This window comes from Neisseria sp. 19428wB4_WF04 (genome assembly GCF_015235335.1).
Taxonomy (GTDB): domain Bacteria; phylum Pseudomonadota; class Gammaproteobacteria; order Burkholderiales; family Neisseriaceae; genus Neisseria; species Neisseria musculi.
Genome location: NZ_JADGLG010000005.1, coordinates 1 through 57671, shown reverse-complemented (window position 1 = coordinate 57671; position 57671 = coordinate 1). Strand labels below are relative to the sequence as shown.

Genomic DNA, 57671 nt, shown 5'->3' with positions numbered 1-57671 from the left:
CCTGGATTTTTTCTGGTTCACCGCCCCACAACCAATCGTGGTCAGTCAGATTGGGAAAGCCTTTAGAACCTTTGGCATCGGAACCGTGGCATTGGATACAGTAGGTATCAAACAGGTTCTTGCCGATGCGTTGAGCCTGAGGGTCTTTGGCTACCTGCTCAATCGGCATATCGGCAAATTTAGCATACAGTTTGCCGTATTGTTCATCTGCTTTTTGAACTTCTTTTTCGTATTGGTTGGCACTGCTCCAATTCAAATATCCTTTGTAGTCACCTAAACCGGGATATAAAAACAGATAGGCTGCGCCGAAAATCCAAGTGGCGATATAAAGCCAAAACCACCAGCGGGGCAGAGGATTGTTGTATTCTTCAATACCGTCCCATGAATGCCCCATGGTTTTCACGTCTTCACCTTTAGGTGGAGATTTAACTTTGTTTTGCGAAAGCAAAAGCCAAATCAAGCCGATGAAGCTGAGCAATACGATAACGGCAATGTATATATTCCAGAAATTGCTGGTAAATTGGGAAGTTGTGTTCATTATTTGCTCCGTTTGTCACGGGAAACCGGGTTAGCGATCGTTTTTTTCGTTATCAGGGATATCGTTATCTTCCATGATGCTGTTGGCGGCAGCATCATAATTACGTTTGTTGCGTTTGTTCAACACAACATACAAAACCAACATGAAACTGATAAATACCCATACGGTAAAGAGTGAACGCACCCAGTTGATATCCATGATGTTACCTTACGTTTTTCAGTGCCAAACCCAAACCTTGCAGGTAGGCAATCACAGCATCCAATTCTGATTTGTCGGCCAATTCTTCGGGTGCTTTTGCGATTTCTTCATTGCTGTAAGGTGTACCGATTGCACGTAGTGCTTTCATATGTTGCACGGTTGCTTCGGCATCTACTTTATTACGTGCCAACCACGGGAAAGCAGGCATATTGGATTCCGGCACCACATCACGCGGGTTCAGCAGGTGAAGGCGGTGCCATTCGTCTGAATAACGGCCACCCACCCGGGCCAAGTCTGGGCCGGTGCGTTTGGAACCCCACTGGAAAGGATGGTCGTAAACGGACTCACCACCGACTGAATAGTGGCCGTAACGTTCAGTTTCCGCACGGAACGGGCGGATCATTTGGGAGTGGCAGTTGTAGCAACCTTCACGTACATAAATATCACGTCCGGCCACTTGCAAAGCAGAGTAAGGTTTAACGCCTTTAATCGGCTCTGTTACCGATTTGGTAAAGAACAGCGGCACAATCTCAATCAAAAGGCCGATGCTGATCACCACAAAGGTACAAACAATCAACATGCCGACTTTTTCTTCGACTAATTGTTGTAATTTCATTTTGGTAGCCTGTCTTTCTTTTATCGTTAGTGATGTTGCGCTTGAGAAACGGCAGGAATTTCGGCATCAACAGGTTTGCCCCCGATAACGGTGCGGTAAACGTTGTAGGCCATAATTACCATCCCGCTCAGATACAGCAGGCCGCCTGCAAAGCGAATCATATAGAAAGGCATGCTGCGTTTTACCGATTCTACAAAAGAGTAGGTCAGAGTGCCGTCATCATTCAATGCTCCCCACATCAGACCCTGCATCACACCGGAAATCCACATAGAGGCGATGTATAGCACAACACCGATGGTTGCAATCCAAAAGTGGGCTTCAATCAGCTTGATGCTATACATTTCCCTTTTACCGAACAGGCGCGGAATCAGGTAGTAGATTGCACCGATGGTAACAAAGCCGACCCAACCCAAAGCGCCCGAGTGAACGTGTCCCACAGTCCAGTCGGTATAGTGGCTCAATGCGTTGACGGTTTTAATCGACATCATCGGACCTTCAAAAGTGGACATCCCGTAGAAAGAAAGGGAAACCACCAGGAATTTCAAAATCGGATCGGTACGCAGTTTATGCCATGCACCCGACAGAGTCATAATGCCGTTAATCATACCGCCCCATGATGGAGCAAACAGAATCAGCGACAAAACCATACCCAACGATTGAGTCCAGTCGGGCAAAGCGGTATAGTGAAGATGGTGGGGGCCTGCCCACATATAAGTGAAAATCAACGCCCAAAAGTGCACAACAGACAAACGGTAAGAGTAAACCGGGCGGCCGGCCTGTTTGGGTACGAAGTAATACATCATGCCCAAGAAAGCGGCAGTCAGAAAGAAACCTACGGCATTATGCCCGTACCACCATTGAACCATGGCATCAATGGCACCCGAATAAACCGGGTAAGATTTCATGGCTCCGGCAGGAATAGCCAAGCTATTAACGATATGCAGCAGTGCCACTGCCAAAATAAATGCACCATAGAACCAGTTGGCCACATAAATGTGTTTGATTTTCCGGGTAGCAATAGTGCCGAAGAAGACAACCGCATAGGCAACCCATACCAACGCAATCAGAATATCGATCGGCCATTCCAATTCGGCATATTCCTTACCCTGGGTGTAGCCCAGCGGCAAGGTGATGGCGGCTAAAACGATAACCAACTGCCATCCCCAAAAAGTAAAGGCAGGCAGCCATTTGCCGCCAAACAAACGCACATTGCAGGTGCGCTGTACCACATAATAGGACGTGGCGAACAGGCCGCAGCCGCCGAAAGCGAAAATCACCGCATTGGTGTGCAGCGGACGCAGACGGCCGAAGTGAAACCAAGGTCCGACATCCGCAAGATTGAGGGCGGGCAGAAACAGCTGGGCGGCGATAATCACGCCCACCAGCATGCCCACGATACCCCAAACTACAGTCATGACGGCAAACTGGCGCACCACCTTGTAGTTATATGTTTGCGTTTCCATAAGGGTCTCCATTAAACATGGCAATTTACATTTATCGGTTTGCTCCGGTTTGCTGAAACACGCCAAAGATATACCCGATTTTTCTTAATTTAACACCGCTCCCGCGTAAACCCGGGCAGATTGCGGCTTTTCAAGCTTTGCATTTTAAATCAAAACCTGTCTGCTACCAAGCCGAATCGGTTCGAATACCCAACCTCCATCAGGCATACCGGCTTGCTTTCAGCCTGATTTTATTAGATTATAGGTTAGCTACATAAAGTTTCTTGATGTAAATCAAGTTTGTTAAACCATTACACAGGCTGCAACCGTGCCAAACCACTCCATTCTCCACTACACCATTATGCCCGTTCCTGCCGCCCATTTGTGGCGGATTTGCCTGAGTTTTTACCGGCAGGATAACAAACCCTTACAAATCAAGCTTCCCAACTGGGTGCCGGGCAGCTATCTGATTCGCGATTTTTCACGCCACATTATCAGCATCGATGTTTTATCAGACGGGCGGCCTGCCGTGCTTGAACAGATATCTAAAAACGAATGGACTGCCGAAGGCAGGGGGCAAGAGTGGCAAATCCACTACACTGTTTATGCGTTTGATTTATCCGTGCGCGGTTCGTTTTTAAGCACCGAACGCGGTTTTTTCGATGGTGCCTGCCTGCTGCTCAATATTGTCGGCCTCGAAAACCAACCGCACCAAATCGCTTTCGAAGGGCTTCCCGAAGGCTGGCAGATTGCCACATCCATGCCTGGCGCAGGCAAACATATTTTTCAGACGGCCTCTTATGCCGCATTGATCGACCACCCCTTTGAGCTGGGCACATTTGAAACACTGCATTTTGAAGCCGGCTCGATTCCGCACCGCATCGTGCTGAGCGGCCGCTACCGCGACTTCGACCGCCCGCGTCTGCTTGAAAACATACAGAGAATCTGCACCGCCCAGCAGAATATGTTCCCCTCCCCCGCCCCGTTTCAGGAATACCTGTTTCTCCTGCATGTGGGCGATGATATTTACGGCGGTCTGGAACACATCAGCAGCACGGCGTTGTTGGCCGGCCGCAACAGCCTGCCCGCCCGCAACATGATTGAGCCCAACGATGCCTATATCCAACTGTTGGGGCTGTTCAGCCATGAGTATTTCCACGCCTGGAACGTCAAATCCATCAAGCCCGCCGCATTCCTGCCCTACCGTTTGGACAGCGAAAGCTACACCGAACAGCTCTGGGCGTTTGAGGGCATCACGTCTTATTACGATGATTTATTTCTCGTGCGCAGCGGCGTGATTGCACCGGAAGCTTATTTAAAGCTGCTGGCGCAAACCATCACCCGCGTGCAGCAAGGTAAAGGCCGTCTGAAACAAACGTTGGCGCAATCGAGTTTTACCGCGTGGAACAAATTTTACAAACCAGACGAAAACAGCCCCAACGCCATCGTCAGCTACTACCAGAAAGGTGCGCTGGCGGCTTTATGTCTGGATTTGCAGATCCGCAGCAAAAGCGCAGGCAAACACAGTTTGGACACGGTGATGCAGACGCTCTACCGCAATTGGTGCGAAAACGGCAAAGGCATCAAAGAGCGGCAATGGCAGGTATATTGCCAAGAGATAACCGGCTTGGACTTAGGCAGTTTTTTTCAGACGGCCTTATATTCCACCGGCAATCTGCCCCTGCAAAACAGCCTGGAAACTGCGGGCGTAAAGCTGCAATGGCAGGCCGCGCCGCGCAGCCGCGGCGGCGGGTTGGGCGCAGGCGCGGAAACCGCCCTGCCTGCCGGCGATTTGGGCGCGCGCTTCAAACAAAACGCCCACGGCATCACCCTAACCCATGTGTTCAACGGCGGCAGCGCCGAGCAGGCCGCACTCTGCCCGAAAGACACAATCATCGCCGTCAACGGCTTTGCCTGCACTGCTTTTGAGCAGCAGTGGCCGCAGTTTGAAATAGGCGAAACCCTGCACATCCACTACTTCCGCCACGGCGTGCTGCACGAAACCGATTTGACCGTACAGGCGGCGGAGGCCGATACCGCCGTATTGGAAATAACCGACCGTTATCTACTGAAGCAGTGGCTGGGCGTGTAGCACAGGCAGTGGCCAACGGTTTTTCAGACGGCCGCAACGCATTTTGTTTACAGTGAACCCGCTTCATTTTCGGCGCAGAGCAGCAAACCGCAGGCAATGCAGATCCTGCGCAACCGGCTGCGCCTCCGATTGGCGGTTTGCCGGTTAAGCCGGCCGCACAACGCCGTAACGGGAATCAAGCCGGTTTACCATATCCAAACATTCGGCCGTCTGAAAATCAAACAGATTCAAAAAGGAGCAACCGATGAATATCCGCAAACTTGCCGAAGGGCTATATATTGCCCCGCAGCCCACCCAAGCCGATGCGGCCGATGCGGCAGCTTTGGGCATACGCAGCGTGATCTGCAACCGCCCTGATGGCGAAGCCGACAACCAACCCGATTTTAATCAGGTGCGGCAATGGCTGGCCGATGCCGGCATCACCAACACGGCACACCAGCCCGTAACCGCACCCGCAATCAACGGGCAGGACGCCGCACGCTTCCAAGCTCTGATAAGCCAAGCCGAAAAACCGGTTTTGGCCTATTGCCGCACAGGCACACGCAGCACCCTGCTGTGGGCTTACCATCAGGTACAGAACGGTTTGCCGGCGGCACAAGCCGTGGCGGCAGCCAAACAGGCAGGCGTGGACTTGAGCAGTTTCGAGCCGCGTTTGCAGGCAGCCGCAACAAACGGGCTGCCCGATAAATAACGTGTTAAAGACACGGTATGCCGAGATATGAAACAAAACCGGCATTTCAGACAAGCTTTTGTTGAAATGGATTTTTCCTTGTCTTCAGCGATAGCGGCAAACCAATCAAACCCACCGCCACAACTTACCGAAAGCCGCCCCGCAGGCCGTCCGAACAATATTTCAGACGGCCTTTGGACATATCCTTTATAATTTATAATATTGACCGATTTAATATTCTTTTCAGACGGCCGCTGTGTTGCGGCCGTCTGAAAACCTTTTGGTAGAAAACATCATGAAATTTATAGACGAAGCCAAAATCGAAGTGGTGGCAGGCAGGGGCGGCAACGGCACCGTGAGCTTCCGCCGCGAAAAATTCGTACCGCGCGGCGGGCCCGACGGCGGCGACGGCGGCAAAGGCGGCAGCGTGTTTGCCGTGGCCGATGAAAACGTCAACACGCTGGTGGAATACCGTTTCGTCAAACGCTATCAGGCCAAAAACGGCGAAAAAGGCCACGGTTCCGACCGTTACGGCAAAGGTGCCGACAATATCGAACTGCCTATGCCGGTGGGCACACTGATCCGCGACACCGACACCGGCGAACTGCTGGCCGACCTTACCCACCACGGCCAGCGCGTATGCGTGGCACGCGGCGGCAAAGGCGGCCTGGGCAACATCCACTTCAAATCATCGGTAAACCGCGCACCCAAACAGTCCACCCCCGGCGAAGAGGGAGAAGCGCGCAGCCTGAAGCTTGAGTTGAAAGTATTGGCCGATGTCGGCCTGCTCGGCATGCCCAATGCCGGCAAATCCACCCTGATCCGCGCCGTTTCCGCCGCCCGCCCCAAAGTGGCCGACTACCCCTTCACCACCCTGCACCCCAACCTCGGCGTGGTGCGCATCAACGAAAACCACAGCTTCGTGATGGCCGACATTCCCGGCCTGATAGAAGGCGCGGCCGAAGGCGCGGGCTTGGGCCACCGCTTTTTGAAACACCTCTCGCGCACCGGCCTGCTGCTGCACATGGTGGACTTGGCACCGTTTGACGAAAACGCCGACCCCGCTGCCGAAGCGCTGGCGCTGATTGAAGAGCTGCGCAAATACGATGAAGCGCTATACAGCAAGCCCCGCTGGCTGGTATTAAACAAACTCGATATGCTCGCGCCCGAAGAAGCCCAAGCGCGCACCGCCCGGTTTTTGGAACAAATCGGCTGGAACCACCCGCAGCCGGACGACAGCTTCGGCTTCGATATGCAAACCCCGCGCCTGTTTAAAATCAGCGCACTCACCCACGAAGGCACGCAGGATCTGGTGTATCAGACCAACACCTACCTCACCGAGAAAAAACGCCTGGCCGCCGAGGCGCAGGCAGCGCGGCAGATTGCGGCGGATATAGCGGCAGAACAGCCGAAAACCGATACGGCGGTGTTCAAAGCCGAATAAAGGCCGTCTGAAACTTTCTTTTCAGACGGCCTTGACCGGGAACATCGTTTAGACAAGGAACCTGCACATGCAAAAAAAACCGCCCGCCCTGCTTGCCGCCGCGCTGGCGGCCTGCACTGCCCCACCATTTGAAACCGCCCCCGCAATCGGAGGAGGCCGCGATGCGCACAGCTGCATCACTTCGGCCGGGCAAAGCTGGTCAGTGTTGAAACAGCAGTGCATCCAACCGTTCGACAACCCCGATATCCAATTCGCCGACCCCGATAACGACACGCTGGCGGTATATGTGTTATTGTCGGACGACAAATCCCGCGCCGAAGTGTTCGCCTCCGGCGTGCCGGAACACACCGTTTTGGAAAGCGTGAAAGGCGGCTATGCCTCGCGCAACGGCAAGATCCGCTTGTTGCGTGAAGAAGGCGGCTGGAGGTTGGTGAGATAAAGCAACTGTTGTTTTCCCTTTGATGGCAGCTGCAACAATAGACCGAGCGTGAGCTCGGCAAAATACCGAAATTTGTATGAGTGTTCCGAGTTAAATTATGTATAGAACAATTGATTTATTTTCAGGTATCGGTGGCATCCGTTTGGGTTTTGAAAAATACGGCTGCACCAACGTATTTTCTTCAGAATGGGACAAATATGCCTGTGAAATGTATTCAGTCAATTTTGGGGAAATGCCGTTTGGTGACATCAACGACATTGATCCTGCTGACATCCCTGATCACGATATTCTGCTGGCTGGCTTTCCTTGCCAACCATTTAGTATTGCGGGCAAGGGGTTAGGATTTGAAGATACACGCGGCACGCTGTTTTTTAATATTGCCGAAATACTTAAAGTTAAACGTCCCCGTGCATTTTTGCTGGAAAATGTCAAACGTCTAACTTCGCACGACTCAGGACGGACTTTCCAAGTTATTCTGACTACATTGGAACAGTTGGGTTATAACGTTTATTACCGGGTACTGAATACGCTGGATTACGGCTTACCGCAAAAACGCGAAAGAATTTATATTGTCGGCTTTGCAGAAGATATTTATTTTAACTTTCCCGAGCCTGCGGGGTTTTACCGCCCGCTGTCGGAAATTTTAGAAGATGATAGCATGGTAGATTCCAGTTATTTTTTATCTGATTATTTAAAAGAGAAACGCTTTTCTGCTTTAAAAAAAGTTGCTCCTATACCATCGATTTGGCATGAAAATATTGGCGGCAATATTTCCGCCCTGCCATACTCGTGTGCATTGCGGGCGGGGGGCAGCTACAATTATTTGGTTGTAAACGGTATCAGGCGTTTGACTGGCAGGGAAATGCTACGACTACAAGGTTTCCCTGATGATTTTAAAATTAATATCCCTTATTCCCAAGTTAGAAAAGTAGCAGGAAACTCGGTTTCCGTACCCGTTATCGAAGCAATTGCAGGGAATATGCTGGATGCGCTATCGGGTAAAACACAAAAGTGCGGACAACTAGATTTATTGGAGATCTTATGCTGACTAACGAACAGCAAGCTGCGAAGCAAGCATTGGATAGTGTGATTAAAAAATCACGAGTGCATTTGTACAAACCCATTCAAATAGCCGAAATTCTGCATCACGACCGCTGTATCAGTCGTTTGGATTTATCCGATTTGGAGGCATACCGCACCCAGTCCAAGCGTTGGCGCGATACAATTTGTCGACAGTTCTTGGGTAGAACTTCCACTTCATCGGCAAAATTCCAAGATAATCTTTTTGAAAACAATGCTATGCCACCTGAAAAACTGGCTGCGTTAGGTGAATTGAACCGCAACACAAACGGTCAAGTAGAGGCTTATATATATAAATGCTTTATTGGTCGTTTTTCCCAAATGGATAAAGCTCTAGCCTATTGCAGGAACAATGATGCGAACTCTTTCCTTCTCGCCGATTTTATTAATCTGTTTTGGCATGAACCGGGCCTGAAAAGAAGCATAGACAAAATTTATGAAATTGTTGTTTATGCACTGTTTGACGCATTGATTTCCGAACTAGGTGTAACCGTATCAGTTGATTTCCCAAGAGAGAAATATTTTTTATGGCAGGAGTATCAGGAATTTGCCGAAAAACTCTTTCCGCTTCCGAGTAACGGCGGGTTACAACTACCTGCTAAAATCTACCGTGTCGGTGTAACTAATGCGGCCGACAGAGGATTAGATATGTGGTCTAACTTCGGTTTGGCAATACAGGTCAAACACTTGTCGCTTGATGAAGAATTAGCGGAAGATATTGTCGAGTCAATCAGTGCCGACAGAATTGTTATCGTCTGCAAAAAAGCTGAGCAATCTGTCATTGTTTCACTACTAACACAAATCGGCTGGAAAACCAAAATTCAAAATATTGTGACAGAAGATGATTTGATTGCTTGGTATGAAAAAGCTCTGCGCGGCAAGTATCCAATTTCACAGACCCTCTTGAACAATATCAATACTGAAATTAAACGTGAATTTCCCGCTCTCAACGATCAAAATGAATTTTCCAAATTTGTTGAAGAGCGTGGCTATGATTTTGACAATTTTTTATTTTAAATAACCTATATGCCAATGCTAACCGTTTACAACACCTTAACCCGCCAAAAAGAACCGTTTGTGCCGCTCAACCCCGAAAACGTGCGTATGTATGTTTGCGGCATGACGGTTTACGACTACTGCCATCTCGGCCACGCCCGCGTGATGGTGGTGTTCGACATGGTGGCGCGCTGGCTGCGCGCGTGCGGCTACCCGCTCACTTATGTGCGCAACATCACCGACATTGACGACAAAATCATCGCCCGCGCCGCCGAAAACGGCGAAACCATCGGCGCGCTGACCGCACGCTTTATCCAAGCGATGAACGAAGATGCCGATGCGCTGGGCGTGTTGCGCCCCGATGCCGAGCCGAAAGCCACCGAACACATCGGCCCAATGATTGCCATGATTGAGCGGCTGATTGCCAACGGCAAGGCGTATCCTGCCGAAAACGGCGATGTTTACTACGCCGTGCGCGAATTTGCCGCCTACGGCCAACTATCGGGCAAATCGCTGGGCGACCTGCGCGCGGGCGAGCGGGTGGAAGTAGACGGCTTCAAGCGCGATCCGCTCGATTTCGTGTTGTGGAAAGCCGCCAAGCCCAACGAAGCCGATTTTTGGAGCAGCCCGTGGGGCAAAGGCCGCCCCGGCTGGCACATCGAATGCTCGGCGATGGGCGGAGAATGGTTCGGCAACACCTTCGATATCCACGGCGGCGGTGCCGATTTGCAGTTTCCCCACCACGAAAACGAAATCGCCCAAAGCGTGGGCGCACACGGTGTCTGCCTGCATCACGAAGCGCACGGCAAAACCACAGCCAGCCATGTGAAATACTGGCTGCACAACGGCTTTATCCGCGTGGACGGCGAAAAAATGTCGAAATCACTGGGCAACTTCTTCACCATCCGCAACGTGCTCAAGCAATACGATCCCGAAGTGGTGCGCTTTTTTATCCTGCGCGCCCACTACCGCAGCCCGCTGAATTATTCCGATGCCCATCTCAACGATGCCAAAGGCGCGCTCACCCGCCTTTACACCGCCCTGAAAAACACCCCGCCCGCCGAAGTGGTCGCGCATGAAAACAGCAACGCCTACACCCGCCGTTTCCACACCGCGATGAACGATGATTTCGGCACCGCAGAAGCCGTTGCCGTGCTGTTCGAGCTGGCCGGCGAAGCCAACAAAACCAACAGCGCCGAACTGGCCGGATACTTGAAAGCACTGGCGGGCACCATCGGCCTGCTGCAGCGCGATCCTCAGGCATTTTTGCAGGGCGGCAGCGTTTCAGACGGCCTTTCCAATGCCGACATCGAATCTCTGATCGAACAGCGCAAACAGGCGCGCGCGGCAAAAAACTGGGCCGAATCCGACCGCATCCGCGACCTGCTCAACGCCGAAAACATTATCTTGGAAGACGGCGCCGGCGGCACCACCTGGCGGCGGGGGTAATCCGCCGGCCTGCCCCGCGCCGGTAACGCGACAGCCGTTATCCGACCCCAAGCCGTCTGAAGATGACCGCGCCGCACCATGCGCTCCACAACCCGCCGAAACCCTGCACGGCAGGTTGGCAAAGCCGGTAAACTTTTGCGGCCGCTTTTGCATGCTGCCGATATTTCAGTTTGCAAGCGAAACCAGCCCAGTCCGTCTGAGTGTTTCAGACGGCCTGGGTTTTGTTTTACAATCTGCCCGTTGTGTTCCGATATTTTTGCAGAGGAAATTTTATGCCCTCCCCTTTCCGTTTTTCTGTGGCGGCCGTTGCCGCTCTGTTGCTTGGCGCCTGCGGCGGGCAGGAACAAACCGCCGGTGCTGCCGCAACCCCGGCTGCCGACACCGTTACCCGCAACAATGTTACCGAGCCGCAGTCGCTCGACCCGCACCAGATTACCGGCGTGCCTGAAATCAATGTGGTGCGCGACCTGCTGGAAGGCTTGGTAGAAACCGATGGAAAAGGCGCGGTGGTTCCCGCCGCCGCCGAATCGTGGCAAAGTGCCGATAACAAAGTGTGGACGTTCAAACTGCGCGAAGGCCTGAAATGGAGCAACGGCGAGCCGTTCACCGCCGAAGATTTCGTTTACAGCTGGCGGCGTTTGGCCGATCCGAAAACCGCTTCGCAATACGCCACTTATCTTCAGACGGCCAAAATCGAAAACATCGATGAAATCTTAACGGGCAAAAAGCCGCCCGAAACGCTCGGCGTGAAAGCCGTTGATCCGCAAACGCTGCAAGTTACCCTCACGGCAGCGGTGCCTTATTTCCCGCAAATGCTGTATCACGCCGCCACCAAGCCCGTGCACCGTGCCACGGTGGAAAAACACGGCGCGAAATGGACGCAGCCTGAAAATTTTGTCGGCAACGGCCCCTATGTGATGAAAAAATGGGTAGTAAACGAGCGCATCGAGTTGGCAAAAAACCCGCAATACCGCGATGCCGCCAACGTGAAAATCGATAACGTGGTGTTTCTGCCCGTGGGCTCGCAAACCGATGATGTGGCCCGTTACGAAGCGGGCGAAATCGACATCACCGATGCGCTGCCGCCTGAAATGTATGCCAAGCTGCAAGAAAAATATCCGCAAGAATTAAAGCGCAGCCCCTATCTCTGCACCTATTATCTGGAAATCAACCACCAAAAAGCCCCGTTTGACGATGTGCGCGTGCGCAAGGCACTGTCGCTGGCTTTAGACCGTGAAACCATCGCTGCCAAAGTACTGGGGCGCGGCGAAGAACCGGCCTACAACCTGACCCGAACAGGCACTGCAGGCTTTGTGCCCTACACGCCGGAATGGAGCAGGCTCGATCAGGCTTCCCGCGCGGCAGAAGCGAAAAAACTGCTGGCCGAGGCAGGATATAGCGAAAGCAATCCGCTCACCTTCAATTTTCTCTACAACACTTCGGAGCAGCATAAAAAAATCGCCGTGGCCGCCGCTTCGATGTGGCAGCAGGCACTGGGTTTCGTGAAAGTGAACCTTGAAAACCAAGAGTGGAAAACCTATCTCGACAACCGCCGCAGCGGCAACTACCAAATCGCCCGCGCATCGTGGTGCGGCGACTACAACGAACCCTCCACGTTTTTAAACACCCTGCAGTCGGCCAACAGCAGCAACCGCGCTTTCTATAAAAACGCCGCCTACGATGCCCTGCTGGCAAAAACCCTGCAGCCGGGCGTGGGCGTTAAAGAACGCGCCGCCCTTTACACGCAGGCCGAGGCGCAAATCGATAAAGACAGCGCGGTGATTCCCGTTTACGGCTATGTGAATTCGCGGCTGGTCAAACCGCGCATCGGCGGCTATTCCACCGAAGACGTGCTCAACGAGCTGCCGAGCAAGCGGCTGTTTATCCGTCAATAATGTGTTTGCGAATGTGTTTGCAGTAAACCTCGAAGGCCGTCTGAAAATATTTTCAGACGGCCTTCGGCTTTTCAAGCGGCTTCTGTTTTGCAAACCGCCCCTGCCAATACGGCCTTTGGATTGCAACCGTGCCAATCTGCTTGCAGATGGTTTTTGCCCGGGCGGTGCAAGTTTGCAGCAGGATAATGCCAAAATTTGATTTTAATTATCATTTATTTTAAATTGTGCCATAATGAACCATCTCATGAGTTTGACCGACAACAGGAGAAACAAGATGGCCACCCGCACCGAGCACGACACGATGGGCAATGTAGAAGTGCCCGCCGATGCTTATTGGGGCGCGCAAACCCAGCGCAGCCGCAACAATTTCAAAATCGGCGGCGAAACCCTGCCGCAGCCTTTGATTCACGCTATAGCATTGGTTAAAAAAGCCGCTGCCGCCGCCAATGCCGCGCTCGGCCGCATCCAACCCGAACAGGCTGATTTGATTACCCGCGCCGCCGATGATGTGCTGGCAGGCAGGTTGGACGGCCAGTTTCCGCTGGTGGTGTGGCAAACCGGCTCGGGCACACAGTCGAATATGAATATGAACGAAGTGCTGTCCAACCGCGCCAACGAATTGGCGGGAACGGGTTTGGCGGCCTACCGCCCCGTGCATCCCAACGATCATGTGAACCACGCGCAATCAACCAACGACTCTTTCCCAACCGCCATTCACGTTGCCGCCGCCATCGAAATCAACCGTCTGCTGATTCCTGCCGTAACCGCCCTGCGCGACACGCTTGCGGCCAAAGCCGAAGCATTTCAGCCGATTGTAAAAATCGGCCGCACCCACCTGCAAGATGCCACGCCTCTCACCCTGGGGCAGGAATTCTCAGGCTATGTGTCGCAGCTTGATCACGGCCTGGGCCGTCTGAACGATGCCCTGCAAGGCTTATACGAGCTGCCTTTGGGCGGCACCGCTGTCGGCACAGGTTTGAACAGCCACCCCGATTATGCGGTAACCGCCGCCGCCGAACTGGCCGCACTCTCCGGGCTGCCGTTTATCACCGCGCCCAACAAATTCGAAGCGTTGGCCGGCCGCGATGCCTGCGTGTATGCCTCGGGCGCGCTGAAAACGCTGGCGGCAAGTTTGAACAAAATCGCCAACGATATCCGCTGGCTGGCATCCGGCCCGCGCTGCGGCTTGGGCGAAATCAAAATCCCCGAAAACGAGCCCGGCTCCTCGATCATGCCCGGCAAAGTCAATCCAACCCAGTGCGAAGCGATGACGATGGTGTGCTGCCAGGTGTTCGGCAATGATGTAACCATCGGCATGGCGGGCGCATCGGGCAATTTCGAGCTGAACGTGTATATGCCCGTGATTGCCTACAATCTTCTGCAATCGATACGCCTTTTAGGCGATGCCTGCAACAGCTTCAACGAACATTGCGCCGTGGGCATCGAACCTGTGCCGGAGAAAATCGATTATTTCCTGCACCATTCGCTGATGCTGGTAACGGCGTTAAACCGCAAGATTGGCTACGAAAATGCGGCCAAAGTAGCCAAAACCGCTTATCACAACGATAAATCGCTGCGGGAAACCGCCATTGCGCTGGAGCTGTTGAGCGCAGAAGAGTTTGACGGGCTGGTGAAGCCGGAAGACATGGTGGCACCGCGCTGATGGTCGGCAATGGCCGGGCAAAGGCCGCCTGAAACAGAACCTGCCGTTTTCAGACAGCCTTTGCGCTTGATTAAGAACCAACCATCCAACACATTAATGGTAATTAAAGAAAAAAGCAGGCCGGGCAGCGGGCTTCAGATAACGCAAATAATGCAGCCGGGCAGGATAACCGCTTTGATGCTTTAAAACGGGTGGGCTGCAATATAGCGGATTTACTTTATGGCCGCTATCCGACAAGCGGCGGGCATTGCAGACAACATGCAGCCCGGCTCTGTTGCCGCAACCGTTTTCTTCAAACCCAAGCGCAACAACACCGCAACAGAAATAAAGGCGGGTTCATCCCGGCCGTCTGAAGCGTTTCAGACGGCCGGTTTGTATTTGTTGTGGCGCAAAGATGAAACGGTTTGCCAAAATTCAGGCGGTATCGGCATTTTGTAAGGACGGGGCGGAAAATGGGCAAGGCGGGCAGGCCGTCTGAAGGCCTATCCGCGAATCCCTGCATTTCTGCAAGCCGTTTCCCGGGCAGGATTGTCCCAACCCGGCCGATACCGGTTTCTCAAGCTGCCGATGCCCCCGGAGGGGAATAACATTACCCGCAACGCTGCACCTGCCTGAAGATATTGAGCCGTCTGAAACTCTCAGACGGCCTGTTTCAACCGCCTTGCCGGAAATTTTTCAACCGTGCGCTTCAAAGGGTTTCCCCGTTTTTACGGTACGGCAAGCAGCATCAACGGTTCAGGCCGTCTGAAACTCTCAGACGGCCTGTTTCAAACCGCCCTGCCGGAAATTTTTCAACCGCGCGCTTCAAAGGGTTTCCCCGTTTTTACGGTACGGCAAGCAGCATCAACGGTTCAGGCCGTCTGAAAGTTTCAGACGGCCTGGCTGTTGCGCGCTCCTAAAAGATTAGGCTTCTACCGGAATGATGCCGATTTTTTCCTGCCATTGTTTCGGTGCAACGGCATGCACCGATTTGCCCCTTGAATCTACAGCCACGGTAACCGGCATATCTTTGACTTCAAATTCGTAAATCGCTTCCATACCCAATTCGGGGAAGGCCACCACTTTGGCCGCTTTTATGGCTTTGGCCACCAAATAGGCGGAACCGCCCACGGCCATCAGGTAAACGGCTTGGTTGTCGGCAATGGCTTGACAGGCTTCGGCACCGCGCTCCGATTTGCCGATCATGCCCAACAGGCCGGTTTGTTCGAGCATCTGGCGGGTGAATTTGTCCATGCGGGTGGCGGTGGTGGGGCCGGCAGGGCCGACTACTTCATCGCGCACGGGATCAACGGGGCCCACATAGTAAATCAGCTTGTTGGTGAAATCCACCGGCAGTTGCCTGCCTTGGTCGAGCATATCGGTCATGCGTTTGTGGGCGGCATCGCGGCCGGTGTAGATTTTGCCGTTTAAGAGCAATACATCGCCCATTTTCCAGGTGGCCACTTCTTCTTTGGTGAGTTGGTCTACATCTACGCGTTTGCCGTTGTCGGGGCTGTAGGTGATGTCGGGCCAGTCTTCGAGGCTGGGCGGGTCGAGCTTCGCGGGGCCGGTGCCGTCAAGCTCGAATTCGATGTGGCGGGTAGCGGCGCAGTTGGGAATCATGGCCACGGGCTTGGAAGCGGCGTGGGTGGGGTAGTCGAGAATTTTCACGTCCAACACGGTGGTGAGCCCGCCCAAACCCTGCGCGCCCACCCCCAGCGCGTTCACTTTTTCATAAAGCTCCAAACGCAGGGCTTCGGTGGTGGAAAGTTCGGCGCCGGATTGGGCTTTTTCCTGCAACTCTTGGATATCGATATGCCCCATCAGGCTTTCTTTGGCCATCAGGGCGGCTTTTTCGGGCGTGCCGCCGATGCCGATACCCAAAATGCCGGGCGGACACCAGCCGGCGCCCATTTGCGGAATGGTTTTAACCACCCAATCGACAATGCTGTCGGAAGGGTTGAGCATGGCCGTTTTGGTTTTGTTTTCGGAACCGCCGCCTTTGGCTGCGCAGATTACTTCGACTTTACCGCCTTTCACGATTTCCATATGCACCACGGCGGGGGTGTTGTCTTTGGTGTTGGTGCGTTTGCCGGCAGGGTCGGCCAAAACCGAGGCGCGCAGGGTGTTGTCGGGGTGGGTGTAGGCGCGGCGCACGCCCTCGTCAACCATTTCCTGAATGCTCAAATCAGCATCCCACTGCACGTTCATGCCCACTTTTAAAAACACGGTGGCAATGCCGGTATCCTGGCAGATGGGGCGGCGGCCTTCGGCACACATACGACTGTTGACCAGAATCTGCGTCATTGCATCTTTGGCGGCCGGGTTTTCTTCTTTCTGCCACGCTTTATATAAAGCCCGAATGTAATCGACCGGGTGGTAGTAGCTGATGAACTGGAAAGCATCGGCAATGCTTTGGATAAAGTCTTCCTGTTTGACAATCGTCATGGTTGTGTTCCTTAAGATTTGTTTTGTTGAAATTTTTTTCATTCTACCACAAAGGCACCACACATTTTTCAGACGGCTGTTTTCCTGCTGCCGGCCCGGCAGGAAAAGCATACCGCCCGGCAAGGCGGATTGGTGCCGGCCGACACTTGCCCATCAGGAGCGGATGAAGGTTGCAAAACTACACAAAACCGCGCCAACAATCCGAAACAACACAGTTAAAGATGCGGCCGTCTGAAAAAGCATGGCGCATCATAACAGCAAATTAAATTATATTATTTGTTGTAAAACAAAAATTTAATTAAATAAAAGACATTGTTACCCAGGATAGGATTGATTGTAGTCAAACGACAAATCCAAAGATGGGTGAGGCGGTTTTACTTAGAATAAAATTACAAAAAAACCGAATCGGGAACGATAAAGCCCATTGGATATCCCGCTCCTGCCGACAGGCAGCCTGCCGCCCGGGTGCGGCACATCTCTATAATGAAAAATTATTACAGGAACACAAACAATGAGTGAAGAATCTTTGAGCCTGATTATCGATGGGCGCGAAATACAAGCCTCCCCCGAACACTCGATTATTCAGGCCTATGCCCGCTCCGGGCATGTGCTCACGGCCAATGTGGGCTGCATGGGGCAGGGTGTGTGCGGGTCGTGCCGCTGCATGGTGCGCCGGGAAGGCGAGCGCGAAGTTACCACGGCATTGGGCTGCGAAACCAAAGTGGAACAGGGTATGCAGGTGAGTTTTATGGATTACTTCATGCCCGAGCATGTGCATTATTACGATATGGAAGATGTGGGCGACGGCTGGAGCAGGCTGGACGACACCGCGCGCTTTTTCCCGAAGCCGCCCACTGCCGCCATTGCGGCGGCTGCAACCGCGCCTGCCCCAAGGGCTTGAGCGTGGAAGAGGGAGTAGCGCAGGTGGTGGCGGGCGATTTTTCAGCCGCCACCATCACTTTTGACGAATGCGTGATGTGCAATCTCTGCACGCTGGCCTGCCCCGAAAACATCCGCCCCAACCATGTGGGGCTGTTTGCACGCCGTATGAAAGCCGCGCGCACGCTGCGCCCCGTTGACCTGATGCGCCGTCTGCAGCAAATCAACAGCGGTGCCATGAGCGTAGATATCCACGCAGAGGAGGCGCAGCCATGACCCCTACCGCAAACGGCATTGCCTACGAACAAGCCTTGCAAACATTGCGCCATTCCAAACTGGAAATGCGCAGCGGTTTGCCGCCGAAAGACACGCTGCTCAACGGCTACCGCCCCGATGCGCGCACGGTGCTGCCGGTGGGCGCCAACGCAGGCAGCAGCTGCCACCCGCGCGTAGCGGAGCTGCTGCTGAGCCGACCGCTGATTAACGATTTCGACCTGGCCGGTGCCGAACATCTCGACACCGATGTGCTGGTTATCGGCGGCGGCGGTGCCGGTGCGGCGGCGGCACTGGCAGCGGCCGAAGCAGGCGCATCGGTGGCGATTGCCAACAAGCTGCGGCTGGGCGACAGCAACACCGTGATGGCCGAAGGCGGCATTCAGGCGGCCGTGGGCGAAGAAGACAGCCTGCAACAGCATTATGAAGACACCCTCAAAGGCGGCCACCACGCCGGCAACAAACAACTGATTGCACAAATGGTTTCAGACGGCCCCTCGGTTATCCGCTGGCTGATCGGCATCGGCATGAATTTCGATATGGTGAAAGACCGGGGCAACAGCAAACGCCTGCAACGCAAGCGCGCAGGCGGCACCGCCGTGCCGCGCATCTTGTGCTACCGCGATTTCACCGGCCTCGAGCTGATGCGCGTGCTGCGCGAAGCAGTGGAGCTCGAGCGCGGCATCACCCAGCTCAACCGCTGCACCGCCATCGAGCTGCTTTCAGACGAGCACGGCTGTTGCACCGGTGCAGTTTTATATGATTTGGAACGCCGCAAACTGCTGGTCGCACACGCCAAAGCCGTGATTCTGGCCACCGGCGGCAGCGGCCGTCTGCATTTGCAGGGGTTTGCCACCTCCAACCACTACGGCGCCACCGCAGACGGTTTGGTGATGGCCTACCGCATGGGGGTGAAGCTGCGCGATTTGGATTCTTTCCAATACCACCCCACCGGCGTGGCCTATCCCGCCCATCTCGAAGGCGTGTTGGTTTCAGAAGCCGTGCGCTCCGCCGGCACCCATCTGGTAAACGGCCTGGGCGAGCGTTTTGTCGATGAACTGCAACCGCGCGACGTGGTGGCTGCCGCCATTTTGCGCGAAGTGGCCGAAGAGCGCGGCGTGGTGCGCGGCAAACAGGCAGGCGTGTTTTTGGATACGCCGCGCCTGATTGCCAAAGACCCCGAAGTGCTCAAACGGCTGGTGTCGCTCGCACACGTTGCCCGCAAATGCGGCATCGACCCCGCGCAGGAGCCGTTGCTGATACACCCGACCCTGCACTATCAAAACGGCGGCATGGAGATTGACGGCAACGGTGCCACTTCCGTTCCCGGCCTTTATGGTGCAGGCGAAGTAACCGGCGGCATACACGGCCGCAACCGCCTGATGGGCAACGCCCTGCTCGACATCATCAGCTTCGGCAGGCGCGCCGGTGCCGCCGCCGCTGCCGGCATGGTGCATTCGGCACACCCGTTCCAGAAAAAGCGCGGCGGCTTCGCCCACATCTATAACCTTCAGCGCGAACTGACACGCGCCGGCATCCGCAGCCGGGTAAAAGCACCGGTGCTGTATCCCGATTACGGCACATTCGATTTGCGCAAACACGCGGGGCTTCAGGAGACAGAAAATGAGTGAAGCCAACACCGTTTCAGACGGCCTTTCAAAAAGCGGTTCGACTTCAGGAGAGCGGAAAATGAACGCAGCCAACACCTTATTGATGCACCCTTCGCGTTCGGTGGGTGCCGACTTGCAGGCGTGGATTCAAGCGGGAGGCGGAGAAGGGCTGCTGGCGGCTCTGGCAGACACAGGCCGCATTATCGACACCTTGCGCGATGCCAATCTTGCCGGCATGGGCGGCGCCGGTTTTCCTTCCTGGCGCAAATGGGAAGCCGCAGCCGCCGCAGGCAACGGCGGCGACAAATACATTGTGTGCAACGGCACCGAAGACGACCTTCGCGCCCTGCAAAGCCCGTGCCGTCTGCTGCCCGGCAGCGGCCGCTGCGCTCTGATAGACGGCGCGGTAACGGTAACACAAAGCTCGATGCGCACCTTTCCGCAAGAATACGGCCTGGCAGCAGAAACACAATAAAGGCTGTGCGGGCAAGCAACGACAGGCTTTTCAGACGGCCAAGAGCCGCTGCGCCGCAACATCCAAAGCACCCAAAACCAAAGGGACGGACACGTTTCAGACGGCTGCAAACCGCTTGCCCGAAACCACAACGCAGGCCGTCTGAAAGCCGAGCCGAACGGGGCAGCCGCCGTTTGGCCGGCGGGGCGGGCGGCAAATTTTTACGGTTGCGCAGAAATATGACAGAGACGGCCAAACTGCGGCAGGCGCAGCAAGCGGGTAAAAATTAAAACGTCAAGCGGCCGTTTGTTTTCAAAATACTTTCAGACGGTCGAAAGCGGCTGTGTTTGACTTGTTTGAAAAAGCATTTCAGACGGCTCCCGGAGCCGCTGTGCCGCAACATCCAAAGCACCCAAAACCAAAGGGAGCAGCTTTTTCAGACGGCCGAAACCGCTGCATTTGAAACCTTAAAAGCGTGTTTCAGGCGGCCGGAAATTGCGGCCATCTGAAAACCGAACCGAAAGCCGAAAATGCGCCTGCTGTTTGCCGCCCGGCCTACGCACGGCGCAGATAAAGTTTCCATTATATTTTTCGATACCTTGAAAGGAGATGTTGATTATGGGCTTCAAACCGATTCCCACGCTGGTTGCGCTGGCATTGGCTTTGGCTGTGTGGCTGGTGCCCGTACCGGACGGCGTGTCGGTGCAGGCGTGGCACCTGCTGGCACTGTTTGTGGGCATTGTGGCCGCCATTATCGGCAAAGCCATGCCCATCGGGGCGGTGGCGGTGATTGCCATCACGCTGGTTGCGCTCACCGGCATCACCGTGCCGGAAGTGGACCCCGAAACCGGCAAAGCTGTTGCCAAACCCGCTGCACAGGCCGCCAAAGATGCGTTAAGCAGTCTCAACAACCCGCTTATTTGGATGATAGGCGTGGCGATTATGATTTCGCGCGGCCTGCTCAAAACGGGCTTGGGCACCCGCTTCGGCTATATATTTATCGCCATCTGGGGCAAACGCACCCTCGGGGTGGCCTACAGCCTGGTGATTTCCGACCTGTTGCTGGCACCGGTTACACCCAGCAACACGGCACGCGGCGGTGCGATTGTGCACCCGGTGATGCGCGCGATTGCCTCCAGCTTCGATTCCGAGCCTGAAAACGGCACCGAAGGCCGCATCGGCAAATATTTGGCGCTGGTGAATTATCATGCCAATATTATTTCGTGTATGCTGTTCATCACCGCCAACGCACCCAACCCGCTGGTGGTGAAACTGATTGCCGAGGCCACCGGCTCGGAGATTTCGCTCACTTGGGGCACTTGGTTTGCCGCTATGGTGGTGCCGGGGATGGTGGCGATGATTCTGATGCCGCTGATACTGTTTTGGCTCTACACGCCCGAGATCAAACACACCCCCAACGCCACCGAACTGGCCAAACAAAAGCTCAGGGAAATGGGGGCAATGAGCCGCCACGAATGGATTATGCTCGGCATTTTCGGGCTGCTGCTGATATTGTGGGCAGGTATTCCTGCCATGATTTTCGGCAAGGCGGCCGAAGTGGATGCCGCCACCACCACCTTTATCGGCCTGAGCCTGCTGCTGCTCACCGGCGTGCTCACTTGGGATGATGTGCTTAAAGAAAAAAGCGCGTGGGACACCGTGGTTTGGTTTGCCGCGCTGGTGATGATGGCCACTTTTCTCAACAAACTGGGGCTGATCGGCTGGTTTTCAGGCATGTTGGAGAGCGGCATTTCCGGTCTCGGCTTAAACTGGATTGGCGGCTGCGCCCTGCTCACGCTGGCCTATATCTATTCGCACTATATGTTTGCCAGCGGCACCGCCCAACCGCAAAACGGCCAACCCTTTCCATTTGATTTCTACCGCATTCCAACAGATGCAGAACCGGGCAACCATCAGGCCGTCTGAAACGTTCAGACGGCTTCACCCGTTAATACTGCCGCCTGCCGCCGCGCAAAAGCGGGGAAGCCGCCCGGAGAGTGTGTTGGAAAAATAGAGTCTGTCTGAAAAATATGCTTAAAAATAATATGCTTGAAAAAACTTTTGGCGAATCTGTTAAAAAAGCCGTCTGAAAATTTCAGACGGCCTGATTCGGTTGAGGCATTAGGCTTTGCGCCGCAAACTCAGCGTGCGCCGCCGAATGCGCCGTTAGCGTTATCGGCAGTGTTACGGAACGTGCCGGTAACATAGGCGGCGTTATTGCCGTAGAAAGCACCTTTGGTTTCCACGCCGTTTTGGGTGCCGCTGAAAGTATTGCCGCTGATGCTGCCGCCGAATTTCAGTGATGCAGGGGCGGTGAAGGCTTCGTGTTTCTCAATGCCTGAAAGGGTAACATCGATTTTTTTCGCGGCAAAATCCACCAGGGCTTTGGAAGTTGCGGTGGTGTATTTGCCGTTCATGCCGTACACGGCTCTGCCGTCATAGGTGGCGGTGCCGCTTTGCGGCATATTGGCGGTGAGCTCGGTGCCTTGGGCGAACACTACGGTTTGGCCGTTAATTGTGCGGTTGCCGAAACGGGTGAGCGCGGAGCCGCCGGTGATTTCGCCGTTGTAGTTAAATATGCCGGCAGGGCCTATGGTGATGCTGCTGTTGGGGAACGCCGGGAAGAGGTCGATGGTTTGGCCGTTTACAACCAATTTTTTCAAATCGTTGGTGGTGGCACCCGAGATATACTGCACGCCGCCCACGGTGTTTTGGCCGACTCCCGGAGAGCCGGCACCGGGGTTGGCGGCGGAAGGCGGGGTGGGCGTGCTGCCGGTGTCGGGGCTGCCGCCGCCTCCGCCGCCGCAAGCGGCTAAAGCCAAAGCAGAGAAAACGGCCAAGGCAGGCAGGTTAATGTATTTTTTGCTCATCATTCCAGTCTCCTAAAAAAGTTTACAGGAAAGCCTCAAAGCAGCCGCCTTTTGGCTCAACCATAATGTTATCTTACTCTTTTGTAATGCATAAATCAATATTGCATATGTTTTTTAATTATCGGTATACGCCGGGCGCAGGCATCATGCGGGTTCGGCCGCTTTGCCGAGGGGCTGTATTGCCGGCGGCTGCCGCAAACCGGCTTCATTTCCGGCACAAGGCGGCAAACTGCGGGCAAAGCAGGCTGCACAAAACCGGCTCCGCCGCCGCCAAAAAAAGCAGATCCGCCATATTGCCCCTGCGGGCTGTGCCGCCCGGCAAAAAGGCCGTCTGAACAGATTTTCAGACGGCCAGAGGCCTTTTCAAAATTCATTCAGGCCGTCTGAAATATCCAACCATCGCCATTCCCGCACAGCGGGCTTGCGAAACCAATGGCGGGGCTGAAGCATTGCAGACGGCATTAAGATTTTTTTGCAAAGGTATCGGCCTTTGCAAACGGTTTCAAAATTTTAAACCGGGGCGTGCTTCAAACGCTCACGCCGGCCGCACGGGCAACAGCCAAGCCTTCTTCCACCGGCATATACACGGGATTTTCAGGCAGGCGGCGGCGCACAATATCGCCCCGGCGGAACATCACGAGCTCGTTTACGGCCAACTGCTGCCAGATTTCGTTGCCGGTGAGCGGCAGGGTGGCAATCACGGCCACTTTGTCGTTGGGAGTGGTAACGGCGGCAAAATCAACCTTCACATCATCGTCAATCAGGTGTGCCTCGCCAAACGGGGCTTTGCGCACGATATAGTGCAAAAGCGTGCTGGCGTGGGCAAACAGATATTCGCCGTCAGACATCACAAAATTAAACAGCCCGTGTGTGCGGATGGCGGCGGTTAAATCCGCCACCGCGTCAAACAGGGCATGTTCATCAGGCCGCTCGCAAAAGCGGCGGCGCAATTGTTCTAAAATATGGCAGAACGCGCGCTCCGAATCGGTGCTGCCCACCGCGCGGTAAAAACCGCCCTGTTCGGGAGCAAAGTTTTTCAGATGGCCGTTGTGGGCAAACAGCCAGTATCCGCCCCACATTTCGCGCATAAACGGGTGGGTGTTGGCCAGCGAAGTCTGCCCCTGCGTGGCTTTGCGGATATGGGCAACCACGTTTTCCGATTTGATTTGATAGGCCTTCACCAAATCGGCCACCGGCGAATCGGCGCTGGGTTTGTCGTCATGAAACAGGCGCACGCCCCGGCCTTCGAAAAAGCCGATGCCGAAACCGTCGGCGTGGTGGTCGGTGAGCCCGCCGCGCCGGCGGAAGCCTTCGAATGAAAACACGATGTCGGTAGGGGTGTTGCAGTTCATGCCGAGCAGTTGGCACATAATGTTTGCCTTATTGTTTTATAAAACATTACCGCCCCGCCGGGCGGCCGAAACGGTATTGTGGGGCAAAACGGCTTTTTTTAAAAGTGCCGCAGAATCCCCCTCTGCGCGGGCAAAACGGCCGGGCACAACAATTTGGCAAGGATACGGGAGACGGCCGGCGCAATATGGTTTGGCAAAACAACTGAGATTGCGGGCAAGGCAGCGGCGAAGCGGCATTGCCCAGCCGAAAGGCCGTCTGAAACTTTTTTCAGACGGCCTCAATTTCATTCCACGCCGCGCGCAATCCGCCGCATTGCCACCAACCAAAACACCGCATAGCGGCAAAGTGGCGGGGCTTGGTGCAATATGGTTTGACCAAGCAACCGGGGTTGCGGGCAAGGCAGCAGCAAGGCGGCATTAACCAGCCGAAAGGCCGTCTGAAACTTTTTTCAGACGGCCTGTGTTTCAAACGGCCTGTGGTGCCGGCAATCCTGCCCGGGGCGGCGGTTTCAACCGGCCAGGCCGCCGATATACCGCACCAGCGTGATGGCGCTCAACACCGCCATCAGCACCACCACCACGATGCCGGCGGCGGTCATCCATTTCGGGTGGCGGTAGGTGCCGACAATATCGGCGCGGTAGGCGGCCAACAGAATCAGGCCGAGCGAAATCGGCAGAATCAGGCCGTTGAGCGTGCCCACCAACACCAAAACCTGTGCGGGGCGGCCCACCGTGGCCAACACCAGCGTGGAAATCAAAATAAAGCCGATAATCCATCTGTTTTTGTTTTTCTCGATAGACGGACTCAAGCCGGCGATAAACGACACCGAAGTGTAGGCCGCGCCGATTACCGATGTAATCGAAGCCGCCCAAATCACCACACCGAAAATCAACAGCCCGGCGTGGCCGGCCGCATACTGAAAAGGCGTTGCCGCCGGGTTTTGCGGGTCGAGAGCCACACCTTGCGACACCACGCCCAACACGGCCAAAAACAGCACCATCCGCATCACCGAGGCAATCAGAATGGCCGACACCGAGCTTTTGTTTACTTCGGGCAGCGCATCCCTGCCCTTCACGCCGGCATCGAGCAGGCGGTGTGCGCCGGCAAAGGTGATGTAGCCGCCCACCGTGCCGCCCACCAGCGTAACGATGGCCACGGCATCGAGTTTTTCGGGCACAAACGTGCGCAGCGCGGCCTCGCCCAGCGGCGGCGAAGCGCGCCAGGCCACATAGAGCGTGAGCGCAATCATGATAAAGCCCATTATCTGCGCAAACTTATCCATCGCCCTGCCCGCTTCGCGGAACAGAAAAATGCCCACGGCGATGCCGCCGCTGACCATCGCGCCCGTTTCGGGCGAAAGCCCGGTGAGAATATTGATGCCCAGCCCCGCACCGCCGATATTGCCGATATTGAATGCCAGCCCGCCCATCACAATCAGCAGGGCGAGAAAATAACCCGCACCGGGAAACACGCGGTTGGCAATATCCTGCGCATATTGTTCCGACACGGCGATGATGCGCCAGATATTCAACTGCGCGCCGATGTCGAGCAGGATGGAAACCAGAATCACAAAGCCGAAGCTGGCCAGCAGGCTTTGCGTGAATGTGGCGGTTTGGGTGAGAAAACCCGGGCCGATGGCCGAAGTGGCCATTAAGAAAGCCGCGCCGATCAGCGCATTGCGGCGGTTAGAATTTGAGGGCATGATATTTCTCCTTGATTGTATTGCGGTTTGTTGCAACCATGTTTTCACGGTATGAATAAAACACAACCGTCTTATTTTGATATTTCGATGGGATAATGGTGTTTGAATCTCAACCTATGTTTATGATATTGACAGTATATAGGCCGTCTGAACCGGTATTGCCATTCCTACAGGCACTCTTTAAACCCAAAGTCGGGGGAAAGCCTGATAATTATTGAAAGTGCAAATAAAAAATATCAGGCTCCCCGGTAACTTTGCCGGCCAGCAGAATGAAAAGTACACAACACTCCGGCCTCTCGTGATTCCTATCTAAAACAAATGGTTTGCTTAACCAACTAAGTTCTTTGCAGCATCTGGACAAGCGGATAGCCGAAAGCGCCCGCAGACAATATTACAGCACCAGCGCTGCCTGCTGCTTTTTTATGTATTCTGTCTTAATGAATCCCGAAACCATAAAAGCCTCCAATCAAGCCTTTCAGACGGCCTTGACCGCAATGCCTTCCGCACACAAAGCCGCGCGGATTTTATCGGCAAACTCAAGGGCGTGCGCGCCGTCGCCGTGCAGGCAGATGCTGTCGGCCTGCACCGCTGCGCGGCTGCCGTCTGCCGTGGTTACGCTGCCTTCGCGCACCATCTGCAACACCTGCGCAATGGCTTCTTCATCGCTTTCTATTTGGGCATCGGGGCGGCTGCGCGGCACCAGCCTGCCGTCCGGCAGGTAGCGGCGGTCGGCGAACACTTCCGAAATCACGCCCAAACCCGCCGCCCTGCCCGCCTCCAGCAGCAGGCTGCCGGAAAGCGCCATCAGTTTCAAACCGGGGTTGAAACGGCGCACGGTGTCGGCCACAGCCTCCGCCAATGCGGCATCGGCAGCGGCTTGGTTGTATAGCGCGCCGTGCGGCTTCACATAGGCCGTCTGAACGCCTGCCGCATCACACAATGCCTGCAGTGCGCCGAGCTGGTATTGCAGGCAGGCGCGCAGCTCGGCGGCAGGCAGCGTCATCGCGGTGCGGCCGAAATTTTCGCGGTCGGGGTAGCCGGGATGCGCCCCCACGCGCACACCGTATTGCTTTGCCCAGGCAAGCGCGCGCTGCATGTCTGCGGCACTGCCCGCGTGCAGGGCGCAGGCGATGTTTGCCGATGACACCCGCTGCATCAATGCGCCGTCATTGCCGCAGCCTTCGGCCAAATCGGCGTTCAAATCAACATACATTTTCGGCTATCCTTTTAATCTGGTTTAAATAAGCCTGATTGCGGCGTTGCAGTTGCGCGGCTTCATGCGGTGCAATCATTCTGAAGAAGATTTTGCTGCCAAAGCGGATTTGTGCCAGCCGCCCCAAATCGGCCGCTGCCACACAGGCAATTTTCGGATAGCCGCCGGTGGTTTGCGCATCGGCCATCAGAATAATCGGCTTGCCGCCCGGCGGCACCTGCACCGTGCCGAACTGTACGGCGTGCGACAGCATTTCGAGCGGCTCTGCCAATTCGAGCGTTTCGCCTTCGAAGCGGTAGCCCATGCGGTTGCTGCCGCTTTGCAGCGTCCACGCGTTCTGCCACAGCACAGAATGCGAGCGGCGGGTGAATGCGCCGTATTCCGATGAAGGCAGCGCGTGGATGCGGTGTGAAGGCGTGGGCGGCGCAATCCCCACACAGCGGGCTTGCGCACCGCTGCGCCGCAGCAGCGGCACTTCATCTCCTTTGCGCAGACACCGCCCCTCAAAGCCGCCGAAACCCGCCCTCAAATCGGTGCTGCGCGAACCGAGCACCTGCGGCACATTGAAACCGCCCTGCACACACAAATAGCCATACATGCCCTGCACGGCGCGTATCAGTTTCAGCGTCTGCCCTTTGTGCGCGGTATAACGCCAATAAGAATAAACCGGCTCTCCCCCGAGCTGCGCCTCGTAAACCGCACCGGTGATGCAGAAAGGCGTATCGCGGTCAAACGAAACACTCATGCCGCCCAAAGCAATTTCCACCGCCGCCGCCCCTTCGGGATTGCCCAGCAGCAGATTGCCCGCGCGCAGCGACAGCGTATCGATTGCGCCCGCATGGCCGATGCCGTAGCGGCGCAAACCGTAACGCCCCAAATCCTGGATGTGGGCCATTGCCTGAGCCTCAGCCACATACATCATAGCAAAATCCTTTCTGCCACAAACTCAACCGTATCACCCGCTGCCAGCAGGGTGGGCGGGTCGGCATCCAGCCTGAACAGCGGAGCATCGGTGCGGCCGATAACCTGCCAGCCGCCGGGCGAAGCAAACGGATACACGCCCGTTTGGCTGCCGCCTATGCCCACCGACCCGGCCGGTACTTTGATACGCGGCACGGCGCGGCGCGGCGTGTGCAGGGTTTCCGGCAGCCCGCCCAAATAGGGAAACCCCGGCTGGAAACCCATCATAAACACCGTATAAACAGGCTCGGTGTGGCGGCGCACAATCTCTTCGGGGGAAGTTTGGTGGAAAGCCGCCACCTCGGCCAAATCTTCGCCGAACTCGCCGCCGTAAACCACGGGGATACGCACATGCCGGCCTTGTTTGCCCCTGCCCGCGCCGGTTTGCGCCCACAATGTGCAAAGGCCGTCTGAAAACGCCTGCAAATCGGTATCCGGGCGCACAAACACCGTTAAATTGTTCATACCCGTTACCGCCTCTTCTGTTTCAGGCAGAGCCTGCACCGCATCGGCAAACGCCCACAACCGCTGCTGTTTCGGCAACTCCGCAGGCGGCGTCAACACACAGGCCAGCGCAGATTCGCTGATTGGAACAATCTCGATTGCAGACATAACCATCACCGTATTCTGTTTTGTAGTTTCATGTAGTAATTTTATATTAACCTTTTCAATAGGTTTGTCAAGGCCGTCTGAAAAAACGTTTCACTCCCCTTAAAATAACTAAAAAAATGATGTGTTTTAAACCGCTTTCCTTTAAAATAGCGCAATTGCATAACAACGGCAGGGCCGGTTCAAACCGATGCAGGGCGGCTTGCAAAACCGCTCTTTGAATCTCCTGCCAAACAATATAAAAAAGGGAAAATATGCGTTACCACGGCACCATCATGCGCTGGGACTACGAACTCGGCTTCGGCTTTATCAAAGAAGAACAAACCAAAGCGGAAATCTTCGCCCATATCGGCGAATTTGAAACCGAAAATCCGCCGCCGAGAGACGGCGAAACCGTATCGTTTGAAATCGTCAGCAACCAGCACGGCACCGAAGAAGCCAAAAACATCGAATACCTCAACCGCCGCCGCAAGCCTGCCGCCGCTGCGGCCAAACCAGACGAAAGCTCCCCAAAAAACCTGAACCGCTGGCTCGCCGGCATGGCCGCCGCGTTGGTCGGCATCCCCCTGCTCGGTGCCGCCGGCTATTACGGCTTGGATTATTGGCAGACCTACCGCGCCGGCCAAACCAACAACGCCGTTGTGGTAGACGAAGTTGCCGAAAAAATGCTGGCCGAACGCCGAGCCTGGAAAGAAGCGGTGGAGGCAACCGAAAAACGCCGCAGCCCGAAAGCGGCGGCACAGGCCGCCGTAACAACCGCCTTCACCTGCGACGGCAGGGAACACTGCTCGCAAATGAAGTCTTACGAAGAAGCCGAATTCTTTTTGAACCACTGCCCCAATGTCAAAATGGACGGCGATAAAGACGGCATTCCCTGCGAAGAACAATTTGCTGCCGAAATCAGCCGCGAATCGGCCAAACGCGCCGGCGAAGCCGATAAAGGCTTGAAATGGTTTGACGATCATATCGGGGATCAAAACCGGCGCAAACCGTAACCACCGCCCGCCCGGTGCAGCGGCACCCCGAAAATCTGCACAGGCCGTCTGAAAGCCGTCTGCCCGCTTTCAGACGGCCTGAAGCATTGATAAGCCGTTGCCGACATCTTAAAACACCCGCTCCCGCCCAAGCCTTTATCCGATATTTTTTGCTTTTCAAAACCCGATAAAAAAGCATGCCAAAAGCGGCAGTGTCCGATTCAAGTTTCGGATAAGGAACACTTTTCCTACCGCAAACCCACTCATTTCCGATATACAACGGCCGGTCGGAAACACCGTCAGTCAAACCGGTTCTGCTGCCTTGCAGCGGCTAGCCAAACCGTTCTCTCCGAGCTCAAGCGCCGCATCATGAAGAAAACCTGCTGCCGCCCTTTCAGACGGCCTTGAAGCCTGTGCCAAACCCAAAGAAACACCACCAAACGTTTTTTCGCCCGCCATTCCGGCGGTAGAAGTTCATATCTAAAAAAAGAAGAAAACATTTGATTTCAGCAATTTGAAAAATTCAAGCCAGATTTTCGCCTGCACGGAAGCGCAATGGGCTTACGAAACTGATAACCGTATTCCGGCCTTTCAGACGGCCTATTGAGATATTTTTACAAAAGTCTCCCGCAGTGCCGTTACCGGCCGGGGGTACAGACCGTGTGGGAGTATTGCAGAGCCGGAGATTTTCAGACGGCTCCAACTTACGATTATATTTTTGATGATAACGGCAAGGTATAGCAGAGTCGTAAATTTTCAAACGGAGCCAACCGCCTGCGCAAAACTGCCGCCCTTCCGTGCCGCCGCCCGCCCGAAAAAAGCCGCACTCCTGTGGGAAAAGCTACAATCCCGCGCTGATTTCTTTTAAAATAACGCCCGAACCCGCAGGCCGTTTCAGACGGCCTTCACCTATTTAATCTATCTGGTTTAATCTATTTGGGCATAATTTAAATGAACCTACACCAAACCGTTTCCCGGCAAGCCGAACAAGCCTTTGCCGCTGCCGGTATTGCCGGCGCCCCGGTGATTTTGCAGCCCACCAAAAACACCGATTTCGGCGATTTCCAAATCAACGGCGTGATGGGCGCGGCCAAGCAGGCCGGGCAGAACCCGCGCGAATTGGCGCAGAAAGTGGCCGCCGCGCTCGCAGGCAGCCCCATAATCGACAGTGCCGAAGTGGCCGGCCCCGGCTTTATCAATCTGCGCCTGAGTGCGGACTTTCTGGCCAAAAACCTTCAGACGGCCTTAAACAGCACGCGTTGCGGCGTGGCCGAAGCAGCAAACAGGCAAACCGTGGTCATCGACTATTCATCACCCAATCTCGCCAAAGAAATGCATGTCGGCCATTTGCGCTCCAGCATCATCGGCGACAGCATCGCCCGCATTCTCGGCTTTTTGGGGCACAGCGTTATCCGCCAAAACCATGTCGGCGACTGGGGCACCCAGTTCGGCATGCTGGTGGCCTATATGGTCGAACGGCAGCAACACAACAGCGGATTCCAACTTTCTGATTTGGAACAATTTTACCGCAACGCCAAAGTGCGCTTCGATGAAGACGCCGCCTTTGCCGACACCGCCCGCGAATATGTGGTGAAGCTGCAAAGCGGCGATGAAGCCGTGCTGGCTTTATGGAAGCAGTTTGTCGAGATTTCCCTGCGCCACGCGCAAAATGTGTACGACACACTGGGCTTGCTGCTCACCCCCGCAGATGTGGCGGGCGAATCGATTTATAACGGTGATTTATACAATATCATCAACGAATTGGGCGAAAAAGGCCTGGCGGTGGACGATAACGGAGCCAAAGTGGTGTTTCTCAACGAATTCAACAATCAAGACGGCAATCCCACCGCCTTTATCGTGCAGAAACAAGGCGGCGGCTTTCTCTATGCCACCACCGATTTGGCCTGTGTGCGCTACCGTGTCGGCCGTCTGAAAGCCGACCGCCTGATCTATGTGGTCGATACCCGCCAAAAACTGCATTTCGAGCAGCTCTTTGTTACCGCCCGCAAAGCCGGCTGGCTGCCCGAAAACGTGCAGGCCGACTTTATCGGCTTCGGCACCATGATGGGCAAAGACGGCAAACCGTTCAAAACCCGCTCGGGCGACACGGTAAAACTGGCCGAACTGCTCAGCGAAGCGGTGGAACGCGCCACCGCCCTGGTTCGGCAGAAAAACAGCAGCCTGGGCGCGCAGGAAGCAGCGGAAATCGGCCGCACTGTCGGCATCGGCGCAGTGAAATACGCCGATTTGAGCAAAAACCGCACCAGCGATTATATGTTTGACTGGGATTTGATGCTCAACTTCGAAGGCAACACCGCGCCCTACCTGCAATATGCCTACACCCGCGTACAAAGCGTGTTCCGCAGAGCCGGAGAATGGGATAAAACCGCCGCTTTAACCTTAAACCAACCGCTCGAAAAACAATTGGCGGTGGAGCTGCTGAAATTTGAAGACGTGCTGCAAAATGCCGCCGACACATCCTACCCGCATTATCTGGCTGCTTATCTCTATCAAGTGTCCGCACTGTTTTCCCGTTTTTACGAAGCCTGCCCGATTCTGAAAGCCGAGGGCCAAACCCGCAACACCCGCCTGCAGCTGGCGGCATTAACCGGCGAAACGTTGAAACAGGGTTTGCAACTGTTGGGTATCGAAACTTTGGAAGTGATGTAGGCCAAGCCCTAAAAATACAACAACCACAATCACAACCGGCGTGATTCTGAAATTTATACAACATATTTATACGGAAAGCGTATAATATTAATATGTTAAACATAAACCGTAAGAATGATGCCGGTTTTCTTTTTTTCTTTTATTTCAAAGCATTGATTTAATCAAAAGGACATTACGATGAAAACGACACTCCATCGGAAATACCTACCGGCCTTATTGGCCGCGCTGGCATTGTCTGCCTGCGGCAGCGGCGGTTCCAAGCCGACCGCCATGCCCCAGCCCAATCCCAAAACAGCGCAACCCGCACCGCCCGTAGCGAAGCAGCCCGAAGAACCACCCGTGGCAAAACAACCCGAACCGCCCGTGGCTGCGCCCGAACAGCCCAACCCGCAACCGCCGGCACAGCAAGAGCATATGCCCGAAACCGATGCCGAAGTATTCAAGCACCTGCAACTGCGCACGCAAAACGGCATCGAAGGCGAAGATTTAATGAAACTGGTATTGAACGACCGCGATAAAAAAATCGAATTGACCCTGCTCAACCATGAAAACCAATTCATCAAACATGAAGCCAGAACCCTGCGCGACAGCGCGGGCGGCTTAATCGGCTATTACGGCTATGCCCTGGTGAACAAGCCGCTGAAAAACGACTTCGGCGAGTATGACGGCTCGCAGCAGCTTTATTTCGGCCTGCTGGATGCCGATGAAAGCAAACGCCAACGCCCCGAAGGCTTGGAAGAAATCAGCTATCGGGGCAATATGCTTTACCGCTACCGCGCCGCCCCTGCCGAAATTCTGGAAGCAGACGTTTCCGCGCGCTATTACGGCAAAGAAAAAACCATGTCTCTCAACATTCACGACCGCAACGGCGGCTTATGGACGCTGCACCGAGAGCGTGCGGCCAACAGCAGCAACCGAGTGGCGGTAGACGAACGGGGCGCTGTTGCCGGCCATCTGTTTTTCAGCGGCTCGGACGGCGGCAGGCGGGAATTCAACGGCACATTCAACGGCGGTCTCTACGGCCGCAACGGCAGCGTGCTCACCGGCCACGCATCACACGAAGGCCGAAACGCATGGGAAGGCGTGGTGGGTGCAAAAGCCGCCCAATAAGCGGGGGCTTGAGTCGAAAACCACCGCTCCGCCGGCAAAGGCCGTCTGAAAAGCATGTAAACATGCACCCCGTTTCTTGGGTGCAATATAAGGCCGTCTGAACAGATTTTCAGACGGCCTTTTTTGGGAAAATACCCGCCGTAACGGCATCAAGCCGTTTCCCAAATCTTTCAGACGGCCTCAGATGCAGAAAACCCCGCATCGTTTACACTTTTCCGTTTTCTGCCCGAAGGCCCGTTTTGGCGTTTCGAAAGGCCACAAATGCCCGAAAACGCAGCAAAGCCGCGTAATGCTTAAAAAGCCGAAAATCACGAACCGCCCCGGGCCGTTTGAAAACACAGGCCGTTTGGTATAAAAAATGTAAACCACCCGGCTTTTGCAATACTTCAGGCCGTCTGAAAAATCTGCATCGGGCAGATTGTTCAGACGGCCTGCGGCTTTCGCAATATTCAAAAAAACATCACAAAAAATTTATCTGCCGCCAGAAGCTTCCCAAGTCCGCCGCACCTTCGCCGCCGGCGGAATGGCAAAGCAAATAACGTTATCCGTTTTCAGACGGCATTCAGAGATTTTTGCAAAAACCTCAGCGGGGTTTGGGTACTAAACAGCCGACCCGGCACACGGGGTAACCGTGTGCCGTACGGCGGCCTTTCTGTCATGCCCGTGCTGCCGCGCTGCAAACCTTATCCGCATCAAAAAACTTCAGGCCGTCTGAAAGATTTGCATCGGCAGGCTTTTTCAGACGGCTCAGACCCTTTCAACATTCAAAACACGGCGAAAAATTTATCCGCCCCGCCGCCTGCCCGCAACCCCCAATCCCCTGCCCTGCTTGATTGAACACACCGGGCTGCCCCGGCGCCGCTCACACCCCCAAATACCCTTCCCTGCTCGAGAGCCAGCGGTTTAAATGTGCTTCAACGATGTCCGGCCGCTCTTCAATCAGCAGGGCGGCGGTTTCGCGGGCTTGCTCTAAAAGCTGCAAATCTTCTTCAAGATTGGCAAAGCGCAGCATGGGCACACCGCTTTGGCGGGCGCCGAGAAATTCTCCGGGGCCGCGTATGGTTAAATCTTGGCGGGCGATTTCAAAGCCGTCTGTGTGCTCGTAAATCACTTTCAGGCGCGCTTTGGCCAAGTCGCTCAATGGTTCGGCAAACAGCAGCACGCAGGAGCTGGCGGCGGCGCCGCGCCCCACCCTGCCGCGCAGTTGGTGCAGTTGCGCCAGGCCCATGCGCTCGGCGTGCTCAATCACCATCAGGCTGGCGTTGGGCACGTCCACGCCCACTTCAATCACGGTGGTGGCCACCAACACATTCAGACGGCCTGAGATAAATTCAGCCATCACGGCGGCTTTTTCGGCAGGTTTCATGCGCCCGTGCACCAGGCCGATGTTCAGTTCGGGCAAGGCCGTCTGAAGTGTTTGCAGGGTTTCGGTGGCGGTTTGCAGTTGCAGGGTTTCGCTTTCTTCAATCAGCGGGCAAACCCAATAGGCCTGCTGTCCTTTTTTGCATGCGCCCAACACCAGCCCTTCCACTTCGGCGCGGCGCGCGCTGTTCACCAGGCGGGTTTTAATCGGGGTGCGGTTGGGCGGCAGCTCGTCAATCACCGAAACATCAAGGTCGGCGAAAAAGCTCATGGCCAGCGTGCGCGGAATGGGGGTGGCCGACATCATCAGTTGGTGCACATCCTGCCCTTTGTTTTTTAAGGCCAAACGCTGCGCCACGCCGAAACGGTGCTGCTCATCGACAATCACCAAACCGAGATTTTGAAATTCAACATCGTCTTGAAACAGGGCGTGTGTGCCGACTGCGATTTGGGTGAGGCCGTCTGAAATGGCGGCTTTATTGGCTTCTTTGGCCTTTTTGCGCTGGCTGCCGGAGAGCCATGCCACGCTCAAACCCAGCGGCTCGAACCATTGTTTGAACTTGGCGTAATGCTGTTCGGCCAGAATTTCAGTGGGCGCCATCACCGCCACCTGGCATCCTGCCTCAACGGCGGTGAGTGCCGACAGCGCGGCCACGATGGTTTTGCCGCTGCCCACATCGCCTTGCAGCAGGCGGTGCATGGGGTGGGGCTGCTGCATATCGGTGCGGATTTCGGCCAATACGCGCTGCTGGGCGGCGGTAAGCGCAAACGGCAGCGCGGCGAGCAGTTTGTGCGACCATTCGCCCGTGCCGCGCAAAGGCCCGGCCTGCCCGCTGATGCGTTTCTGCCGCGCCAGCCGCATCGAAAGCTGCTGCGCAAGCAACTCGTCAAACTTCAACCGCTGCCAGGCGGGCAGGGTGCCGTCTGAAAGCTGCCGAACGGTGAAACTCGGCGGCGGCGCGTGCAGCAGGCGCAGGCTTTCGGCCAAATGCGGCAGTTTCAGACGGCCTAATAATTCGTTTGGCAGGGTATCGTGAAGGGGAATGCTGTCTAAGGCCGCCTGAACGATGCGGCGCAGCGTGGGCTGGTTAAGGCCGTTAACGGTGGGATACACGGGCGTGAGGCTTTCGGCCAGGCTGCTGCTTTCGGCATCGCGTATTTTCGGGTGTATCATCTCATCGCCGTAAAACCCGTGTTTGATTTCGCCCACCGCGCGGATGCGTTTGCCTGCCGCGAGCTGCTTTTGATGGCCGGGGTAAAAATGGATAAAGCGCAGATGCAGCACGCTGCCCGAACCATCGCGTATCTGCACAACCAACTGTTTGCGCGGTTTAAACTGCACTTCTTGATGAACCACCTCTCCTTCAACTTGACACGGCGTGCCAAGCGGCGCATCGGCAATCGGCATGATGTGTGTTTCGTCTTCATAGCGCAGCGGCAGGTGCAGCACCATGTCCCACGGCGTGCAAAGATTGAGCTTGGCGAGCCTCTTGGCGGCGGCATCGTTGATTTTGAGCAGCTTTTGGTGTTCGGGGTTCATATACGGTGAATCCAATGAATTGAAAGCGGCAGGCGCGGCCATTTTAAATGATTTTTCATTGCCAACGGTATCCGCAGGGTATAGAAAAGGCCGTCTGAAAATAGGCTTTCAGACGGCCTTTTGCCCGCCATGCGTGCATCACAATAAAAACATCGTTGCCAGCCCCAGAAAAATCAGAAAGCCGCCCGAGTCGGTTACCGCAGTAATCAGCACCGAACTGCCCAGCGCGGGGTCGCGGCCGGCTTTCTCCATCGCCACCGGAATCAGCACCCCCACCGTAGCCGCAAGCAGCAGATTGAGCGTCATCGCGGCCACCATCACGAAGCCTATGCCTGCGCTGCTGTAGAGCAGCCATGCAACCACGCCCATCACCGTGCCCCAAATCAGGCCGTTTACCAGCGCCACGCCCACTTCTTTTTTCAGCAGCCGCCGCGCCTGCACGCCGGAAATCTGCCCCACCGCCATTGCGCGCACAATCATGGTGATGGTTTGGTTGCCCGAGTTGCCGCCTATACCCGCCACAATCGGCATCAGCGCGGCCAGTGCCACGATTTTTTCGATGCTGCCCTCAAACGCGCCGATAACGCGGCTGGCAACAAAGGCCGTGCACAGATTCACGGCCAGCCACACCCAGCGGTTTTTCACCGAATCCCAAATCGGCGCAAACAGGTCTTCCTCTTCCTGCAAACCGGCCATGTTCAACATATCGGCTTCGCTCTCTTCGCGGATAACGTCTACCATCTCATCGATGGTGATGCGGCCGATCAGCTTTTGGTTTCCGTCCACTACCGGGGCGGTTACCAAATCGTAACGCTCGAACGCCTGCGCGGCTTCTTCAACATCGTCTTCGGGGCTGAAGCGCACCACATCGGTGGCCATCACGTTTTCCACCTGCTCTTCGGGGTCGGCCACCAAGAGCTTGCGTATCGGCAGCACGCCCTGCAGCACATCGTTTTCATCTACCACGAAAATTTTATCGGTGTGGTCGGGCAGCCTCTCAAAACGGCGCAGGTAGCGCAACACCACTTCGCAGGCCACATCGGCACGGATACTCACCAGCTCGAAGTCCATAACCGCGCCAACCCGGCCGTCTGCATACGACATCGCCGCCTGCACCTGCGCGCGCTCTTGGGCATCGCGGGTTTGCAGTGCTTCATACACCACCTGGTGCGGCAGGCCGTCTGCCAGCTCGGCCAACTCGTCTGCGTCCAAATCGTCAACGGCGGCGAGCAGCTCTTCTTTGTCCATCGACTCGATCAGCGTTTCGCGCACCGCATCGGAAACTTCCAGCAGCACTTCGCCGTCTTCTTCGGGCGAGGCCAGGTGCCACACCATCGAGCGTTCTTTGGGCGGCAGCGATTCGAGCACCGCCGCCACATCGGCAGGGTGCAGCTCGTGCAGCACGGCAATCAACTCGACCAACCAGGCGTTTAAGGTTTCGTCTTCAACCGGCAGATTGTTTTCAATCTGCTCGGCAACGGGCAGCAGCACTTCGGCAAGCGCGTGCACGCGTTCGATGTCGAGCGGCACCCGTGCGGCTTTGTCTGTTTCGGCAGTTTCGGGGGAATTTGCTTCGATGCTCATAAATACTCCGCCCGCCTGAAGCGCGGGGGCAGTATTCGGGCGGGATGGTTAAACGGTGGGTTTGTGTGTTGCGGGTGATGGATGGGGAAGTTCCATGATGCGTGCCTGAAGCATGCAGGCAGGTGGTTGGAAACGGCGCGTATTCTACACCTTTTCAGACGGCCTTACCAAGATTTACAGAAACGGCAGTAAAATAAACCGATTTTCCCCGGCAGTTTTAACAGCACCGCCCAAGATAGGAAACATCATAGACAAACCAAAATGGTTGAAAGAATTTAACCGCCCGAAAGCAAAAAAACCTCTGCGCCGCCCGTAACAAATCCGCAAAAGCAACCAGGAGCAGCAACCATGAAGCCCAAACTGATTATTTTCGACTGGGACGGCACGCTGGCCGACACCACCGGCCCGATTATCGACACCTTCCGTCAAACCTTCGCCGAGTGCGGCCTGCCCGCCCCCGAGGCTGCCGACATCAAAAAACTCATCGGCTACAGCCTCGTTACCATTATCCGCCACCTTGCGCCCGATGCCGATATCCACACCAAAGAGCAGTTGGCCGAAACCTACGCCCACCATTATCTCAACCCCAACAACCATAATATGAAACTGTTTGCCGGCGCCGTTCCCTGCCTGCAAACCCTCAAGCAGCAGGGCTATTGGCTGGCCGTGGCCACCGGCAAGGGCAGAAACGGGCTGGACAAAGCCATCGCCCAAACCGGCACCGCCGGCTTTTGGCTCGCCACCGCCTGCGCCGGCGAGCAGCCTTCCAAACCCGCGCCCGATATGGTGTTCAAGCTGTGTGATGAGCTGGGGCTGCACCCTGCCGATGCCCTGGTGGTCGGCGACACCGTTTACGATTTGGAAATGGCCGCCAACGCCCGCGCCCGCGCCGTGGGCATCACCACCGGCGCACACCCGGCAGCGCAGCTGCGGCAGGCGGGCTGTTTGGCGGTTATCGATGATTTGGCCGAACTGCCCGGGCTGCTGGCCGGGCTGTGAAAGGGGGCTAGAAGTTTCAAGCTGATGTTTTTGCAAAAACAGCCGTCAGGCCGTCTGAAACGCCCGAACACCGCCTGCTTTCACGCCGCGCAGCCAACGGCATGAAAAATGCAAACAGCCCGCCCCTTGCCGGCACCGGCCGTCTGAAAACCGCCGCCGGCAAATGCCCGGCCGCCCGCGCCAATTCAGGCATGCCCGGCGGGGGACGGGCCGCTTTGAAATCACGGCAGTATCGGCATGGATACCGTTTGCGGCGTCCGCCCTGCGGCAACCCCGCCTGCGACACCCTCCAAAGGCCGTCTGAACGGTTTCAGACGGCAACACCCGCCACTGCGGCAGTTCGGGCGGGGCAGCGCGACCCTTTGCCCGCGCAAACCGCGTACTTGGCCAGACGCGGGCGCGGCCATCCATATTCGCCCGCTTTCCCGTCAACCCTACGCAGCCGCAGCTTTCAGACGGCCCAGCGTGAGCCTGTCCAACCCCGCCAAATCCTGCTGCGTTTCCACCTGCGCAAATCCGTTTTGTGCAAACAGTGCCCGCACCGCCGCGCCCTGGCTGCAGCCGTGTTCCAGCAGCAGCAGGCCGCCCTCTTTGAGCCGCCTGCCCGCACCCCGCGCCAAGATGCGGATGGCGCTTAGGCCGTCTGAAAAATCGGTGAGCGCGTTTTGCGGCTCGAAACGCAAATCGCCCTGCTGCAAATGGCGGTCGCCCGCTTCGATATAGGGCGGATTGGAAACGATGATGTCGAAGCGCCGGTGTTGAGACGGCCTGAGCGCATCAAACCACGAGCCGCAGGCAAATCCGATGCATGCGCCGAGCGCGCGGGCATTGGCGGCGGCGGTTTGCAGGGCTCGGGGGCTGATGTCGGAAGCGCACACGCGGGCATCGGGGCGTTCGAGCGCAACGGTGACGGCGATGATGCCGCTGCCGGTGCCCAAATCCCACACGCTGCCGCCCTGCGGCAGGTGTTCGAGCACGGCTTCAACCAAATGCTCGGTTTCGGGGCGGGGAATCAGCACGCTGCCGTCCACTTGGAACGTGCGGCCGTAAAATTCGCGCGTGCCGAGAATATAGGCCACAGGCTCGCCGCGGATACGGCGTTCGGCCAGCGCATCGGCGGCGGCGGCCACGGTATCGGGCAGCGGCTCCTGCCCGCGCGTAACCAGTTGGGCGCGGGTGTAGCCGCCGGCGTGCTGCAACAGCATACGTGCTTCGTTTTTGGGCAGCGGGCAGGCTTGCAGCCATTGATCGAGGGTTTGCGGCATGGTGTGGAAAAATGGTTTCAGACGGCCGGGATTATATAGCGGATACGGCGTAAGCGGCGGGGTGTGTGGGATTGTGGCCGGTGCGTTGCAGAAACACCGGCCGCAATCCCGGCAATGTTCGGAAACCATCACCATAACCCGCCCTGCCCGACAGCCCGCCGGCCTGCTGCAATATTTCAGGCCGTCTGAAACTCTTTTCAGACGGCCTGATGTTTACCGCTAAAACCGCTTAGCGGCGGCTGCGCTCGTAAACCGGCATCACTTCCGGCAATATTTTGCGGATAGCCGCCATACGCGCATTGTTGGTGGGGTGTGAAGAAGTGATGGCGTTTAAGGCATTGTTGTTGTCGCCCACACGGTTCATTTTCTCCCACACCGAAACGGCCGCCTGCGGGTTGTAGCCCGCCTGCGCCATCAGGCGCACGCCGAGCATGTCGGCTTCGCGCTCCTGGCTGCGCGAAAAAGGCATATTCACGCCGTATTGGCTCAACAGGCCGGAAGAAAGGCCGACAGCATCGCTGCTGATGCCGGTGCCGGCGGCCAAAATCGAGCTGCCGACATTAACGGCCAGGCCGGTCAATACCTGCTGGCCGATGGCTTTTTTGCTGTGTTCGAGCAGGGCATGCGCCATTTCGTGGCCGACTACGGCGGCGATTTCGTCATCGCTCAGCTTCAGGCGCTCCACCATGCCGGTGTATATCGCCATTTTGCCGCCCGGCATCGCCCATGCGTTCAGCTCGTTGGATTGAATCACACTCATCTGCCAGTTGAACGGCACGCCGGTTTGGTTAGCACGCTCGGCATAGGGGCGCAGACGGTTGAACACGCCGTGGATGCGGCGCGAGGTTGGCGAGGCGGTGTCGAGCAGCTGCCTGCTGCGCGCCTGCTGCATCGCCCGGCTGTAGCTTCTGGCGGCACTTTCGTTAAGGCTGCTGCTGTCGTAACCGACCATATCGGCTACCGAGGTGCAGCCCGCCAAAGCAGCGGCAAGGGCTGCGGCGGCAAGAATCGAGCGTAGGAGGAAGGCTGTTTTCATCGGGATATTCCCTGTTGCAGAGATGGGCAAAACACATATTTTCAGACGGCCTTCAAGCAAAATCGGGCCGTCTGAAAAACTTCGCAGGCATCACATCTGTATCGTGCCGCGCACGGTGATGCTGACTTCTTCGGTGCCGGGGCTGGTGTGCTCCGGCACGGGGGCGGCGGCTTCGTCAGACACGGCCGCAGCTTTGGCGGCGCGCATCATCACCGGCGTGCCGCTGTCGATCGGGCGGCTGCCGATTTGGCCGAAATTCAAACGCACGATTTTATAGTTGCGGAAACCCATGGCTTTGGCGAGCGCAGCGGCGCGGTCTTTAAAGCGGGCTAAAGCGGCTTGGCTCACTTCGTCCAAAGCATCTTGGCGGTTTTGTTTCGACACTTTGAACGTGAGGCTTTCCAAATCGGCATCGCTGCGGCTTTCTGCAACCAATTTGTTCAAGGCTTCAAAGTTTTTGCTTTCCACCTGCACCACCGCCTGCTCTTCCCAACCGGTTTGCGTGCGCTTGCCTTTGCTGTCGTATTCGTAGCGGGGGGATGCGCTGCGGTGCAGCAGTTCGGATTTAAACGGCGCAGCCGAGGCTTTGCGGGTAACGTTGTTGAGTTTTTTCACGAAATTGCCGCTCACGGTTTCGCGGCTGCGGCCTTCTTCATGCACGCGCAGGTTCACCGTCATGGTGTCGCGCAAAAGCTCGACACTGGCACTTTCGGAAAATTCAACCACATTATAATGGAGCGTTTCGGCAGAAGCAGGCAGTGCGGCACCCAGCATCAAGGTGAGCAGCGCAACGGGTTTCAATAAGGTTTTCAGCATGGTTTTGGCCTTTGCGGTAAAAATATGACGGTAATCGGGCAGAAAAGCGGCGTTGGCAAAATATGGCGCCGCGGCAATGCTTGAAACACTATCATTTTTCGGCACGTTTTCAAACTGTTTTTTTGCCGAACGACCCAAACAGGGATTCGGTCGGTGGCACACCCGACACTTGCTGCACATTGCTTTGCGGGCAACACGGCGGCTTCCGGCAAGGCTTAAGGCCGTCTGAAAACAAATCTTTGACTTTCAAACGGCCTGCGGGCGGTTTTCAGACGGCCGCCAAACAGCTTCCCGAGCGGCACGCCCCGCCGTATCCGCAGCGGTGCCCAACCTGCCGCAGGGGCAGGATAAAGATTTTTCCGATAGCCGGCAGCAGCTTTCAATAAGGACAAAAGCCTTCTGAAAACAAAGCCTTGCCTTTCATACGGCCTGCGGATGGTTTTCATACGGCCTGCAAACAGCTTCCCTGGCGGCATATAAAAAGGATAAGATTCAGCTGTTACGCCGCCGCGCCGTCAAACCGGCAGCAGCGGTTTTCCGTTTGACAATAACCACGCAAAGGATTCAGGAAAATGATCGAACCCTTAACCACAACCACCATGCATCCGCGCGAAGCCTCGTTGATTTCGCTGTTGATTGTGGCGGTGATGGGCATCACGATGATTGGTTTCGGCTGGGTGCCGCATATTTCGATTGTGCTGGTGATGTGCGGCCTGTTTGCCTATGGCAGGATCAGGGGGCAGGATTTTGCCGCAATGCAGAAAAGCATGGCCGAGGGGGTGGTGTCGGGCATCGGTGCGATTTATCTGTTTTTCTATATCGGCCTGCTGGTGGCGGCTCTGATGATGTCGGGCGCGATTCCCACCTTGATGTATTACGGTTTCGACCTGATCTCGCCGCATTTTTTCTATATCTCGGCATTTATACTGTGTTCGGTTATCGGCATTTCGCTGGGAAGCGGCTTTACCACCTGCGCCACGGCCGGCGTGGCTTTTTTGGGCATGGCAGAGGCGTTTGATGCCGACCCCGCCATTGTGGCGGGCGCAGTGGTTTCCGGCGCGCTGTTCGGCGATAAAATGTCGCCGCTCTCCGACACCACCACCATTGCCGCTTCAATTGTGGGCGTGGATTTGTTCGACCATATCCGCAACATGATGTTTACCACCGTACCGGCGTGGATTCTGACGGCGGTGTTTCTGTGGTTGCTCACCGGCGATGTGGCCGATGCCGATTTGTCGAACATCACCGTCATGCAGCAGCAACTGCTTGAAAGCGGCTTGGTGCACGGTTATGCTCTGCTGCCGTTTGCGGTACTGATTGTGCTGGCTGTGCGCAAGGTGAATGCGGTTTATACCATCATTGCCACCATTTTCACCGCGCTTGCCATTACATATATCCACAGCAGCCCCACGCTGGAGCAACTGGGCGGCTGGTTTTTCGGCGGCTACAAACCGGCCGAAGGGCTGGACTTGGGCGCAGTAGGCAAGCTGGTATCGCGCGGCGGCATGGAAAGCATGTTTTTCAGCCAAACCATCGTGATTCTCGCCTTGAGTTTGGGCGGCCTGCTGCAAGGTTTGGGCATCTTGCCCGCCTTGCTCGCCGGTGTTTCCCATCTGCTCACAGGAGTGGGACGCGCAACCCTTGCGGCAGCCTTCACGGCTTTCGGTATCAATTTTTTAATAGGCGAACAATATCTGAGCCTGCTGCTCACCGGTAACACTTTCAAGCCGCTATACAGACGTTTGCAACTGCACCCGCGCAATCTGGCCCGCACGATCGAAGATTCAGGCACAGTGATTAACCCTCTGGTGCCTTGGGGCGTATATGGCGTGTTCCTTGCAGGCATACTCGGTGTACCGGTAGTGGATTATGTACCCTACGCCTTTTTCTGCTACCTAAGCCTGATTCTCACCCTGATCTACGGCTTCACAGGCTTTACCATCAGCAAGCTCCCGCAGGAGTAGGAAGCATTAACTTGAAAAGGCAGTATCTCAGTATCTGTTTATACTGCCTGTCTACAAGTGAATACAAACCGAATGCTTGAATACAAACCGAATGCTGTTGATGACCTAAAAAACAAAATCATCCAATTATTAATTAATAAGCTTCTAAAAATGTTATTAAAAAACAATGGTCTGACGTAGATCAACCCTAAATACTAAACCCAGAACTGTTAACTGCTCTTTTGGCAAACCGAAATTAAAATGAAAATCACATTCTTTCAAGAATAACGGAAAAGATTGACGAAAGATTGGCGGTCAATTCCATTATATTTTCGTAGAACGCGCTGTGCCTGATTTCGGAAATTTTCAATGCTGTTGATATGGTCTTGACGGTCTGCAAATGATTGATACGGTGATGGGTAAACTCACTCATATCAAGCACATCATAGCTTTTATAACAGTCCGTACAGACAATGCCGTCAGGCATGACTTTTCGTTTAATAACAGGAAGCAAATGTCTTTCTTGGTGTTTTCAACTACGATAGTAAAGACTTTGCCGTTACGTTTCGAATGCCAAAGACAGCAACTTTACCCGCAGCTCCACCAGCATGTTTGCCTTTACGTTGTCGGCCAAAATAACTTTCATCCGGCTCAGCGGAAACACAAAAACTTCGTCTGCTTTAAGATCCAGACGGTAGGCAGTAACTTGGCGGATTTTTCGGTAAAACAATCTGGCTGAGTTGGACTGGATACCGAGTATATTGGCTGCTGAACGTGCTGTAATTTCCAATACAAAAAATTGAAGCAATTTTCTCTGTGTAGATTTACCGTGTTGCAATGGGTTATTTAAAAATAACCTACTGCTTCACTTTGTAATCAATCACTTCCGATGCTGCTGAAATAACCGACACAATGCCTGAAGCATTAACTCCGCCTATCTGAAATTCAGGGTATGGTTTTATTATTTACACAGACCAACCACTTTCTTATCCAGCATATCAGAGCTAAACGCGGGCACAGTACATCAGACAAAATCTTAGTCTTCGAAATATTTGAAGTGTAACGGTACTAGTCTATACCGAAATCACACCTAACGCACCAAAGCTCCTATTAATTAATACTCATACACAACCATATTTTTACTGACAACATGGTTTACACCGATAGCAGGAGCGTATATGGCAAAATTATAGATATGAATGATTAAAAGTATTGCTGGCATCCATTATAGTCTCAATGGATTTGTTTGTAAAAATTAGCATATTAACAGTATTGATTCTTTCGAGTATTATACCAAAGAGTAGCTTGCCAAGTTTTACAGCACCCAGAAAGACGTGTTTCACCTACATTTGAAAGAAGCTGAATTTTAGTTAACCATTTCTTTTAGTTAACCATTTCTATGAAGACTTGGATAAAATATTGATGAAAATATTTCGAAATAGCTCTATTTAATCCTTTTGCTTCCCAAACCCTTAAATTAAGTTTTCACTGTATACCAGTCTAGTTCTCTACTAAGTTGAAAATCCTAATCTTAACGTAGATGCAATAAAAGGTAAAACCTCTCTCAGTTTTACCTTTTATTTATTGATATATTTGGGTGTTTAATGGATATCTTTCCAGTATTCTTTTTTCAGGAAATACGCCAAGGGCAACATCACTGCTATCAGGAAAATCAATACGATGTAACCCGTACGTTTACGCTGTAATTGTGCCGGCTCACCCATGTACACCATAAAATTCACCAAATCACGCGCATAGTCATCATATTCTTTGGTAATCACTTTACCGTTAGGCAGTTTACGCGTTTGCAGACCTGTAGATTCCCAGTACAGTTTGGGAACTAAGTTACCATGTGCATCTTTTGTCATCACAGGCTGGCCTTTTACATCCAGTTCAACTGCCTGCACTCCCTGTTGCTGCCACAGAGGGTGTGGCATAGCAGCATTCGGCAGAACAGTATTGTTCCAGCCGGTCGGTCGGGTCGGATCTTTATAGAAGCCGCGCATATAGGCATAGAGATAATCTGCACCTCGTGAACGGGCAATCAACGATAGATCGGGCGGTACTGCTCCAAACCACTTTTTCGCATCTACCGGATCAATTGCCGCATGCATAACCTCGCCCACTTTATCAGTGGTAAACATTAGATTGTTTTTAATCTCATCTTCAGTCAACCCGATATCCTGCAAGCGGTTAAAGCGCATTGCCGATGCGGAGTGACACGACAAACAATAGTTGGTAAAAATCTGCGCGCCGCGCTGTAGGCTCTCTTGGTTGCGCAAATCAATTTCAACCGGTTCATAATTTCCACCGCCTGCTGCAACTGCCACGCTCATCGGAGCTGCCAGCAACAGGGCAGCAAACCAGTTTTTCAATGTTTGTTTCATTTTCGCCGCCCTCATTAAATCAAAATTGCAAACAGGTATGCACCTACTACGGCAATAACGCTGTAAACGAAGAACATAATTTTCTGTTTGGTTGTACTCATGGTTACGCGGTCAGGCACTTCGCGGTCTTTATCCATTTTGGTATAGAACGGCATACCCAAGAAGAATGCAAAGTAAATGACTGACAGAATACGCGCCACAATGGTACGGGTGTCGGTAGCTACCAAAGCACCCAAGATACCCAAACCGATGAAAGAAATAATAAACAACACCAGCATGGTTTTAAAAATCGGACCACGGTAACGGATGGATTTTACGGGAGAGCGGTCAAGCCACGGCAGCAAGGCAATCAACACTACGGCCGCTCCCATACCGATTACACCCCAAACCTGAGTGCCGAAAAACGAAGGAATCGCGCGCAAAATGGCATAGAACGGCGTGAAATACCATACCGGGGCAATATGCGCAGGCGTTACTAACGGATTGGCTGCATCAAAGTTGGGCTTTTCCAAGAAATAACCACCGCCTTCGGGAGCAAAAAACATAATGGCACAGAATACGATCAGAAATACCACCACGCCCAAGATATCTTTCACAGTGTAGTAGGGGTGGAAAGGAATACCGTCAAGCGGAACGCCGTTTTCATCTTTCAGCTTTTTGATTTCCACACCATCGGGATTGTTGGAACCCACTTCATGCAGCGCAATCAAGTGGGCGGCAACCAAGCCTACCAACACCAGCGGCACGGCAATCACGTGCAGGGCAAAAAATCGGTTGAGGGTAACATCAGAAACGTTGAAGTCCCCACGAATCCAAGTAGACAGATCAGGGCCGATAACGGGAATAGCGGCAAATAGGTTAATGATTACCTGCGCGCCCCAAAACGACATCTGTCCCCAAGGCAGAAGGTATCCCATAAAGGCTTCGGCCATCAGAGCCAGGAAAATCAGCGAGCCAAACACCCACACCAGCTCGCGCGGCTTTTTGAACGAACCGTAAATCAGGCCGCGGAACATATGCAGATACACCACCACGAAAAACATGGAGGCACCGGTGGAGTGCATATAGCGGATAATCCAGCCGCCTGAAACATCGCGCATGATGTATTCCACCGCCGTAAATGCAGCGGGGAGGTTGTATTGGTTCAGGTTGCCGTCTGGTTTATAGTTCATAGTCAGGAAAATACCGCTGACAATTTGAATCACCAGCACCAGCATGGCCAGCGAACCGAAGAAATACCAGAAGTTGAAATTTTTCGGCGCGTAATACTCGGTTACGTGCTCTTTCATCATTTTAGACAAAGGGAACCGTGCGTCCACCCAGTCTAACAATGCTTTTGCTTTGTTATTGGTTTGGTTTGCCATGATAAATCCCTTTTATTTATCGTCGCCCACCAAAATGGTGGTATCGCTCAAGTATTTGTAGGGCGGAATAATCAGATTGGTCGGAGCGGGAACGCCTTTGAACACGCGGCCGGCCAAGTCGAATTTGGAACCGTGGCACGGGCAGAAGAATCCACCTTTCCAATCGGCACCCAAATCAGCAGGGGCGATATCGGGACGGAAAGTCGGCGAACAGCCCAAATGGGTGCAGATGCCGATGGCCACGAAGATATTGGGCTTGATGGATCGCAGCTCGTTCTTGGCATATTCGGGCTGCTGGTCAACTTCCGAATTCGGGTCGGCCACAGCACTATTGAGCAACGGCAGATCTTTCTGCTGCTGCTCCGTGCGGTTCAGCACCCAAATCGGCTTACCCTGCCACTCGGCGGTAACAAGCTGGCCTGCTTCGATTTTGCTGACATCCACTTCGATGGGCGCACCCGCTGCTTTGGCTTTTTCCGAAGGGAAAAAGCTCGCCAGAAACGGCACCGCAACGCCTGCGGCGGCGGCACCGCCTGCAGCGGCTGTCGCCAGCGTCAAAAAGCGGCGGCGGCTTTGATTGATTTCTTGATTTTCCATTCCAGTCATCCTAATGATATGGGAATACCGAGCCATTAAACCATTTAATTCTACCTGATTTTATAGGGATACTTAAAGTACTATTTAAAATAAGGTAAAAGTTTTACGGCATTTCTTGATTTTATGCAGGGTTCCGCTCATCAAAAAAAACCGTTTCGATGCCGAACTCCTGCGCAAGGGCGGCTCCCAGCGCCTGTATGCCGTAGCGCTCGGTGGCATGGTGGCCGGCGCTGACGAACACCACGCCGGTTTCATTGGCAAGGTGGAACTGCGCTTCGGATATTTCGCCGGTAATATAGGCATCGGCACCCTCCTCTATGGCCGTCTGAAAAAAGCCCTGCGCCCCGCCGGTGCACCATACGATGCGTTTGATAATCCGCTCACCGCCCACGGCGACAGGCGTGCGGCCGAGCCGGCTTTGCAGATCTGCGCACAGTTTCGCCGTTGTTTGCGGGGTGTTCAGACGGCCTGCATTGAGCAGGTTTTGTTCGCCGAAGCGGTATTCGGTTTCCCAGCCCATCAACCCGGCCAATTGAGCGTTGTTGCCCAACACAGGGTGGGCATCCAGCGGCAGGTGGTAGCCCGCCATATTGATATTGGCGGCCAGCAGGGTGGCAATGCGGTCTTTTTTCCAGCCGGTAACGGTAACCGGCTCGCTTTTCCAAAACAACCCGTGGTGTACCAGCAACATATCGGCACCCTGCTCTACTGCGTAAGCGGCGGCGGCGCGGCTGGCAGTAACAGCGGTAACAATTTTGAAAATTTCTTCCCTGCCTTCGATTTGCAGGCCGTTGGGGGCATAATCTTGATATAAATCGGTTTGCAGGGTTTGCTTGCACCAATCGAGTATGGCTCGGCGTGTACTCATGCTTTTTCCTTGCGTGAAAGGTGTTATTGTGCGGATTTTTTCAGACGGCTCTTTGACGGCAAGCAAATTTACGCCGCTTTTCTCGCAGTCCGAATTACTCGGCACTACACCCTACCGCCGCCTCAACAAGCCGCCCTGCCGCAAAAAGCGCATTATATACAAACCCGCATGGCTCCGTTAGAATTACAGCCGTCTGAAAAATCATCATAAGGAAGCTGCCATGACCCGTATGGTTCACTGCGTGAAGCTGGGCAAAGAAGCCCCCGGCATGAAATTCGCCCCGCTGCCCAATGCTTTGGGCAAACGCATTTTTGAAAACGTATCTCAAGAAGCGTGGGATGCCTGGACCCGCCACCAAACCATGCTGATTAACGAAAACCGTCTCAGTCTCGCCGATCCGCGCGCGCGCGAATATCTGGCGCAGCAGATGGAAAGCTACTTCTTCGGCGACGGTGCCGACCAAGTTCAGGGTTATGTGCCGCAAGGATAACCGCCCTCCCGCAAACAGCAGGCAGGCCGTCTGAAACATTCAGACGGCCTGTTTTCCACACCGGCAACACGCGCTGCCTGCCTTCAGGGCAATGCCGCATAACCCGGCTTCCGCCCGATGCCGCAGCAATACACCACACAGCAAAAATCTCCCGAACACTGCCCGCAGCTGCGGAGTCCGAATCATGGAACCGCCTCCGTTTTTTTTGAGACAGCCCGCCTGCCGTTTGACACCGGCTTTCCGCAGCAGATTATTTTTCAGCATGTAAACCTCCCGCCGCTCCGCCGGCACCCGACTCCGACCAATGCCGCATACCGCTGTGTGAATCCGCGCATTTCCAGCGCAAAACAGCAAGCCGCACGCCATGCGGATAACAAAAAACCGACTCTGTTTACAACTGTTGGAAAAGTCGGGCGTTGCACTTTTTCTACCAAGCAGCTTGTTTTTGCAGAAGCGGCGGTTTCTTGATTGTGCGTATACTCGAAACGATGCGGCTTCGCCGCACCCTTGCACCCGGCAGTCTCTCAACCTTCAAAACCCAAAACGGCCATTAAAGAAAAAGTTTAAAAAATACAATAGGATAAATAACATTTTAACGGCAATAAAACCGGCGCGCAAGCAGCCGGCTATATTTCCCGCAGGACAGGCAGGCTTTGCCGTAGTTCAAATCGGACGGCTGCAAAACGGCCCGGGTATCCCTCTGCCCGGCGGCTGTAATCTTAAAGTTGTTAAACCAACATCAACTTTTTTCAGACGGCCTAAATTATAATCGCACCACTCCACCATTGATTTCCTGTTATGTCTGTACACAACTGGCTGGCCGCCGTCCGTTTGCGCACCCTGCCGCTGGCCGCAGCCTCAGTGCTCTGCGGCGTGCTCACCGCCGCGCTGCAGCACCGGAGCAGTTTTACCGTGTCTGCCCTGTGCCTGCTTACCGCGCTGTCGCTGCAGATTCTCAGCAATTTGGCCAACGATTACGGCGATGCCCGCCACGGTGCCGACACCGCGGCACGCAAAGGCCCCTCGCGCATGGTCGGCTCAGGCCGCATCAGCCCCGCCACTATGATCTGCGCGGTTAAGCTAACGGCGGCGGTTTCCTGCCTGCTGGGCATCGCGCTGCTTGCGGTTGCCCTACCGGCCATTTCGGCTGCCCAACCGCAAAGCTGGTTGCTGTGGCTGCTTATCGGAGCCGCTGCCGTGGCGGCTGCCTTTGCCTACACTGCCGGAAAAAAACCCTATGGATACATGGGCCTGGGTGATTTTGCGGTATTGGTGTTTTTCGGCTGGCTGGGTGTGTTGGGTACGGAATATCTGCACACAGGCCGTCTGAACGCCGCATCATGGCTGCCCGCCACCGCGCTGGGGCTGTGGTGTGTGATGGTGCTGAATATCAACAATATGCGCGACATCGATTCAGACCGCCGCGCCGGCAAAAATACCGTTGCCGTACGCCTGGGGCTGCGCCGTGCCAAAATCTACCATACCGTGCTGCTGGCGGCTGCCGCTGCCGCATGGGCGCTGTGGCTGCCGCTGTATTTCAACGGCAGCCTGCTGCTGTTAAACACCGTTTTGCCGGCGGTCTCGCTGGTTCACTTGAATTTACTGAAACCATCCCAATCCAGCAGTGAGTTGGATAAACTTCTGCCGCAATGGAGCATCACGGTTTTGCTGTGGATATTGCTGTTATGGCTGGCCGCGCCGCGCTATGGCTGAATCGGTGGAATAACGGCTGCGCGCACGCTTGTACCGCATCCTAACGATAGCGATAACCCGATAGCGGCAACCGGTGTTTCAGACGACTTTGCTTTCGAGCCACCCTACACTTCAATTTCAACCGACCACCGCAACCGTTTCAGACGGCCTGCCCCAACGCCGGAAAATAACTAACCGACTGTAATAATTTTCAGCCAAAATCTTTGATTTGCTGTTAAAATCCGGACTCTTTTATTTTCACGCACGCAACAGGAGCCAACGCCATGCAAAACGATGTTTACCGCTACACCCAAACCGCAGGCGCGGTGCAGAAAAGCACCGTATTGCGCAAAACCTACGCCCTGCTCGGCATTTCATTCATTCCCTGCGCTCTCGGTGCATTTATCAGCAGCCGGGCCGGCATCAATCTGTATGCCATGTTCGGCAACCGCTGGATTGCGTTCGGCGCGGTATTGGCCTTTTTCTACGGCATGTGTTACTTAATCGAAAGAAACCGCCACAGTAACGCCGGCGCGGCATTGCTGATGGTGTTCACCTTCGGCATGGGTGTATTGGTCAGCCCGCTGCTTCAATACAGCCTCAGCTTCGGCAACGGCGCGCAGATTGTCGGCACCGCAGCCGTCATGACTGCAGCCGTGTTCTTCACCATGTCGGCTCTGGCGCGCCGCACCAAAGCCGATATGAACAGCCTGGGCCGATTTCTGATGGTGGGCGTAGTGGTATTGATAGTAGGCATGGTAGCCAATATGTTCTTGCAGTTGCCTGCTCTCTCGCTCGCGCTCTCGGCCGCTTTTGTGGTGTTCAGCTCGCTGATGATTATGTGGCAGACCCGTACCGTTATCGATGGCGGTGAAACCAGCCACATCAGCGCCGCTTTAACCATCTTTATCTCTATCTACAATATTTTCAGCAGCCTGCTGAACATTCTGCTCTCCGTTGCCGGCGAAGATTAATCCGCCCGGTAAAACGGCCGGGGCTTGCAGAAACAGCCTTGTGCCGTCTGAAAAACCTAACGCCGTCATTGCCGCCTGCGCGGAAAGGACGGCGTTAGGTTTTTCAAGCTTGTTATGGTGTTTTTTGAATGTTGCCGAGATTTCAGGCGTTAGGCAAATCGGAGGCTGCACTTTGCCATGCCTCAAGCTTTTGTTTTATCGGAAACGATGGTTTCGTGATTTTTGAGCCTGTCAGGAATTTACGCGGTTTGGCCGGCCTTCCGGCATCTTGGCCCGTCCCAAAACGGGTTTTCATAAAACAGAAAGTGTAACAACGGCGGGGTTTGCTGCACCCGGGGCCGTCTGAACAATATCTTTCAGACGGCCTTTTAACGTTTTGCCGTTATTTTTATCGTTTTTACCCGCCTTCAGAAAACACCGCACGCAAAAAACACGGCACCCAAACTGCCGCATCCCCTGTTTTCAGACCGTTCCGCAAAACAAGCCCTTGCCCGTTTCCCGCATCATGCCGGCAACGGCTTGATCAAACCGCCTTTTCTTTGACATCCCCCCCCCCAAGCCTTTATCCTGCCGGACATCCCGCCTTAGCGCACAACCCCGCCATATTGCCTATGAACACCCGCCCCCTGCGCCGCGCCGTTTACGCCGGCAGTTTCGACCCCCCGACCAACGGCCATTTGTGGATGATACGCGAAGCGCAAGCCCTGTTTGACGAATTAATCGTCTCCATCGGCGTGAACCCCGACAAAAAAAGCACCTATACCGTGGCCGAACGCCGCGCCATGCTCGAAGCCATCTCCAGCGGGTTTTCCAATGTACGCATCACTGCGTTTGAAAACCAGTTTTTGGTCAATTATGCCCACAGTGTCGGCGCCAAATTCATTGTGCGCGGTATACGCACGGCTTCCGACTATGAATACGAACGCACCATACGCTATATCAATTCTGATCTGCACCCCGACATCGCCACGGTGTTTCTGATGCCGCCGCGCGAATTTGCCGAAGTTTCCTCCACCATGGTTAAAGGCATGGTCGGCCCCGACGGCTGGCGCGACATGATACGGCGTTATGTGCCCGTGGCTGTGTACGACAAAATCCTGCAAGACAACCAAAGCCCTTAACGCGCTCTTGTGCCGCAAATACCGCATCAAGCAACAACAGGCAGCGAAGCTGCACGAAACCTGCCCGACTGCCGCTCCGGCGGTTTGCCAAACCGCTTTCTTTAAACTAAGTGCGCGCCGCCGCAACGGAAATACAGCAAGCCTGCGATAAGCGGAGCAAGCCTGCCATCATATAAACCGTCAGGCCGTCTGAAACCATGTTCAGACGGCCTGACGCCTTTGCAGAGTCCGAAAACACCATCATACGTTTATTTGCCGTTATCGGCTGCACCCCGCGCAGGCAGAAATAACGGCGGTTGGGTATTCCGATATTTGTTTAATATTTTTATCCGAACTTTCTCCCATGAGAGGGGGAACGGACACAGCGGGCCGGCGCAGCCGATAACGGCATTGAAGCCTTTCAGACGGCATGAGGGCATTTTTGCAAGATTTCCCGGCCCATACCCTCTCACCCAAACACTTTCACACTTGCCAAACCGCCTAAAACATCATAAGGTTACATAAAACTACAAACCGACCGCACAACGGATCCGTCTGCAAAGGAATCACCAAATGCCCCGACAACCTACCCAACAACAACTGGGGCGGGAAGTGGCTGAAACCATGCTCGAAGGTTTCAACAAACACTACCGCCTGTTTCGCGAAGTTACCCGGCGCGCCAAACAACTTTTCGAGCAGAAAAACTGGCGCGGTATTCAAGACCTGGTGGCCGAGCGCATTCAGATGTACGACCAGCGCGTGCACGAAGCCGTTGAAACCCTGCGCGCAAAACACGCCGCAGCAGTCCTGAACGATGAAGTGTGGGCGGCGGCCAAAACCGAATATATCGCCCTGCTCGTCAACCACAAACAACCCGAGCTGGCCGAAACTTTTTTCAATTCGGTTTCCACCAAACTGTTGGACAAAGCCTATTTCAACAACCAGTTTATCTTTGTAAAGCCCTCCACCAGCACCGAATACATCGATTCCGACCCGCCCGTGTTCCGCCCGTTTTACCCCGGATCGCAGGGGCTGCGCGGCTGTCTGCGCAATATTCTGCACCATTTCGGCTGGAGCGTTCCGTTTGCCTCGCCCGACCGCGACATCGCCAATATCCTGCGTGCCGCACGCCGGTATTTTCAGGCAGAGTGGCCGCCGCAGGAAATGAACCTGCATGTGCGCGTACTCAACTCTCCGTTTTATCGCAACAAAGGTGCCTATATTTTCGGGCAGATTATCAACGGCGCCGTGCGCCACCCGTTTGCACTGGCCGTGCTGCACGATGAAACCACAGGCCGTCTGAAAGTGGATGCCGCCCTGTTTGAGGCCGCCCAGATTGCCGTGCTGTTTTCGTTTGCCCGCGCTTATTTTCTAGCGGATATGCCCGTGCCCAGCGGCTACATCCGCTTTCTGCACGATATGCTGCCGATGCGCGCTCCCGGCGACCTTTACACCATGGTCGGCCTGCAAAAACAGGGCAAAAACATCTGGTGGCGCGAGTTTGCCCAACACCTCGAATACTCGCACGACAAATTCATTCCCGCCCCCGGCGTGAAAGGGCTGGTGATGAGCGTGTTTACGCTGCCCTCGTTTCCCTATGTGTTCAAAGTGATTAAAGACACATTCGGCCCCAACAAAGATTTTGACCGCGAATACGTGCGCCAAAAATACCTGCTGGTGAAAAAACACGACCGTGTCGGACGCATGGCCGACACGCTGGAATTTTCCAACGTTGCCTTGCCCAAATCGCGCTGCCACGAAGCATTTCTCAACGAAATGCGCACCCTTGCGCCCAGCCAATTTGAAGAAAACGAAGAATGGGTCATTATCAAACACGTTTATGTCGAATACCGCCTCAAACCGCTCAACCTCTTTATGCAGCAGGCCTCCCCCGCCGAGAAAGCCGCCGCCGTCATCGACTACGGCTGCGCGCTCAAAGAGCTGGCCTCGGCCAACATCTTTCCCGGCGATATGCTCTACAAAAACTTCGGCATGACGCGTTTCGGCCGCGTGATTTTTTATGATTACGATGAAATCGAATACATGACCGACTGCAATTTCCGCAAAATCCCGCCCGCGCCCAACCCCGAATACGAAATGTCGGGCGAAGTTTGGTATCCCGTCAATAAAGGCGATGTATTCCCCGAAGAATTCGGCCCGTTCCTGCTCGGCAAACCCGATGTGCGGCAAGTGTTTCTACAACACCACCGCGAGCTGCTCACCCCCGAATTCTGGCAGGAAAAAAAAGAACGACTGCAAAAAGGGCTGTATGACGATTTCTTCCCCTACCCCCAATCCGCCCGTTTCCATCCCGATCAAACCACCGCCTTAACAAGCAACGCCGATGCCTGATCGTTAACAGGCTGTCTACCTCATTGCTGACGTAGATTAATAGTTAGGCTACACTCAAAAACGAAGATACCCCATTGCAAGCTACGCAAACCTACTCAACGAAAACTGCTTCAATTTGCAGCTACGGCTTACAAAGCCGTGTAGCAGTTTCAGTTTTTTCTGAATACCCTATAATCCTGTCAGTTGTGATTTAGGTGCACCTGTTACAAAGTTAAAGTCGTATTCAGCCATTGTTTTAATATAGCCAAACAACTTAAAAAAAGAATACAAAAAAGTCATGACATATTCAAAAGACTTCAGACACTCGTCCTCAGCAAGCTCAAACAAGGCTGGGCATACAGACAGGTAGCTCACGAATTCGACGCAGCCTCACCTCCACCTATCCACGCCTGAGGCGTCCGTTATAGTAAAAGCAGAGGTAGCCTGGCTCTTTGGATTTAAATACAGAAACACAATCATCATCTATTCTGACTGTATCGGAAAACCTCATTTCGAAGATTTGATGCAACACAAAAACAGGAATCCAAACTAATAATGCGGCTTAGATACAGAAATAGATACAATCTTTAAAGGATTGGGTTTACTGGAGTCAGGTTGATCCTTTGGTATTTCTGTGTATAGTTTTTCTGATGGTCACTACGTTCTAACGGGATCTCTTGACAAGAAGATCAATTCTTTAGTGATTCATTGAGTAGGTGTGCCTTGCTGTTTTAAGCACTTGAATGACCCTGACTCAACAGAAAAACAGCCTGTAACAGCTGCGAATTGGTGATTTTTACACTACCTACAACAGCTTTACTAGAGTTATCTAAAATATTTTTGAATAATTTTGGTAACCTAAGACAGCCCCATCCAGTAGCAAATAAAAAGTAAAAACGTACCCAGTTTGCCCCCCTAAAAAACCGAACAGCTTAATCAATCGACTCCCAAAGTCTGAATCCTGTATGGCACAGAACTCAATCCTTTTCATTCCAATTAACCCCATTATGATTGCAGTAACGGATAGATTCGCGCAAAGCCGCTGCTAATCCGGCAGCGGAAGCGTATTTGCGCGTATGGAAACATTCCGACTTTAACATGCCGAAGAAGCTTCCCACGGCCGCATTGTCCAGACAGTTTCCCTTACGGGACATGCTCTGCACTAATCCTTTGTCTTTTAACTGCTTTTGATAAAAATCCATCTGATACTGCCAACCTTGGTCAGAATGCAGTATCGGTTTTTCAGACGGCCTTATATATTGCACCCCAACAAAAGGGGTGTATTTTTACATTCTACTCCTTGACAAATCGGAACAACCGACTTTTGAAAGGGGTCTGAAATGTCATCAGCCTGCCGTACCATCACGCCCGAACCCGAACGTTTTCCCAAATCCTGCACCGTCCGCGTATTCCGTGAGTCGAACCATGATTGCTTTGCCTGCAAACCGTCAATTTTCCTATACGAAACCCTGTCCTGCCTAATAAAACCCTATCCGGAGCCGACACATTCTGGCGTATGGCCGTTAAGAAACTGATTGACTGTTATGATGGCAAAAGCGGGGTTTTAATCATAATAATTTTATTAATTTATTGATTATTTAAGGATTCGTGAGATGAGAAATATTTATGTGCGTATTGGTAACTCCGGCCGTCCGACTTTGTGCGAAGTTGCTACCTATGACAAAGGCAGGCTGGCG

Annotated in this window: 47 protein-coding genes and 4 pseudogenes (1 of these 51 running past the window's edge); 28 read left to right on the top strand and 23 right to left on the bottom strand. The window is 54.4% G+C overall.

The genetic code is table 11. The features are described 5' to 3' along the window. The 4 genes in view from ccoP to ccoN are tightly spaced (at most 30 nt apart) and all read right to left on the bottom strand, a layout consistent with a single transcriptional unit that may run on beyond the window. Positions 1-538, bottom strand: the start of a protein-coding gene (gene ccoP, locus IR141_RS02380; RefSeq protein ID WP_135034085.1) for a cytochrome-c oxidase, cbb3-type subunit III. 857 nt of this gene lie to the left of the window's left edge; the window shows 538 of its 1395 coding nt (coding positions 1-538); the start codon lies at positions 536-538; the stop codon falls past the left edge of the window. Positions 539-568: 30 nt separating this feature from the next. Next, positions 569-736: a CcoQ/FixQ family Cbb3-type cytochrome c oxidase assembly chaperone gene (locus IR141_RS02375; RefSeq protein WP_135034084.1), complete on the bottom strand. Its 168-nt coding sequence runs from the start codon at positions 734-736 to the stop codon at positions 569-571. A gap of 4 nt (positions 737-740) precedes the next feature. Next, on the bottom strand, positions 741-1352 hold the full coding sequence (gene ccoO, locus IR141_RS02370) for a cytochrome-c oxidase, cbb3-type subunit II (RefSeq protein ID WP_135034083.1): 612 nt from the start codon (positions 1350-1352) through the stop codon (positions 741-743). Positions 1353-1378: 26 nt separating this feature from the next. Then, positions 1379-2815, bottom strand: a complete 1437-nt coding sequence (gene ccoN / locus IR141_RS02365; protein WP_187000586.1) for a cytochrome-c oxidase, cbb3-type subunit I — start codon at positions 2813-2815, stop codon at positions 1379-1381. A gap of 322 nt (positions 2816-3137) precedes the next feature. On the opposite strand from ccoN, the gene IR141_RS02360 reads away from it, so the two are divergent. The 10 genes from IR141_RS02360 (at position 3138) to IR141_RS02315 (ending at position 14960) form a co-directional block, all read left to right on the top strand. Beyond that, the gene (locus IR141_RS02360; protein WP_135034099.1) at positions 3138-4886 is read left to right on the top strand and encodes a M61 family metallopeptidase; all 1749 of its coding nucleotides are present in this window, start codon (positions 3138-3140) and stop codon (positions 4884-4886) included. Positions 4887-5130: 244 nt separating this feature from the next. Beyond that, entirely contained in the window at positions 5131-5577 is a 447-nt protein-coding gene (locus tag IR141_RS02355) for a TIGR01244 family sulfur transferase (RefSeq protein WP_135034081.1), read from the top strand. A 274-nt stretch (positions 5578-5851) separates the two neighbouring features. Then, positions 5852-7000 carry a GTPase ObgE gene (obgE, locus tag IR141_RS02350; RefSeq protein WP_135034080.1) on the top strand — a complete coding sequence of 383 codons (1149 nt, stop codon included), beginning with the start codon at positions 5852-5854 and terminating at the stop codon, positions 6998-7000. Positions 7001-7067: 67 nt separating this feature from the next. After that, the gene (locus IR141_RS02345) at positions 7068-7439 is read left to right on the top strand and encodes a hypothetical protein (protein ID WP_135034079.1); all 372 of its coding nucleotides are present in this window, start codon (positions 7068-7070) and stop codon (positions 7437-7439) included. 97 nt (positions 7440-7536) lie between these two features. After that, a complete protein-coding gene (locus IR141_RS02340) occupies positions 7537-8487 on the top strand; it encodes a DNA cytosine methyltransferase (RefSeq protein WP_135034078.1) in 951 nt (316 codons plus the stop codon). Beyond that, on the top strand, positions 8481-9536 hold the full coding sequence (locus IR141_RS02335; protein ID WP_228068129.1) for a HaeII family restriction endonuclease: 1056 nt from the start codon (positions 8481-8483) through the stop codon (positions 9534-9536). Before IR141_RS02340 ends, IR141_RS02335 begins: the two co-directional genes overlap by 7 nt. 15 nt (positions 9537-9551) lie before the next feature. Beyond that, positions 9552-10964: a cysteine--tRNA ligase gene (gene cysS / locus IR141_RS02330; protein WP_135034097.1), complete on the top strand. Its 1413-nt coding sequence runs from the start codon at positions 9552-9554 to the stop codon at positions 10962-10964. 272 nt (positions 10965-11236) lie between these two features. Continuing rightward, positions 11237-12859 (top strand): ABC transporter substrate-binding protein, encoded by a 1623-nt coding sequence (locus IR141_RS02325; protein WP_135034077.1) that lies wholly within the window; start codon positions 11237-11239, stop codon positions 12857-12859. A 274-nt stretch (positions 12860-13133) separates the two neighbouring features. Beyond that, positions 13134-14522, top strand: coding sequence for a class II fumarate hydratase (gene fumC / locus IR141_RS02320; RefSeq protein WP_135034076.1), 1389 nt, complete (start codon positions 13134-13136; stop codon positions 14520-14522). A gap of 219 nt (positions 14523-14741) precedes the next feature. Further along, positions 14742-14960, top strand: coding sequence for a hypothetical protein (locus IR141_RS02315; protein ID WP_135033286.1), 219 nt, complete (start codon positions 14742-14744; stop codon positions 14958-14960). A gap of 465 nt (positions 14961-15425) precedes the next feature. Here the strand turns inward: IR141_RS02315 and IR141_RS02310 are convergent, their stop codons facing one another. Next, positions 15426-16949 carry a fumarate hydratase gene (locus tag IR141_RS02310; RefSeq protein ID WP_135034075.1) on the bottom strand — a complete coding sequence of 508 codons (1524 nt, stop codon included), beginning with the start codon at positions 16947-16949 and terminating at the stop codon, positions 15426-15428. Between the two features lie 511 nt (positions 16950-17460). Here IR141_RS02310 and IR141_RS02305 point away from each other — a divergent pair. From IR141_RS02305 to IR141_RS02285, 5 genes and pseudogenes are all read left to right on the top strand, one after another. After that, a pseudogene (locus IR141_RS02305) lies at positions 17461-18104 on the top strand (4Fe-4S dicluster domain-containing protein). After that, positions 18101-19732, top strand: a complete 1632-nt coding sequence (locus IR141_RS02300; protein ID WP_135034074.1) for an FAD-binding protein — start codon at positions 18101-18103, stop codon at positions 19730-19732. Before IR141_RS02305 ends, IR141_RS02300 begins: the two are co-directional and overlap by 4 nt. Positions 19733-19790: 58 nt before the next feature. Then, positions 19791-20186, top strand: coding sequence for an NADH-ubiquinone oxidoreductase-F iron-sulfur binding region domain-containing protein (locus tag IR141_RS02295; RefSeq protein ID WP_135034096.1), 396 nt, complete (start codon positions 19791-19793; stop codon positions 20184-20186). Positions 20187-20512: 326 nt separating this feature from the next. After that, positions 20513-20674, top strand: coding sequence for a hypothetical protein (locus IR141_RS02290; protein ID WP_167742993.1), 162 nt, complete (start codon positions 20513-20515; stop codon positions 20672-20674). Between the two features lie 109 nt (positions 20675-20783). After that, positions 20784-22007, top strand: a pseudogene (locus tag IR141_RS02285) (DASS family sodium-coupled anion symporter); the annotation flags it as partial. 299 nt (positions 22008-22306) lie between these two features. Here IR141_RS02285 and IR141_RS02280 read toward each other — a convergent pair. The 6 genes from IR141_RS02280 to pxpB all read right to left on the bottom strand — a co-directional run bounded on the left by IR141_RS02280 (position 22307) and on the right by pxpB (position 28875). Continuing rightward, the gene (locus IR141_RS02280) at positions 22307-23038 is read right to left on the bottom strand and encodes a transferrin-binding protein-like solute binding protein (protein WP_135034072.1); all 732 of its coding nucleotides are present in this window, start codon (positions 23036-23038) and stop codon (positions 22307-22309) included. A gap of 524 nt (positions 23039-23562) precedes the next feature. After that, positions 23563-24405: a class II glutamine amidotransferase gene (locus tag IR141_RS02275; RefSeq protein WP_135034071.1), complete on the bottom strand. Its 843-nt coding sequence runs from the start codon at positions 24403-24405 to the stop codon at positions 23563-23565. A gap of 491 nt (positions 24406-24896) precedes the next feature. After that, the gene (locus tag IR141_RS02270; protein ID WP_135034070.1) at positions 24897-26090 is read right to left on the bottom strand and encodes an NRAMP family divalent metal transporter; all 1194 of its coding nucleotides are present in this window, start codon (positions 26088-26090) and stop codon (positions 24897-24899) included. A 475-nt stretch (positions 26091-26565) separates the two neighbouring features. Next, on the bottom strand, positions 26566-27303 hold the full coding sequence (gene pxpA / locus IR141_RS02265; protein ID WP_135034069.1) for a 5-oxoprolinase subunit PxpA: 738 nt from the start codon (positions 27301-27303) through the stop codon (positions 26566-26568). Beyond that, positions 27293-28225, bottom strand: a complete 933-nt coding sequence (locus IR141_RS02260) for a biotin-dependent carboxyltransferase family protein (RefSeq protein WP_135034068.1) — start codon at positions 28223-28225, stop codon at positions 27293-27295. Before IR141_RS02260 ends, pxpA begins: the two co-directional genes overlap by 11 nt. Next, complete coding sequence (gene pxpB / locus IR141_RS02255; RefSeq protein ID WP_135034067.1) at positions 28222-28875, bottom strand: 5-oxoprolinase subunit PxpB; 654 nt, start codon at positions 28873-28875, stop codon at positions 28222-28224. The genes IR141_RS02260 and pxpB overlap by 4 nt, the downstream gene beginning before the upstream one ends. A gap of 251 nt (positions 28876-29126) precedes the next feature. Between pxpB and IR141_RS02250 the strand changes: the two genes are divergently transcribed. From IR141_RS02250 to IR141_RS02235, 4 genes are all read left to right on the top strand, one after another. After that, positions 29127-29867 (top strand): excalibur calcium-binding domain-containing protein, encoded by a 741-nt coding sequence (locus IR141_RS02250; protein ID WP_135034066.1) that lies wholly within the window; start codon positions 29127-29129, stop codon positions 29865-29867. A 930-nt stretch (positions 29868-30797) separates the two neighbouring features. Then, complete coding sequence (gene argS, locus IR141_RS02245; protein ID WP_135034065.1) at positions 30798-32516, top strand: arginine--tRNA ligase; 1719 nt, start codon at positions 30798-30800, stop codon at positions 32514-32516. A gap of 177 nt (positions 32517-32693) precedes the next feature. Beyond that, positions 32694-33626: a hypothetical protein gene (locus IR141_RS02240; RefSeq protein ID WP_135034064.1), complete on the top strand. Its 933-nt coding sequence runs from the start codon at positions 32694-32696 to the stop codon at positions 33624-33626. A 657-nt stretch (positions 33627-34283) separates the two neighbouring features. Then, positions 34284-34463, top strand: a complete 180-nt coding sequence (locus IR141_RS02235) for a hypothetical protein (RefSeq protein ID WP_135034063.1) — start codon at positions 34284-34286, stop codon at positions 34461-34463. Between the two features lie 25 nt (positions 34464-34488). Here IR141_RS02235 and recG read toward each other — a convergent pair whose 3' ends face one another. Together recG and mgtE are read right to left on the bottom strand one after the other, a co-directional pair. Continuing rightward, complete coding sequence (gene recG, locus IR141_RS02230) at positions 34489-36528, bottom strand: ATP-dependent DNA helicase RecG (RefSeq protein WP_135034062.1); 2040 nt, start codon at positions 36526-36528, stop codon at positions 34489-34491. A gap of 138 nt (positions 36529-36666) precedes the next feature. Then, positions 36667-38112: a magnesium transporter gene (gene mgtE / locus IR141_RS02225; RefSeq protein ID WP_135034061.1), complete on the bottom strand. Its 1446-nt coding sequence runs from the start codon at positions 38110-38112 to the stop codon at positions 36667-36669. Positions 38113-38460: 348 nt separating this feature from the next. Here mgtE and IR141_RS02220 point away from each other — a divergent pair, with 348 nt between their 5' ends. After that, entirely contained in the window at positions 38461-39111 is a 651-nt protein-coding gene (locus tag IR141_RS02220) for an HAD-IA family hydrolase (protein WP_135034060.1), read from the top strand. Between the two features lie 434 nt (positions 39112-39545). Here IR141_RS02220 and prmC read toward each other — a convergent pair whose 3' ends face one another. After that, a complete protein-coding gene (gene prmC, locus IR141_RS02215; RefSeq protein ID WP_135034059.1) occupies positions 39546-40376 on the bottom strand; it encodes a peptide chain release factor N(5)-glutamine methyltransferase in 831 nt (276 codons plus the stop codon). Between prmC and IR141_RS02210 the strand changes: the two genes are divergently transcribed. Further along, positions 40375-40599, top strand: a complete 225-nt coding sequence (locus tag IR141_RS02210; RefSeq protein WP_135034058.1) for a hypothetical protein — start codon at positions 40375-40377, stop codon at positions 40597-40599. The two genes, prmC and IR141_RS02210, sit on opposite strands and share 2 nt — an antisense overlap. Before the next feature lie 6 nt (positions 40600-40605). On the opposite strand, the gene IR141_RS02205 is transcribed toward IR141_RS02210, so the two are convergent. Then, complete coding sequence (locus IR141_RS02205; protein ID WP_135034057.1) at positions 40606-41412, bottom strand: M48 family metallopeptidase; 807 nt, start codon at positions 41410-41412, stop codon at positions 40606-40608. A gap of 90 nt (positions 41413-41502) precedes the next feature. Then, positions 41503-42228: an SIMPL domain-containing protein gene (locus IR141_RS02200; RefSeq protein WP_135034056.1), complete on the bottom strand. Its 726-nt coding sequence runs from the start codon at positions 42226-42228 to the stop codon at positions 41503-41505. A 572-nt stretch (positions 42229-42800) separates the two neighbouring features. Between IR141_RS02200 and nhaC the strand changes: the two genes are divergently transcribed. Beyond that, positions 42801-44192, top strand: coding sequence for a Na+/H+ antiporter NhaC (gene nhaC, locus IR141_RS02195; RefSeq protein ID WP_135034055.1), 1392 nt, complete (start codon positions 42801-42803; stop codon positions 44190-44192). Between the two features lie 156 nt (positions 44193-44348). On the opposite strand, the pseudogene IR141_RS02190 reads toward nhaC, so the two are convergent. The 5 genes and pseudogenes from IR141_RS02190 to IR141_RS02170 form a co-directional block, all read right to left on the bottom strand. Continuing rightward, positions 44349-45009: pseudogene (locus IR141_RS02190) on the bottom strand (IS1595 family transposase). A 763-nt stretch (positions 45010-45772) separates the two neighbouring features. Then, complete coding sequence (locus IR141_RS02185; RefSeq protein ID WP_187000561.1) at positions 45773-46558, bottom strand: cytochrome c1; 786 nt, start codon at positions 46556-46558, stop codon at positions 45773-45775. Positions 46559-46572: 14 nt separating this feature from the next. Beyond that, positions 46573-47922, bottom strand: coding sequence for a cytochrome bc complex cytochrome b subunit (locus IR141_RS02180; RefSeq protein WP_135034053.1), 1350 nt, complete (start codon positions 47920-47922; stop codon positions 46573-46575). A 12-nt stretch (positions 47923-47934) separates the two neighbouring features. After that, on the bottom strand, positions 47935-48519 hold the full coding sequence (gene petA, locus IR141_RS02175; RefSeq protein ID WP_135034052.1) for a ubiquinol-cytochrome c reductase iron-sulfur subunit: 585 nt from the start codon (positions 48517-48519) through the stop codon (positions 47935-47937). Positions 48520-48640: 121 nt separating this feature from the next. After that, positions 48641-49387 carry a Nif3-like dinuclear metal center hexameric protein gene (locus tag IR141_RS02170; protein ID WP_135034051.1) on the bottom strand — a complete coding sequence of 249 codons (747 nt, stop codon included), beginning with the start codon at positions 49385-49387 and terminating at the stop codon, positions 48641-48643. Between the two features lie 220 nt (positions 49388-49607). Here IR141_RS02170 and IR141_RS02165 point away from each other — a divergent pair, with 220 nt between their 5' ends. The 5 genes from IR141_RS02165 to coaD all read left to right on the top strand — a co-directional run bounded on the left by IR141_RS02165 (position 49608) and on the right by coaD (position 53664). Continuing rightward, on the top strand, positions 49608-49877 hold the full coding sequence (locus IR141_RS02165; RefSeq protein WP_135033305.1) for an oxidative damage protection protein: 270 nt from the start codon (positions 49608-49610) through the stop codon (positions 49875-49877). 364 nt (positions 49878-50241) lie between these two features. Further along, the gene (locus tag IR141_RS02160) at positions 50242-50646 is read left to right on the top strand and encodes a hypothetical protein (protein ID WP_135034050.1); all 405 of its coding nucleotides are present in this window, start codon (positions 50242-50244) and stop codon (positions 50644-50646) included. Between the two features lie 29 nt (positions 50647-50675). Further along, entirely contained in the window at positions 50676-51590 is a 915-nt protein-coding gene (menA, locus tag IR141_RS02155; RefSeq protein ID WP_135034049.1) for a 1,4-dihydroxy-2-naphthoate octaprenyltransferase, read from the top strand. Positions 51591-51853: 263 nt separating this feature from the next. After that, positions 51854-52543 carry a Bax inhibitor-1/YccA family protein gene (locus tag IR141_RS02150; RefSeq protein WP_135034048.1) on the top strand — a complete coding sequence of 230 codons (690 nt, stop codon included), beginning with the start codon at positions 51854-51856 and terminating at the stop codon, positions 52541-52543. A 611-nt stretch (positions 52544-53154) separates the two neighbouring features. Beyond that, entirely contained in the window at positions 53155-53664 is a 510-nt protein-coding gene (gene coaD / locus IR141_RS02145; RefSeq protein WP_135034047.1) for a pantetheine-phosphate adenylyltransferase, read from the top strand. A 106-nt stretch (positions 53665-53770) separates the two neighbouring features. Here coaD and IR141_RS02140 read toward each other — a convergent pair whose 3' ends face one another. Continuing rightward, positions 53771-53908 carry a hypothetical protein gene (locus IR141_RS02140; protein ID WP_167742991.1) on the bottom strand — a complete coding sequence of 46 codons (138 nt, stop codon included), beginning with the start codon at positions 53906-53908 and terminating at the stop codon, positions 53771-53773. Between the two features lie 308 nt (positions 53909-54216). On the opposite strand from IR141_RS02140, the gene aceK reads away from it, so the two are divergent. Continuing rightward, positions 54217-55995, top strand: coding sequence for a bifunctional isocitrate dehydrogenase kinase/phosphatase (aceK, locus tag IR141_RS02135; protein ID WP_135034046.1), 1779 nt, complete (start codon positions 54217-54219; stop codon positions 55993-55995). A 956-nt stretch (positions 55996-56951) separates the two neighbouring features. Here aceK and IR141_RS02130 read toward each other — a convergent pair. Continuing rightward, positions 56952-57218 (bottom strand): annotated as a pseudogene (locus IR141_RS02130) (IS3 family transposase); the annotation flags it as partial. Positions 57219-57671 lie beyond the last annotated feature (453 nt).

Bases quoted from the DNA above. Each gene is read 5' to 3' on its own strand.
- IR141_RS02375 (WP_135034084.1), bottom strand. From the start codon at position 736: ATGGATATCAACTGGGTGCGTTCACTCTTTACCGTATGGGTATTTATC.
- ccoO (WP_135034083.1), bottom strand. From the start codon at position 1,352: ATGAAATTACAACAATTAGTCGAAGAAAAAGTCGGCATGTTGATTGTT.
- ccoN (WP_187000586.1), bottom strand. From the start codon at position 2,815: ATGGAAACGCAAACATATAACTACAAGGTGGTGCGCCAGTTTGCCGTC.
- IR141_RS02355 (WP_135034081.1), top strand. From the start codon at position 5,131: ATGAATATCCGCAAACTTGCCGAAGGGCTATATATTGCCCCGCAGCCC.
- obgE (WP_135034080.1), top strand. From the start codon at position 5,852: ATGAAATTTATAGACGAAGCCAAAATCGAAGTGGTGGCAGGCAGGGGC.
- IR141_RS02345 (WP_135034079.1), top strand. From the start codon at position 7,068: ATGCAAAAAAAACCGCCCGCCCTGCTTGCCGCCGCGCTGGCGGCCTGC.
- IR141_RS02340 (WP_135034078.1), top strand. From the start codon at position 7,537: ATGTATAGAACAATTGATTTATTTTCAGGTATCGGTGGCATCCGTTTG.
- IR141_RS02335 (WP_228068129.1), top strand. From the start codon at position 8,481: ATGCTGACTAACGAACAGCAAGCTGCGAAGCAAGCATTGGATAGTGTG.
- cysS (WP_135034097.1), top strand. From the start codon at position 9,552: ATGCTAACCGTTTACAACACCTTAACCCGCCAAAAAGAACCGTTTGTG.
- IR141_RS02325 (WP_135034077.1), top strand. From the start codon at position 11,237: ATGCCCTCCCCTTTCCGTTTTTCTGTGGCGGCCGTTGCCGCTCTGTTG.
- fumC (WP_135034076.1), top strand. From the start codon at position 13,134: ATGGCCACCCGCACCGAGCACGACACGATGGGCAATGTAGAAGTGCCC.
- IR141_RS02315 (WP_135033286.1), top strand. From the start codon at position 14,742: ATGGCCGCTATCCGACAAGCGGCGGGCATTGCAGACAACATGCAGCCC.
- IR141_RS02310 (WP_135034075.1), bottom strand. From the start codon at position 16,949: ATGACGATTGTCAAACAGGAAGACTTTATCCAAAGCATTGCCGATGCT.
- IR141_RS02300 (WP_135034074.1), top strand. From the start codon at position 18,101: ATGACCCCTACCGCAAACGGCATTGCCTACGAACAAGCCTTGCAAACA.
- IR141_RS02295 (WP_135034096.1), top strand. From the start codon at position 19,791: ATGAACGCAGCCAACACCTTATTGATGCACCCTTCGCGTTCGGTGGGT.
- IR141_RS02280 (WP_135034072.1), bottom strand. From the start codon at position 23,038: ATGATGAGCAAAAAATACATTAACCTGCCTGCCTTGGCCGTTTTCTCT.
- IR141_RS02275 (WP_135034071.1), bottom strand. From the start codon at position 24,405: ATGTGCCAACTGCTCGGCATGAACTGCAACACCCCTACCGACATCGTG.
- IR141_RS02270 (WP_135034070.1), bottom strand. From the start codon at position 26,090: ATGCCCTCAAATTCTAACCGCCGCAATGCGCTGATCGGCGCGGCTTTC.
- pxpA (WP_135034069.1), bottom strand. From the start codon at position 27,303: ATGTATGTTGATTTGAACGCCGATTTGGCCGAAGGCTGCGGCAATGAC.
- IR141_RS02260 (WP_135034068.1), bottom strand. From the start codon at position 28,225: ATGATGTATGTGGCTGAGGCTCAGGCAATGGCCCACATCCAGGATTTG.
- pxpB (WP_135034067.1), bottom strand. From the start codon at position 28,875: ATGTCTGCAATCGAGATTGTTCCAATCAGCGAATCTGCGCTGGCCTGT.
- IR141_RS02250 (WP_135034066.1), top strand. From the start codon at position 29,127: ATGCGTTACCACGGCACCATCATGCGCTGGGACTACGAACTCGGCTTC.
- argS (WP_135034065.1), top strand. From the start codon at position 30,798: ATGAACCTACACCAAACCGTTTCCCGGCAAGCCGAACAAGCCTTTGCC.
- IR141_RS02240 (WP_135034064.1), top strand. From the start codon at position 32,694: ATGAAAACGACACTCCATCGGAAATACCTACCGGCCTTATTGGCCGCG.
- IR141_RS02235 (WP_135034063.1), top strand. From the start codon at position 34,284: ATGCCCGTGCTGCCGCGCTGCAAACCTTATCCGCATCAAAAAACTTCA.
- recG (WP_135034062.1), bottom strand. From the start codon at position 36,528: ATGAACCCCGAACACCAAAAGCTGCTCAAAATCAACGATGCCGCCGCC.
- mgtE (WP_135034061.1), bottom strand. From the start codon at position 38,112: ATGAGCATCGAAGCAAATTCCCCCGAAACTGCCGAAACAGACAAAGCC.
- IR141_RS02220 (WP_135034060.1), top strand. From the start codon at position 38,461: ATGAAGCCCAAACTGATTATTTTCGACTGGGACGGCACGCTGGCCGAC.
- IR141_RS02210 (WP_135034058.1), top strand. From the start codon at position 40,375: ATGGTGTGGAAAAATGGTTTCAGACGGCCGGGATTATATAGCGGATAC.
- prmC (WP_135034059.1), bottom strand. From the start codon at position 40,376: ATGCCGCAAACCCTCGATCAATGGCTGCAAGCCTGCCCGCTGCCCAAA.
- IR141_RS02205 (WP_135034057.1), bottom strand. From the start codon at position 41,412: ATGAAAACAGCCTTCCTCCTACGCTCGATTCTTGCCGCCGCAGCCCTT.
- IR141_RS02200 (WP_135034056.1), bottom strand. From the start codon at position 42,228: ATGCTGAAAACCTTATTGAAACCCGTTGCGCTGCTCACCTTGATGCTG.
- nhaC (WP_135034055.1), top strand. From the start codon at position 42,801: ATGATCGAACCCTTAACCACAACCACCATGCATCCGCGCGAAGCCTCG.
- IR141_RS02185 (WP_187000561.1), bottom strand. From the start codon at position 46,558: ATGAAACAAACATTGAAAAACTGGTTTGCTGCCCTGTTGCTGGCAGCT.
- IR141_RS02180 (WP_135034053.1), bottom strand. From the start codon at position 47,922: ATGGCAAACCAAACCAATAACAAAGCAAAAGCATTGTTAGACTGGGTG.
- petA (WP_135034052.1), bottom strand. From the start codon at position 48,519: ATGGAAAATCAAGAAATCAATCAAAGCCGCCGCCGCTTTTTGACGCTG.
- IR141_RS02170 (WP_135034051.1), bottom strand. From the start codon at position 49,387: ATGAGTACACGCCGAGCCATACTCGATTGGTGCAAGCAAACCCTGCAA.
- IR141_RS02165 (WP_135033305.1), top strand. From the start codon at position 49,608: ATGACCCGTATGGTTCACTGCGTGAAGCTGGGCAAAGAAGCCCCCGGC.
- IR141_RS02160 (WP_135034050.1), top strand. From the start codon at position 50,242: ATGCGGATAACAAAAAACCGACTCTGTTTACAACTGTTGGAAAAGTCG.
- menA (WP_135034049.1), top strand. From the start codon at position 50,676: ATGTCTGTACACAACTGGCTGGCCGCCGTCCGTTTGCGCACCCTGCCG.
- IR141_RS02150 (WP_135034048.1), top strand. From the start codon at position 51,854: ATGCAAAACGATGTTTACCGCTACACCCAAACCGCAGGCGCGGTGCAG.
- coaD (WP_135034047.1), top strand. From the start codon at position 53,155: ATGAACACCCGCCCCCTGCGCCGCGCCGTTTACGCCGGCAGTTTCGAC.
- IR141_RS02140 (WP_167742991.1), bottom strand. From the start codon at position 53,908: ATGATGGTGTTTTCGGACTCTGCAAAGGCGTCAGGCCGTCTGAACATG.
- aceK (WP_135034046.1), top strand. From the start codon at position 54,217: ATGCCCCGACAACCTACCCAACAACAACTGGGGCGGGAAGTGGCTGAA.